The following is a 57,671-nucleotide window of genomic DNA, read 5'->3' as shown; positions in this document are numbered from 1 at the left end:
CATTTGAGTCACTGTGCTTACTCTTCAGTCGATAGAGTAAGCAAAAGATTTGTACGCACCCCCGGACCCTCCCCACATTCCATAACTTATCTGAAGATCTAGTCTTACGACTAGACTCTCATTGTTCTGGCAATGCCTTATAGGTTGCCTATCTTCAATTACTTCTTGAATCTAGCGTGATATGAAAGTCCTAACCTCAACAGTGACTTTAGCTTGGTAGTTTGTGGTAACAAATGGGCTCAGAGGTTGGACGCTACATGATCTCTCCAACAATGGAAGATATGGCTAGTAGTATATTTGCGGGACTCTAAAGTCTTCTTAAACATCCTATTTTTATCTCGCTTCACGGTAGTCAGAGTAGATGTTCGTATTGTGGAGACTCTCTCTAATCGTGCCTGAAGGGTTTATTTCTTAGTTTTATGTTCTTATTAGAATCGGCACTAAAGCTTCACTAAGCGCTATGTAGGACCTTATTTAAGTGCTATTTCTTAACGCTCTTTAATTTTGGTTAAGTGATTGGTCTAGATGACTTTGCTTTGTGGTGGGAGGTTAGGCGTGTTGAGAAGGGAGTTTATAGATACAAAAAAGCCGATGCTTGGCATCGGCTTCATGTTAAGTGTATTTGCTTAAGCTGGCTGAACTAGAGCGAGTGCTTTACGAGATACTTCGTGAGCCGCTTTGGTCAGGTTCTGCTTCTCTAGTGCATCAGATAGGTATCCGTAATCTGAAACATTAGAGCGCAGTGCTAGTGCTTTTTCGAAGTGGCTTTGCGCTTCTGCCCACTTTTGCTCTCTTAGGTAGAACTGAGCCAATGCACTGTGGGCTTCTGCATTGTTGCTATCTTTACTGATTGCGCGCTCTAGCATCACAACCACTGGGTGGTGATCGGCTAGATTAAGTTCAGGAAGCAACATGTAGAGCTCGTTTGAACCATTCTTCGCAATGTTTTCTTTAATAACTGTGAAGGCTTCTGAATCAGCTTTACGTGCGATCAGTTGTTTCACAAAGCACGATACAAGGTGTGAATTTTGCTTCTGTTTTCTTGGTAGCTTATTCCAGTGACTGATTAAACCTTCGCTGCCTTGTTGCTGTGCGACATCGTGAAGCAAACCACATTGTGCTTTCTGTTCTAGCTCACGCTGCTCATCTGCCGTTAGAAGCTTATTCTTAGCGAGTTTTGGTGTTAGTTCTAACAATGGCTGCCATAACTTAAGTTGCATGTAGGTTGCTTTTAGCAATCCAAGCACTGCAGTGTTGTTAGGGTGCGAACCTTTAAGATTTGAAAGCGTATCGAAAGCAGCTTCGTAGTTTGATTCGCTGATTTGTTGCTTCGCTTTAGTTAGCTCAACTGCCAATAGAGAATCGTCTTGTTGGCTAGCAAGCTCGATGTACTTATCACGCTCAGCAGTATTACCTTGCTCATGTGCAGCTTGTGACGCCACTAAGTAACAAAGCAGAGGCATGTCGTGGTGATTCGCCCAGCGAGTTACTTTCTTCTCTGCGCCTTTCCAATCACCCTCAAGAAGCTTGATGATGCCTTCATTGGTATAACGACGAGAGCGTTTTAGTTTACGAACGCTGAACCAGTTCCAAGTTGTTGAGCTCGCGTAAATAAGCTTCTTAAATAGGTACTCTAAGCCAAACAGTGCAGCCAAAAGGGCAATCACAAAGATAGCCATTGTTGTCACACTCATCTCAATCGTCTTATTGGCAATTGAGATCAGCACATAACCTTGTTGTCCCGAGAACTGAGTACCGACAAACAGACCCGCACCGAGAACAAGGAAAAGAAAAATCAAACGAATCATTATTTCTCCTCCGTGGTCATTACCGTTACCTCACGGCGTAGACGTTCGCGAATCACATCCGACAACTCATTTTGAGACTCAAGCTTTACAGGGTATTTCACAGAAATATTCTGCTCGCTTAACTGCTTAATCGCCTTTTCGAACTCGATTACTGAGTTGTTATCTTGGTTTAGGTACGACTTCGACCACTCGTTAGCTGTCTTAAGTGCTGCACTATAGACTTCACCTTGCTCTTTGTAGACCGCGCGAATAGCTGTCTCTAGCTTGCCTTTGATGTTTTCACGCAAGTAGAAGTGCTGCTCTGGTGACAGTAGTGGGATAACCTCACCATCACGACTACGGAAAGTAATGAAGTTTTCTGAGAAATCTTTCATCGACGTCATCAAGTTGTTCTGCCAATCATTGATGTCTTGCGATACCGCTTGTTTCTCAACGACCGCAGCTTCTGGAAGAATAGCGTTAGCTAGGGGCAGGTTATCGACTTGTTGTTGAAGGCTTGTGATACGCAGAACTAAACCATCGCGGTCAATCAGAGGGATAGTGCGAAGCTTAGTAATGTCATTGGTCATGGATTGACGTAGAGACACCAAGCTTGGGTCGTTCAGTGCTGCGATACGCTGATCGGCGCTTTCCATAAGTTTGGTCGCGCTAACGGCATCATGCTCGAGGAATAGTTTACGGCCAGCAAGTTTTACAAGGTAATCGGCTTCGGCAAGTAACCAGTCATTCGGGCGTCGGCCTTTAACGTCAGCAACGGCTAACTGCAGGCTTTGAATGCTTTTCTGTTGTTGGGATTGAACTACCTGAGTTTTTTCCACCGCATGCGATGCTTCTTGGATAGTCTCTTGCTTGATGGTTTGTAGGTCTTTATTTACTGCAGATTGGGTATTTTGTAGTTGCGCTTGAAGCGCTGCGATTTGAGCTGAGTAATCGGCGCTCTTTTGTTGCATTTGAAATGCGATGCCACCGCTGAAAATAATAGAAATAGCGATCGCAATTGCGCCTAGTTTGACACCGCGCTTACCTTGCTTTTCCGCTTTCTCTATTTGCTCTTTATGTTCAGCTTGAGACTGTTCATTTTGAGCGGTATTTGACGCAGAGGCATCAAGTTTTTGTTCAGGCTGTTTTGTCTCTGTAGATTCAGCCTTTTCGTTTTCAACAACTACTGGCTGAGTGTCTTGTTTCTTTTCAGGTTCAATATGCTCATTATTTTTTTTGCTTGTCATGCTTATTTCCTGTTTCTAGCTAAGGCCGGAGAGCAGCCAGTAATATTTGGTTCGTAGCACTTTGAGTATTAATTACATTGGAGAACCCGAGCTGTTGTGCTCGTTCTGCTATGCGCTGACTTGGGACAAATAGTTGTCTTGTTGAAAGCCAAGCCAAATACTCGTCAGGGGTTATTGAGCAGAGATACTCCAATTGTTCCTGACTAGTGATGACAACTTTTGATGTATTTTGGTTTACCCATGTTTGATAGGTATTGTGGTCGTTAATGGGAATATATTCTCTACGGTAGGTCTCACAATAAGAGACTTGTGCACCTCGATTGAGTAAAGAATCTCTAATGAGCTCACGCCCACCATTGCCACGTAGTATCAAAATGGATTTATTATCGACACCATTAAGTTCAGTAAGTTTAAGAAGATGTTCACTATCACTAACTTGAGGATAGTTTACTTTTTGTTTACAGACTTTGCTTAAAACGTGCGCAGTTTTTTGACCAACGCCAAGATAAAGCGGCGAAGTAGGCCAAATAGATGAGGTTTTGGAAAGGATGCTTTGGGCAGCTGTCACAGCATGGTGACTGACTGCAATAATGATATCGCTGTTATTGAGCTGACTTCTTAAATCCGTAGAGTCTGGGTTATCAACGATACGAATAAGCGGATGATGGATTGCTTGAATCCCTTCATCCGCTAGTTGTTGGCAAAGCGATTGTCCCTCTGAGCCAGGACGAGTTACCAACACTGTCATGATTATTCTTGGTCTGCGTAAAGCTTGGTTAAGATTTCTCTCGCACCGTCATCCAAGAGTTGATTAGCCAGAGTCACGCCAAGTGCTTCAGCATCTTTACGAGGGCCAGAGATCTCACCGCGAACCATCTTAGAACCGTCAGGCTCACCAACAAGTGCGCGCAGCCAGATGTTGTCGCCATCTAATAGTGAGTAGCTACCGATAGGCACCTGACAACCACCTTCCAGAGTTAGGTTCATTGCACGTTCGCAAAGTACGCGGTCGGCTGTGTCTTTGTGGTTCAGTGGTTCAAGAAGCTTAATCAGACGCTCATCATCAAGACGACATTCAATGCCCACAGCACCTTGGCCTACAGCTGGTAGAGACTGTTCTGGTTCGATAAAGCTACGGATACGCTCTTCAAGTTCTAGGCGCTTAAGGCCAGCTGCAGCCAGTACGATCGCATCGTATTGACCGTCATCGAGTTTACCTAGACGAGTCCCCACATTGCCACGCAGTTCCTTGATGATTAAATCAGGGCGGTATTCCAGTAACTGACACTGACGACGTAGGCTACATGTACCCACGACAGCACCTTGTGGTAGCTCATCGATGTTGTTGTAAGTGTTTGATACGAAAGCATCACGAGGATCTTCGCGTTCACAAATCGTCACCAGACCTAGGCCTTCAGGAAAGTCGACAGGTACATCTTTCATTGAGTGGACTGCAAGGTCAGCACGACCTTCTAGCATTGCCACTTCAAGTTCTTTTACGAACAGACCTTTACCACCCACTTTGGCAAGCGGAGTGTCTAGGATGATGTCACCTTTGGTCACCATAGTTACCAACTCAACCTCTAAACCAGGGTGAGCAGCTTGAAGAGCATCCCTTACAAAGTATGCCTGCCAAAGGGCAAGAGGGCTTTTTCTGGTTGCGATACGGATTGGTGCTGAATTTGTCATGGTGTTTCCGATATAGGTTCTGTAATAGCCTAATCCTACCATTGTGAGGCGAAAATTCTTACTGTTTGATCATTCCATGCTTTGATAGCTGAGAGATTTTCATGAGTTCACCAAAATAGTGTGATTGGTATCTCATTTGAAACATGGGCTATTATTAGAAATAGTCAATAAAGAGGACACTACGGCGCCGTGAGTTTAACTTTTTGTCAGTAAGGAATTGGCCAGTCTGGCAGCTTCCTTTGCTTTACCATTAGGGGTAAAAGTGTTAAATTGATCACGTTTTGTTGCCGCATTCGTTCAGTAACTAAACAGAAGTGCATTTAATCTCAAACCAAGGACTTACCTTGCAGGCTTACACTCAAACATTGATTCAACGATTAGACAATCTTAATCAACAGCGCATTGATCGTGCGTTGGCGTTGATGAATGTGCAAGGCCAACGAGTTTTTAACCTTATTCCTGCACTGCTTCATTTCAATCATCCAATGATGCCTGGTTATTACGACCAACAAGTTCCTTTTGGAATTCGTAGCTTCACGCCTAATGAATTCCAAAAGCAATTTGTTTCTGATACAGAACTTACCTTAGGTGGCAAGCTAACCGAGTCTGCGGAGCCCGCAATTCTTGGTCTGTATACCATGGGCAGTACCTCTTCTATTGGTCAAAGCACGTCAAGCGACCTCGATATCTGGGTGTGTGTATCTCCGGATATGGACGGCCCTGCCCGCGATAGCCTCACCAACAAATGTTTGTTGATTACCGACTGGGCTGAGACCTTAGGTGTTGAAGCTAACTTCTTCTTAATGGATGAAGAGCGCTTCCGTTCAAACCATTCTGAAGAGATGACCGGTGATAACTGTGGCTCTTCACAGCACTTACTGCTACTTGATGAATTCTACCGCTCTGCTGTTCGTTTGGCTGGCCAACGCCTGTTGTGGCAAATCATTCCGCCAGAAATGGAAGAGTGCTATGACGAATATGTTCAGGGCTTGTGCCAAGATGGCTACCTTGATTGTTCGCAGTGGATTGATTTCGGCAAGCTGAATCGTATCCCTGCTGAAGAGTACTTCGGTTCTAACCTGTGGCAGCTCTACAAGAGTATCGACTCACCGTATAAATCGGTGTTAAAGGCGATCTTGCTAGAAGCGTATTCATGGGAATACCCAAACACTCAGCTATTGAGTATTGATACCAAGCGCCGCTTCTTTGCGGATGAACCTGATCTGTATGGCATGGATAGCTACTATCTGATGCTAGAGAAGGTAACTCGCTACCTAGAGCGTATTAACGACCACACTCGTTTGGACTTGGTGAGACGCTGTTTCTACCTTAAGACCCACGAGAAGTTGTCGCGTGAAGCGGGCATTGGTTCTGTTGCGTGGCGTCGTGAAGCTCTAACCGAGATGACTAAGTCTTGGAATTGGGGACAGGAAACCATTGCTGAGCTCGATAACCGCCGTAACTGGAAGGTCGAGCAAGTTAAAGTGGTGCACCATGCGCTGCTTGATGCTTTGATGCTGAGCTATCGTAACCTGATTCAGTTTGCACGTCGTAACGACATCACGTCGGCAATCAGCCCACAAGATATTAGTATCTTAGCGCGTAAGCTGTATGCGGCGTTTGAGGTGTTGCCGGGTAAAGTGACGTTACTTAATCCGCAAATTTCTCCGGATCTTCACGAGCCAGATTTGAGCTTTATTGAGGTTCGCCAAGGGCAATCTAATAAAGCAGGTTGGTACTTGTACAAGCAGCCGCTGATCGCACATCGTATTCTTGGTCAACCGTCACTGGAGCACCATGAGTACTTAAGTAAGTTAGTGGCTTGGTCGTTCTTTAACGGCTTGATCACTGAGTCGACACGTCTTCACTCTGTGGTTCGTGATGCCCATATTGATATCGATAAGTTTTATCAAATGGTGAGTGACCTGCGTAATACCTTCTCGTTGCGTAAGCGCCGTCCGAGTATGCAGGCACTGGCGAGCCCATGTGAGATTAGCCAGCTGGCGATGTTCATCAACTTTGAAAATGACCCGACTTCTGAATTAAGTGGTCGAGAATTAAAAGTGGATCTCAAAAATGCGGATATCTTCAGTTTTGGCGAAGAAGGTAAGAGCTTAGTCGGCAGTGTCGATTTGGTTTACCGCAACTCTTGGCATGAAGTTCGTACGCTTCACTTCCAAGGTGATACGGCGATGCTTGATGCTCTGAAGACGGTGTTAGGCAAAATGCACCAAGATGCGTTGCCGCCAGAGTCGGTCGATGTGTTCTGTTACAGCAAAAACCTGCGTGGTGTAATGCGTAACATGGTGTATCAACTGCTTGCTGAGTGTATCGACTTACGCTTGAAACCGATTGAACCAGAGAAACGCCGTCGCTTTAAGGCTATTCGCTTAGCTAACAAGATGTTTGGTTTGTTCTTCGAGCGTCGTGGTGTGTCGGTACAGATGTTGGAAAACTCGGTCGACTTCTATCGTAGTATCTCAACCAACAAGCTGAAGGGTTCACCTTTGCTGATGCTCGACAAAGAGCAAGAGTATCAATTGCCAGAAGTGGTGGATGGTTTTGCGAGTGAGGGCTTAATTCAGTTCTTCTTTGAAGATACAGACAAAGGTTTCAATATTTATGTATTGGATGAGTCGAATCAGGTTGAGGTGTATCACCAGTACAGCGGCGAAAAAGATGAAATGATCGCGAGTGTGAACTCTTTCTACACGTCGGTAAAAGATGAGTCGAAGATGTCGTCTAAGTTGATTAACTTTAATCTGCCTCAGTACTATCAAATCGTTCATCCTGAAGAGGGTAACTCTTACGTTGTGCCTTATCGCAACGATGCGACGTTAGCTTCTCGGAGCTCAAAGATAGTGAACATCTAGTCTTATTAAGACTGATTGATATTAAAAAAGGAGTGATTGATTCACTCCTTTTTAGTTTTGCTTACAAATGATTAGACCCAATCGATCTCTTCACCTGCGTGCTTCACGCATTCTTCTTTCACCATCTCAAACAGCTCCATGCCCGTTTTAGAACATGTCCACTTGTCATCGATTAATTTAAAGTGGAAGCCACCAGATTTAGACGCCAACCAGATTTCTTTCATTGGTTCTTGGCGGTTAATGATGATTTGGCTGCGGTTCTCAAACTCCAGCGTCATCACGTTACCAGTCACTTCGTAATCAATATCTGCCTCTGATTCATCGATAGCTTCTTCGATGTTTTGCATCTGTATATCGACCAGCTGATGAAATTCAGTCTCGTTCATCCTTTCTATCCTATTGCTTTTCCTGAGTGTGGTGCGATTATAGGGGGCATTGAGTTAATAATCACGATATGCAAAATGAAAAAATTAATTACCGCTCTGTTTATGGTGTCCGTTATTGGACTTTCTGGTTGTGGTCAAACGGGTCCGTTATACGATCCTGACGAAGTTCAGCAGACTGAACAATCACAATAAGTGAAACACGCAGAAATCGTTATTTATAAGGGATAAAAACTTTGGATTACTTCAACTATCAGGAAGATGGCCAGCTTTGGGCTGAGGACGTCGCACTTTCACAACTCGCAGAGCAATATGGTACACCGCTGTATGTATATTCTCGTGCAACATTAGAACGCCACTGGAATGCGTTTGATTCATCTGTTGGTGAGCATCCACACTTGGTGTGTTATGCCGTTAAAGCTAACTCGAACCTTGGCGTATTGAACACTTTGGCTCGTTTGGGCTCAGGCTTTGACATCGTTTCTGGCGGTGAGCTAGAGCGTGTGGTTGCTGCAGGTGGCGATCCGGCGAAAGTTGTGTTCTCTGGTGTCGGCAAAACAGCCGCTGAAATGAAGCGTGCGCTCGAGTTGAACATTAAGTGTTTCAACGTAGAGTCTGAACCAGAACTAGAGCGACTGAATAAAGTAGCTGGTGAGCTTGGTGTTAAAGCACCGATTTCACTGCGTATCAACCCAGATGTTGATGCAAACACTCACCCTTACATTTCTACCGGTCTGCGTGATAACAAGTTTGGTATTGCTTTCGACCGTGCTCCAGCTGTTTATGCGTTTGCACAAACACTCGATAACCTGTCTATCCACGGTATTGATTGTCATATCGGTTCTCAGCTAACGGATATTGAACCTTTCATCGATGCAACCGATCGTCTGCTTGCGCTGATCGACCAGCTACGTGCTAACGGTATCAACATCAAACACCTTGATGTCGGTGGCGGCTTGGGTGTGGTTTATCGTGATGAATTACCACCACAGCCTTCTGACTACGCGAAAGCCTTATTGGCTCGCCTAGACAATCATTCTGATCTAGAGCTGATTTTCGAGCCTGGAAGAGCGATTGCTGCTAACGCTGGTGTATTATTAACGAAAGTCGAGTTCCTCAAGCCAACAGAGCACAAGAACTTTGCCATCATCGATGCAGCAATGAACGATCTAATGCGCCCAGCACTTTACCAAGCTTGGCAGGATATTGTTCCTGTGAGCCCTCGTCAGGGTGAAGCCGTGACTTACGATTTGGTTGGCCCAATCTGTGAGACAGGCGATTTCTTAGGTAAAGATCGTGACCTTGTGCTTGAAGAAGGTGATCTGCTAGCAGTTCGTTCAGCGGGTGCTTATGGCTTCGCGATGTCATCTAACTACAACACTCGTTCGCGTGCGGCTGAAGTGATGGTGGATGGCGATAAAACTCACTTGGTTCGTCAGCGTGAAGAGCTTACGAGTCTGTGGGAACTTGAAAACATTCTTCCGGAGTAATTTTAAGCGTTATGCACTTCCACTTTTCTAAAATGCATGGTTTGGGCAATGATTTCATGGTCGTGGACTGCATTACTCAAAATATTTTCTTTTCTCCAGATCTGATCCGTCGTTTGGCGGATCGTCACACTGGCGTGGGCTTTGATCAGCTACTTGTGGTTGAGGCTCCCTATGATCCAGAAACTGATTTCCATTACCGCATATTCAATGCGGATGGCAGTGAAGTGGAGCAGTGTGGTAATGGTGCACGTTGTTTTGCACGATTCGTTCGCATGAAAGGCTTAACGAATAAATACAGCATCAACGTGAGCACCAAGAAAGGCAAAATGGTTCTTAAGATTGAAGAGAATGACCTGATCACAGTCAACATGGGCATTCCTGAGTTCGAGCCAGGCAAGATTCCGTTCAAGGCTAAGCAGCCAGAGAAGACCTATATCCTGAGAACGGATGTACACACCTTGTTCTGTGGTGCGGTGAGCATGGGTAACCCGCATGTGGTGACTGTTGTTGACGACGTCGACACGGCGGATGTAGATACCTTAGGCCCGCTTCTTGAATCACATGAACGTTTCCCTGAGCGTGTTAATGCTGGCTTTATGCAGGTGGTTAACCGTGAAGAGGTTCGCTTACGTGTTTATGAGCGTGGTGCAGGCGAAACTCAAGCATGTGGCAGCGGTGCATGTGGTGCGGTTGCGGTAGGCATTACGCAAGGCTTATTGGCTGAGAATGTGAAAGTTCGTCTACCAGGTGGTGATTTACACATTAGCTGGCAAGGCCCGGGTAAACCTCTGTTTATGACCGGCCCCGCAACGCATGTGTTTGATGGTCAACTTTCTTGCTAATAACGATCTTATAACCAATAGATTCATAAACATAAAGGATAGGTTTTGTCTTACGTTGAAGCCGACGCACTCACCGCAGAAGTGGTCGCGGAATATTTACGTGATAACCCAGATTTTTTCCAAGACAGAAAAGATTTGGTTGATCGCCTTGCTATTAATAACGTTGAACAGGGCGCTGTTTCTCTGGTTGAGATTCAACTTAAACGCCAACGTCATCGAATCGAAGAGCTCGAAGAAGAGATCACTGGCTTGATGTCGCTGGCGGCGAATAACGATAAAACCTTTTATGAGTTTATGGATCTGCAAGCTCAAGTGCTCAAATGCAGTGACTTCATGCAGGTGATTAAAGCGGTTGAGCAGAAAGCGTTAGACCTTGGGCTTAAAGCGCATGTTCGAATTCTTTCGCAATCGGGCTTTTATCAACTGAGTGCTGAGGGTTACTCGAAGTTTTCGCTTAACCATTTTAATGGCAAAGATGCTTATCTAGGACGTCTGAGAAAAGCCGACAGACACGATTTGTTTGGTGATTTTCAGGTTCCAGAGCTAGGCTCTTATGTAGTACTTCCACTTGCTAAGCAGTCTCCATTGGGGTTGCTCGCTTTCTCTAGTGAAGATGGCGGACATTTCCAACCTCATATGGATACGCTCTTTTTACGTCATTTGGCGCTTGTTGTTGCTCACTTGGCGGACACCTTACCTTGGCAGATAAATAATGAGCCTAGAGCCCAAAATACCTCTTCCTAACAGCCTTCAAAAGCCACTTTCTCGCTTCTATGAATATCTCAGAAGCGAGAAGGGACTCAGCCTACACACTCAACGTAACTACCGACAACAACTTGAAACCATGGCCGCTCATTTAGTCACTCTTGGACTAAAAGACTGGGGCCAAGTTGATGCTGCGTGGGTAAGACAGCTTGCCAGTAAAGGCATGCGTGAGGGGATGAAGGCGAGCAGCATTGCAACGCGTTTGTCTTCACTCCGCAGTTTCTTTGATTTCCTTGTATTGCGTGGCGAAATGACCGCCAACCCTGCCAAAGGGGTCTCGGCACCTCGCAAACAACGCCCTTTGCCTAAAAACCTCGATGTCGATGAAGTCGGTCAACTGCTTGATGTGAATGAGGACGATCCACTGTCGATTCGTGACCGAGCGATGATGGAAGTGATGTACGGCGCTGGTTTGCGACTGGCAGAACTGGTGGGTATTAACCTTAAAGATGTGTTGGGTCGTCAGGGCGAGATCCGAGTGATTGGTAAGGGCGACAAAGAACGCAAAGCGCCGTTTTCTGGTTTAGCCAAAGAGTGGGTCGATAAATGGCTCAAGGTTCGCGGTGAATTGGCTTCGCCGGGCGAAACTGCACTGTTTGTTTCTAAACTAGGGACACGCATCTCTCATCGTAGCGTGCAAAAACGTATGGAAGAGTGGGGTAAGAAGCAGGCTGTGGCGAGTCACATCAGCCCGCACAAACTGCGTCACTCTTTTGCCACGCATGTACTTGAGTCGAGCCAAAACCTTCGTGCTGTTCAAGAGTTATTAGGGCATGAAAACATCTCGACTACGCAAGTGTATACCCACTTGGATTTCCAACACTTAGCGCAAGCTTATGATCAGGCTCATCCGAGAGCTCGTAAGAAGAACAAAGATTAGATTAAAGGTTTTACTATGCGAATTTATCGAGGTTTAAAGCCGATCAAAGCCATGACCTTTGACTTGGATGACACCCTGTACGACAACTGGCCTGTGATCATGAAAGTCGAGAAAGAGATGGCGCAGTGGCTTTATCAAAAGCATCCTGTGTCGGCTTCTTTATCACTCGAAGAGTGGCAGGGCATCAAGCAGCTGGTCGCATCTGATAATCCAATGCTAAAGCACGATGTCACCGTGTGGCGTGAGACTCAGATAAAGGTCGGTTTACTGCAGTTGGGTTATTCACAGCAGCAAGCTGAACAGGCGGCTCGTGAAGGTATCGAACATGCCTTATGGCTGCGCAATCAAGTCGATGTCCCTCAAGAAACACATCGAGTGATGGCAGAGCTTAGCCAACGCATTCCTTTGGTGGCGATTACCAATGGCAATGTAGACCCGCATAAAATTGGCTTAGGGCAGTACTTCCAATTAATCCTTAAAGCTGGCCCTAATGGTAAAGCCAAACCCTACCCAGATATGTTTGATAAAGCGCAGCAATACCTAGGTTTTGACGCGAATAACATTCTTCATGTTGGTGATCACCTGAGAACTGATGTCTACGGAGCCAAGAAAAATGGCTTCCAAGCATGCTGGTTTAATGACACTGGTTCCAATTTATACCTCTCTTCGAAGGCGAGTGTGCTTCCTGATGTTGAAATAGAGCAACTCAGCGATCTTATGCGACTAATTTAATGGCTACTGTAAGCTTATTGTGTCGCATTTATGATAGTGAATTGTTACATTAGTCGCCAATAAAAGCCTGTTTAGGCTAGGATAATTGGCGACTACTTTTTATCGATTCATTCAGTCATAGCAGTGGTTGCGGGTTCTCACTTCACTCGATTTTGAACAAGGGTTGGCATGCAAACATTTACATTTCTCGCAAATACTGAGGAGTTATTTAAATCTCAATTTGATCTGCGAGAGTGGTGTGACAGCAAACAGTACCTTATTCAAATTTTCTCCGCTCAATCCTCTGATATAGCTCGTCGAATTGCGAATGTTGCCCTTAATCGTTTAAAGAGTGCGACGTTAATTGGGCAGAGTGCTCGTCATGTTATCTGTGATAACTGTCTGGAGAGTGCATGCACCTTAGTCATCATCAGTGAGTTCAACGAAACTCATTTAACCTCAGCGGTTCAGCCTTTTACGGGCAACCCAAATCAAGACAGCCAAGCGCTTGCTTCTCAGCTAGGCCTCACCAAAGACACCAAAACGGTTATCAGTCTGTGTGATCAGGTAGAAGGTCGTGATTATCCTATCTATAGTGCCTTCGAAAACTTGCCTTATGCGTTACCGGTGGCTGGTGGACTGTGTCATGAGAACGAGTTTGGCCGTTGGGTTATGCATAGCGAGCAAACCTACCAACATGCTTGTGTTGCGGTGGCTTTGACTAACCCGAGGTTGAAGGTGTGGTCAGATGCGTACTCTGAGTGGAATCCAATCGGGATGAAGCTGCGAGTGACTCATGCGGTGGGGAATCGCCTGTATGCACTCAATGACAAGCCTGCGATTGAGGTGTTCAAACATTACCTTGCCGATGGCAAAGATCTCCCTTTCAGCCAACTGATGAGCTTCCCGCTGTATCGAGAACTTGGCCGAAAGAAGGGTATCTCGACACCTCTTCGTATCAACGATGACGGCAGTATTGAGTTTGATAGCCCTTGGCAAGTCGGAGAAGAGGCGCAGTTTTGCTATAACCATCCCTCTTTGACCGCTGAAAAAGTGCGCCATGGCGCTGAGATGCTTGCTATGCATCAGCCTGAATCTGTGATCATTTATAACTGTGTTTCTCGCCTTGAGTTCATAGATAGCAAGGTCGAGCTGAAGCCATTTGAAGGGGTTGTGAACACGTGCGGTGCTTACTGCATGGGTGAGCTATACCGCAATGAAGATCGCCAAGATATCTTGCACCACAGCCTCACCTACATTGCGATGAGAGAATCGGACGAGATTAATGAATTTCGTTGTGAAGATTTTAAATGTGACTCCACGGTATCACCGCTGCTTAACCTCGTAAGAAATGCAGTGGCCGATCTCGACAGTATGAATACTCAGATGGAAAAGAAACTCCATCAACAAGCTCGCCGTTTAACCGAGAGTTACCGTATTGACTCCCGAACTGGGCTACCGAATCGAATCGTATTGAAAGAGCGCCTCAATACGATTCTGTTCAGTGAACATCTGCTGACCTTAAAGCTAACTAACTTCCATCAGGTTAACGAGAAGTATGGTTATCAAGTGGGGGATCAACTGCTACTCGACCTGTCTAATCATTTTATCGAGCGATTACAGCTTCGTGTGGTTAAGGAGTCTAAGGTCAAGGTAGAGCTGTTCAGTATTGGGGTTGGTGAGTGGGCGATCATCTTTAACGCAAGTGTTGATAGCTCTAAGATAAAAGAGCGTTTCGTTGAGTTTTCGGATGACATCGAACACATTAACTTTGAGCCGTATTGCTTAACCGATATTGATTACCTGTCGGTTTCATTGTGTGGTGGTTTTGCCAGTCGTTGTGATTTCTTAACCGACAGCGGTGATGGGATCTTATTGAAAGCGATTGAAGCTCGACGCTATGGGGTGCGAAATAACACCCACATCACCAATGCCAAAGACATTCAGGTGAGTGAAGAAGATCGGAAAGAGCAACTCGGTTGGTTGAGCTGTGTAAGCCGCGCGATCTTAGATCAGAACATAATCACTTACTCACAACCTATCGTGGCATCGGGCACTCATGAAATGATTGGCCAAGAGTGCTTGGTCAGAATCATGGAATCAGACGGGACGATTGTGCCGCCAGGTAAGTTCTTACCTATGATTGCCGACACGCACCTCTACACTCGTCTTAGCCGACACATGATTAAGAACACCATAGGTTATATGGCGGATAAGCAGAGCTCGTTTTCCATCAACCTATCCCCACAAGATTTGCTGAGCGATAAGACGCTTGAGGTTCTTGAGACTGCGATTAGTGGGATGAACAATCCCACTCGACTGGGTTTAGAGGTACTCGAGTCCGAGCAGATTAAAGATTATGGCCGTATGATTGAGGTGTGTGATCACTTTCGAGCATTAGGTGCGAGAATCATTGTCGATGACTTCGGCTCTGGCTATTCCAATATCGACAAGATTATTAAGCTCGAACCGCAGATCATTAAGCTCGACGGTAGTTTGATTCGCAATATCGACAAAGACCAAAAGCAAAGAAATATCGCTTCTCAGTTGGTTCGCTTGTGCCAAGTGTTCAACGCCAAAACGGTTGCTGAATTTGTCCACAACCAACAGGTTTGTGAGATAGCAGAGCAGATGGGTGTCGATTACCTACAAGGTTATTACTTTGGTGAGCCTAAGCGACTGTTTTAGTTGTTAAAGCTTTCAGTATTCGAAAGCCCTTGGATACAAAAGCGCTCAGACGCCATTAATGACTGCTTTTTGGTGGAATGAATGATGTCTAACTAACCTCACATTATTCGTAAGACGATCGTAAATATTCCGTGCAAGCCTTATCTATAATAAGCACAATAATAAATCATTAACGCAACGATTAATGTGAATATGCAGTCGACCTCTCTCCTGATACAAGACATAGAACAAACCCGGCGTGAACTGGAAAAGATAGATTTTCATCAACATGAAAAGCTACTGATTCAAGTGTTTTCGTCTTTCGAGAAAGGTGCGGTTTTGGCTGCCTGCCAAGTGATTCAATCGACTTTCCCTAATGCCAAACTGATAGGTTGTAGTGCTAACCACTACATCAGCCAAGGTGTCATTCTCCATCAAGGTCTGTACCTCATTGTCACTCGCTTTGAGGCGACGTCTTACACTTGTGGCGTTGTGAAATACAGCGAACAACCACAAGCTGACAGCCAAGCGATGTGGCAGCAGCTTGAATGTCACGAGAGTACTCAAAGCATCATCTGTTTTGCTGATCGCTTGCAGATCAATGACCGAGCGCTGTTTGCCGCATTTGAGCAATCGAGATATTCATTGCCTATCTGTGGCGGCGCATCGACCATCACAGATAATGGGCGGTGGGTGATGCTTGATGGTATCTGCTATGAAAATGCTTATGTGATGGTGGCGCTACACAGTGTTGAACTGACCATTACCAAGGGTTATTACACTGAGTGGAATCCAATTGGACGAACCTTTCGAGTCACAGGGGCTCGAGGTAACCGATTAGCGGAATTGGATGGTATGCCGGTTCGCGATCTCTATAACCGTTACTTGGCCGATGGCCTCGAAGTGCCTTTTGAGCAATTGCATAACTTTCCCTTAATGGTGGGCGACCCCAAAGCGCAGAATATTCATTTACCACTTAAGGTACTGGAGTGTGGAGACATAGAATTCAGCGGTCAGTTCCAAGTAGGTGAAGAGGTTCGATTCTGTTATGACCATCCTTCGCTGACCTTGGAACAAATTCGACTTGGCGTTCAACAGATTGCTTCTCATAAGCCAGAGCAGTTCTTCATATATAACTGTACCTCTCGTATCGACTTTATTGATGGCAACCAAGAGGTGGAGGTTTTCCAGAAACTGGCCGACACCTATGGTGTGTACTGCATGGGAGAGCTCTTTCAAGAGACTGATCAACAACGAATTTTGCACCATAGCTTGACGTATATCGCGCTCAGAGAAGGTGAAGGCAGGGCTGTGCAACCATTAGAAACACAACCAGCGACCAACATCTCTCCTCTGTTTTCTCTGATTCGTAATGCCTTGCTGGATGTTGATGACATGAACAACAGCATGGCCAGCAAGATTCAGCAACAAGCCACCGCATTAACCGCAAGTTATCGAATTGACCACCGCACTGGTTTACCTAATCGAAGTGTATTGCGAGAGAAGTTATCGAGGATGAGTGCGGATAGTCACTTGTTGGCTTTAAAGGTAACGACGTTTGGTCAGATCAATGAGAAGTACGGTTATCGCGTCGGTGATAAGCTGCTGCATGATTTGAGCGAGTACTTTCAAAAAGCTTTGTGGCAGTTCTTTGAGAAAGGGTGTCAGCTTTATAGTATCGGTATTGGTGAGTGGGCGGTGGTGTTTGATAGCTGGGCAAGCCAAGAACATATTCACCAACGCTTCTCTGAATTTGCTGATCAAACCGAGCATGTGAATTTCGAACCTACCGGATTACCTGATATTGATTATCTCTCGGTGTCTATCTGTGCGGGTGTTGCGAGTCGTCGAGATTTCCCTGATACCTCGATAGATGACTTATTGCTAAAGGCGATTGAAGCGCGTCGCAGTGCGGTGAGTCAGAACAAACATTTGGTGAATGCCAAGACGCTCATCCAACTAGAAAAACATCGCCAAGAACAGTTGGGTTGGTTGTCGTGCGTCAGCCGTGCAGTGCTTAATCAAAACATTGTCGCGTGTTCTCAGCCAATAGTCTCGGCGCACAGTCATCAGATAGAGAGCTATGAATGCTTGGTTCGAATCGAAGAAGATGGTCAGTTGATTGCTCCGGGTAAGTTCTTACCCATCATTGAAGGCACTCACCTCTATACTCGCTTAAGCCGTCAGATGATTACGCGCACCTTTGATTTTATGAGTCAGCGGACCGATTCATTCTCAATCAACTTGGCACCCCAAGATTTCAACAATGAGAAAACCATTCTTCATCTTGAGCAAGCGATCAAGCAAATCAGCCACCCACAACGCATCGGTTTAGAGGTATTGGAAACGGAGCAAATTCAGGACTATGGTCGCTTGATTGAGGTGTGTAACCACTTCCGTGACCTTGGCGTGAATATTATTGTTGATGACTTTGGTTCAGGTTATTCGAACATTGATGAGATATTGAAGTTAGAGCCACAAGTGATCAAATTAGATGGAAGCCTGATTCGAAATATCGATCAAGATAAGAAGCAGCGAAAGATAGCCCAACAGTTGGTGAGTTTATGTCAGATTCTGAATGCTAAGACGGTGGCGGAGTTTGTTCATAACGAGCAAATATGCCGAATCGCAGAGGATATGGGTGTCGATTACCTGCAAGGCTATTATTTTGGAGAGCCCAAACGCCTATTTTGATGGGGTAGGTTATGTTGCAGATCGTTTCACGTGAAACACTAGCCTGTTCAATGGATTAAATTTAGATATAAAAGGGTGAGCTTATGGCTCACCCTTTTTGTTATCGCTATTTATCGCAAGTACATGTACTTCACTATTGGCACTTCGCTATTTTAGCGCGTGACCACTCTTGTCGGCTTGGAATACCTTGAGATAGTGCTGATAGTAATCGTTAATCAATCTCGCGGGTTCGTCTTCACCTAATGCTTTGAGTAGCTCGACACCCACCTCGCAGGTGCACAGATGACCACTATCTTGGTTACGGCGCAAGGTATACGAAGATTCGCTGGCAATATCGAGATGAACCTGTGGAATGGGTTGTAACCACGGGCTCTTGTTGAGCATCTTCTTCGCTTCTTGCCAGGTGCCATCCAAGATAATGAATAACGGTTCACGGCCATTAGCTCTATTCAATACCGCTTGCTGACATTCCACGCTTTCATCACTTGGGAATAATAGAAAAGGCTGTCGTGTCCCATCTTCAAGTAATGTTATTAACTCGGCTGGTGGCATTTTTCGTTGCCACACGAACGACTCGCATTGTTCAAGCGATTGTTGAAGCAGCTTTCCTGTATTGGTGTCGCGTGACAATTCATTCTCGTGAGTGAGCAACACAACATGGGTTTGGCTTTCGGTACTCGGTATTCGATGACAAATACACTGGTGAGTGAAGCCACAACCACTGCAAGTTTGTTGGTTACTCATCTTTATAGCTTAACCCCGCTTTGTACTGGTGAGATACCATCTGCAAATAGAACTACGTCGCTGATGTCAGCGTTATCTGCAACAGGAGCAACGCTTGGATTGAGTGGGTAGCTCACACCAGTGTAAGACAGTACATGTTTTGCAGCTGTTGCTCCGCCGCCACTGACATTGAAGATAAGATCCTGCCATCCATGATTTTGCGACTTACCTAAGCGTATATCGCCCTTAACCAATGTCACTCGACTATTGAAGCGCCAGTTGTCTTGATGGTTTTCAAAGATAAGCAGTGTACAGCCACCAGAACCACACCAGTCGAGTTGAGCAAACAGCTCTTCTTTGCCATCACCGTTGAGGTCGTAGGTTAACCAGCGGTACTTGGTATCGTCTGGTGAGCTGTTGTTGATCTTAAAATACTCGCGGATCGCTTGGTCGACTTTTGGATCAAGTTGATCGCTCGAGTTAACCTGCTTTGCAGTTAGATCCACGGCCGTGGTCATGTTCATTTTTGCTTGTTCACTCTTGGCCTCAAATAGCACCAGACCGCCATTGGCAATTGGATAGACAACGTTGCCGACCTTTTCTTTCTCAGCAACTAGCTTACCGTTATCGAGTGTGAAGATACGCTCGGAGATCAGGTATTGCTGCTGGTGGCGAGTCATTACAACCTGAACCTGATTTTGGTTGAGTTGTTGCCAGAAGCCTTGTTCAACAATCGAAGGGTCGCCATTGCTGTACGAGTAAGTCGTGATCGCACTGTGGTCATCGTTGAGCTCTAGGTTGATAGAGAACCCAGAGTTTTGTGTTGAGCTTGCGAAGTAGAGTCCGCTCCAGTCCAGTGTAGGATCTTGGTTAGATACTGTTGCACAGCCGCTGTACTTGCTGTCATTAAGGTTTAGTTTCGCTTCCCAGCCATAGATAGAGTCGCTCATGCCGTCGCTACAGCTTTCTTTGATCAGGTTGAGTTCGCCTTGCGTTGATTGACCTTCTAGTTGGTAATCACGAGTGCTTGGAGTGGTGCGGCTTGATTCGATATTGAGGCGCTGAGGCTCTTCGCCCATCTTGGTGTATTTGAGTTGGTCTTTATCAAAGGTCGCTGACCAGAAGGGTTCATAACCGAACACACGAGTAGAACGCAAGGGTTGGTCACAACGAGCAGGGTTCTCTGCAGTGAGGATATTGACTTGGTCAACCACGAAGCGCGCGGTGAAGTCGGCATTGTATCCAGTTTGGCTTGGTACCGTTAGGTGACCGATGAGCTCACCATACAAGGCTTGATAAGGTCTGGTTGCTAAGCCTTGAGCCTCGAGTGCTAGCTCAGGAGATAAGTCTAACCAGTATTGTTGCTGGCTACCACAAGGGGTGAAGGTTCTGCTCTCATGGCCAACCACAACTTGACCACGCATGATGAAGGTTTGCGGTTGAATGCTCAGTGGCTCATCCAAGGTTGCTGGTGGAACTTCAGGTTGTTGCGGCGTATCTGGCGTCGTTACACAACCTTGTAGCGCGAATGCGACTAGCCATGTCACTGGGTTTTTCATTACCTTCATGTTATATCTTCCTCGGAGCAACCGTTAATTGGATTTATTATGGCATATTGGTTATTTAAAACAGAACCCGACACCTTTTCTATTCAGACTCTTAGAGTACAAAAAACCTCTTGTTGGGAGGGTGTACGCAACTATCAGGCTCGAAACATGATGCGTGATGACGTCAAGCTTGGAGACTTGGTGATGATATACCATTCATCATGTAAAAAAGTTGGCGTAGCGGGGATCGCAAAAGTAACCAGAGAGGCCTACCCAGATCATTTTCAATTCGATCCCGAGAGTGATTACTACGATCCTAAATCTTCACCTGATAACCCTCGCTGGATTATGGTGGATGTCGAGTTTGTACGAGTGACTGAGCGTTTGATTCCTTTAGCAACATTGAAAGCCATGCCAGAGCTATCAGAAATGCCATTGGTGAAACGTGGTAATCGCTTGTCCATTATGCCTGTTACAGAGCAGGAGTGGCAGGCCATCTTAAGCAAAGAAGTACTCGGTTCTCGCTAACCTTAGAGAAAGCTTTTAGCGTAAGGTTCAAAAAAGGCAGCCATTGGCTGCCTTTATGTTTTATTGGGACTGCTTAGAGTAGGTGTTTTTCTAAGTAGTGTGCAACGGCGTCGTCTGCGTTGCTGCCAATCACTTCATTGTCTGGCAGAGCTTTCATCACTTTCTCGTGTGATGTGCCCATGATCAGGCCTTTCCCCGCCATAGCCAGCATCTCAGCATCGTTCATACCATCACCAAAGGCAATGCAGTTATCAAGAGTCAGATTCAGTGATTTCGCAACCGCGTCTAACGCGTGGCCTTTCGATACTTCTGCTGCCATCACTTCTAGACACCAAGGCGTAGAGAAAGCGATGTTCAGTTTGTCGCCAAACGTATCTCTTAGCTTTTGTTCAAACGTCACTAGGTATTCATGGTCTTGTTCTGGGTGTGTGAAGAAGACTTTCGCAATGCCATCACTCGGTGCGTTGTCAGCTTCAAAGCGCTTGTAGCTAAAGCCAGATTCACTGTGGAACTTAGCCAGCATTTCGTCTTCACGATCCAGTAACCAATCTTCATTTTGGTACATGTGAATGAAGATGTTTGGATCTTGGCGAACCACATCAATAACAGGCTGAACTAAATCCTGAGGCACGTTCTGGCTATACATTAGCTGATCATTTTGGTCGTGCACGCGCGCACCGTTTGAAGTGATCATGTAGGCCGGAATCCCAGCTATCTCACGAATACCCGCAACATCGACATGGTGGCGACCCGTCGCGAAGATAAAGGTGTAACCTTGGTCGTGTAACTTCTTGAGTGTTAGCTTGGTAAAATCGCTTAACTGATGGTTGGGAGCCAGAAGCGTACCATCTAAATCAGAGGCAACGATTTTCACGGAATCTTTAAGTGCAGGAATAGTCATTTAACCCTCATTGCAAAATGCTTAACCAATATCGACACCAGCTAATGCTAGCGCCCTTTGAAATACAATATCTCTATCTAGAAATTGTATGCCAAATTCACGCAAGAAAAGAGGGCAAAGCTCACTTACTTCTCTTCCTCTTTAGCGCCTCTCTCTTTTGTCCGTTACTTTTCTTGTTACCACGCTAACGCTAAGCAAAAAACTGAGTAATGGCATCCAAGGTTGGATTGCGATACTCATCCTTCTCAAACAACACCTCATGCCTAGAACCTTCGATGACCTTAAACTGGCAATCCGAGTTGGTTTTCTTCAGCTTGTTGATGAACTTCACTTGAGCATCGTTACTCACAATCTTCTCTTCCCCAGCTTGAATCAAAAGCAGTGGGATTTTGATCTGACGAGTTTGTTGGATGGCTTGCTTGGCTGCCACTAACCCTTGCCACACCCAGCGCGTGCTCGGTCCGCCTACCTGCAAAGAGGGTGACTCGTCATACAAACGGCGGAACCACTGATAGCGAACCTGGCTGTGGCTCAGTAAGTTGTTTTCGAAAGGCTTCGAGTAATACGCTTGTTGGCCTGGCGCATAAGTTGGTTTGGCGTGATACGCGGTAAGCACTTGTCCAACAACCATCGCGATAGGTTTTAGATACCATTCAGTGTTGATGCCAAACATAGGTGCACATAGGGTTACCTTATCAAACGGGTGATCCGGATGAGTCTGTAGGTAGCGAGTCGCGATGGTACTGCCCATTGAATGTGCAAGAAGATAACGCTCGGTATATTTACTTAAGTCAAAACTGGTAATTATGTCAGACATATCAGATGCATAATCATCAAACTCATGAATGTGACCAATGTCAGAGTCTGCTACCATACGTTCCGACTGGCCTTGACCTTGATGGTCAAATGAATAAACGTCATAGCCTTGTTGATAAAAATCATAAAAGAGTTCTTGGTATTTTTGGCAGCATTCAATACGGCCATTTGAAATCACAATGGCTTTGCTGTGCTTCTCTGAGGTGAGGCTGCACCAGTACAGTTTCTTTTTACCAGACGATGTTAAATACCCCTCTTTTCTTTGTTGCCAAAGAGTGGGGATCGGGTGTTTAATCGCTTGCTCGAACTGAGGTTCTTGCGTGTACGAAAACGGGGCGGCGCTGTGGTTTTCCATGGGAAACTACCTGAACTGGTGCATGTGAGAGCTTTATCGCTACTAATGTTGTTAGATTAAAGAACTAGTAAGGAAATGCAAATGGATACTCATGTTTGGCTTGCTTATGTCGTCACGGCGATTTTGTTTAGTTTGGCTCCGGGCTCAGGTACCGTTAACTCAATCAGTAATGGCCTAAGCTATGGCACTAAGAAGTCACTCGCATCGATCGCAGGCTTACAACTAGGCCTTGCATTTCACATTATGCTGGTGGGAGCGGGCATTGGTGCATTAGTGGCTCAATCTGCATTGGCGTTCACGATTATCAAATGGGTGGGCGTGGTGTATCTACTTTGGTTGGGCATCCAAAAGTGGCGCGACAACTCTAGCTTAGTGGCTTCTGAAGAGAGCTCAACGCTATCGAGTGGCAAACTGCTGAGAAATGCTGTGCTTATCAACCTGACCAACCCAAAATCTATCGTGTTTTTGGTGGCTCTGTTTCCTCAGTTTATCGACCCGACACAGCCGCAAGCACCGCAACTGTTAGTGCTAGGCGTGACAACTGTATTCATTGATAGCGTTGTTATGTTGGGTTACACCTCATTAGCTTCGCAAATGGGACGCTTTATCCGCTCAGATCGTATAATGGGTAAGATAAATAAGATATTTGGTGGTATGTTCATGGGCTGCGGCGCGTTGCTGGCTGCCGCCAAAGCTTAGTGAAAGCAATAGAGTTATAGTTAAACCAATTAGAGTTATCAATAAATGACCGCTACGTACGTTGCTCGACAACCTATCTTAAATCGTAACAAGAACACGCTTGGTTATGAGCTGTTGTTTCGCGACGGAGAAAGGAATGCTTATCCAGCGCATATTGAGTCTAACAGAGCAACGTATCGCCTGATTGTTGAGAACTTCTTGTCGGTCGGGCTTAACCCTTCGATCCCATCTTCACGCTGCTTTATTAACTTCCCTTATCAAAGCCTGATTCGTCGGCTGCCTTTGAGCTTGCCGAAAGACAAGGTGGTCGTTGAGATCCTTGAAACCTGCCAACCGACCGATGAGTTATTAGAAGCCGTTAAAGACCTTTACCAAGCGGGTTATATGATCGCCTTAGATGATTTTACTTCGACCCCAGAATGGGAACGTTTCCTTAAATACACGCATATCGTAAAGCTCGATATCATGCAGATGGGTTTGGATGAAGCGTGTGATTTAGTTAGGGCGCATCAAGGGAAGAAGTTTAGCTTTTTGGCGGAGCGTGTTGAGACCGAGCAAGAATTCCAGCAAGCCAAAGAGGCTGGCTTTAAGTTTTTCCAAGGTTACTTCTTCAATAAGCCGGAGATCATCAAGAGTAAGTACATTAGCCCTGAGCAAGTGATTGCTATGGAGCTGTTCCAAGAGGTGTGTAAGCCCGATGTGGACTTTCAGCGGGTGGAAAGCATTGTTGCGAAAGATGTGGCGCTCTCATATAAGCTGTTGCGGTTTGTGAATACTATGTCGCCGCGCCTTGAAGTGACCATCTCTTCTTTTCGTCAGGCTTTGGTATATCTAGGGCAAGAGAAACTGAAAATGTTTGTCTCGTTAGCCGTCGCCTCTTATGTGTCCGATAAAAAGCCGAAAGAGCTGTATGGATTGTCTCTACAGCGTGCGCAATTTTGTCAGCGTATGTCTCGCTATCAAGTGTTTGAAGGGCACACTGAGCAAGCCTTTATGATCGGTTTGTTCTCGCTACTTGATGCACTGCTCGACCTGTCGTTAGAGAACTTAGTCGAGCAGTTGCCGCTATGTAAAAGTATCAAGGTTGCTCTATTACGCAGGGAAGGCCCTTACGGTACCTTGCTTGCCCTTGAAGAGAGTTTTGAGCATGCGGATTGGCAGCAGATTGATGAGCACTGCGCTGACTTAGGGCTTAGTGTGGAACAGGTGAAAACTGAACTCACAGAAGCGCGTCGCTGGAGTCACACCGTGACCAACAAGCTGTAGTGTTGCTTTATTAAACTTTTATGATATTTAAAACGCACGCCTTGACGTGCGTTTTTTTATAACTAATATATACGCATATCCATATATGAGTATGTAGTTATGCTTCCTCACCAATTTTTTAAATTACTGTCTGACGAAACGCGAGTGCGTTGCTTAATGTTGATTGTGCGCCAAGAGTGCCTTTCAGTTGGTGAGTTGACTCAGGCATTACAAGAAAGTCAGCCAAAGGTATCGCGCCACCTTGCGCAGCTGCGTTCAAACGGCATTTTGACTGACGTTCGCCAAGGGCAATGGGTGTTCTATCGCCTTGCTAATGATTTACCGGGTTGGATGCTAAAGTTAATTGATGACCTTATCGCATCGAACTGTTTGAAAACTGAATACCAACAAGACATTGAGCGCCTAGAAGCGATGACTTCACGCCCTCAATGTTGCGTTTGATCGAATATTTTTAGATTCACCACTGACTGAGAGAACACATAATGACAGTTAAAGTAGGTATTAATGGTTTTGGCCGTATCGGCCGTCTAGCACTTCGCGCAGCTTTCGATTGGGAAGAGCTAGAGTTTGTACAGATTAACGATGTAGCTGGCGATACAGCAACGCTTGCACACCTTCTAGAGTTCGATTCAGTTCAAGGTCGCTGGAACCATGAAGTAACAACTGAAGGCGATGAGATGATCATCAACGGTCAACGCATCAAAACCACCAAAGAGCGCGACATCGATGCGATCGATTGGTCTGGCTGTGATGTGGTTGTCGAAGCGACAGGCGTTCACCGTAAGACTTCTTTCCTAAACAAATACCTAGAGCAAGGCGTGAAGCGCGTTGTGGTTTCTGCACCTGTTAAAGAAGAAGGCATCGCAAACATCGTTGTTGGTGTTAACGACAACATCTTCGACCCAGCAGTACATAAGATTGTGACTGCAGCGTCTTGTACAACTAACTGTATCGCTCCTGTGGTTAAGGTAATCAACGATAAGCTAGGTATCGAGAACGCGTCATTTACGACGATTCACGATCTAACTAACACTCAGACTATCCTAGATGCGCCACACAAAGACTTACGTCGTGCACGTGCATGTGGCATGAGCTTAATCCCTACCACGACAGGTTCTGCTAAGGCGATTGTTGAGATCTTCCCTGAGCTAGAAAACCGCATCAACGGCCACGCGGTTCGTGTACCACTAGCGAACGCTTCTCTGACTGACATCATCTTCGAAGTGAAGCAAGATACAACAGCAGAAGAAGTTAACGCGATGCTGAAAGAGGCGTCTGAGAACGAACTGAAAGGTATTCTTGGCTTTGAAGAGCGTCCACTGGTTTCTATCGATTACAAAGGCGACCAACGCTCTACAATCGTAGATGCACTGTCTACCATGTTGGTTGGTAAGCGCATGGTTAAGATCTACGCTTGGTACGACAACGAGATGGGCTACGCGACACGTACAGCAGAGCTTGTTCGTACAGTTGGCCTTGCATAATACTCTTCATACTTGAAGCTGCAGCGTTGTTAACTGCGTAAGTTCACCCTAATCACATAGAGCCTCTATGCTCATAGGGCTGAACTTACTTGTTGCCTAGCTGCAACTCCAATTATTTTGAGTATTGGTTCTATAAGAATTTAAGAGAATACATAATGACACATCCAACATGGCAACTAGATTTAGAAACTGGTGCGTTAGTGCTTACTCCGTGCCCAGGCACCAAAGAAGCTGACCTAGATGCATCTCTAGCCCAACTTAAAGAGCAAGGCGTAGAAGCGATTGTGACGGCTTTAGACAGTGAAGAACTGGCGAGCAAGAATGTTTCTGAGCTAGGTGAGAAAGCGCAAGCACTAGGCATGCAGTGGTTCCAAATCGAAATCGAAGACGATTGTGCACCAGGTGCTGATTTTGCTGCTAAATGGCAAGCAGCGAGCCCTGCGCTACACAAAATCGTTGATAGTGGCGCTAAGGTAGCAATGCACTGCATGGGCGGCTCGGGTCGTACCGGTTTATTTGCGGCTCATCTGCTGTTAGAAAAAGGCTGGGACCTCGACAAGATCGTTCAAGAAGTTCAGGCGCTTCGTCCAGGTGCTTTTACTAAACCTATTCAGGTTGAGTATATTAATGGCGTAGCGAACAGCTAATAAGCTATCGTTGTTATACAAGGAGCTTTTGGTATCTGGAGTGTTGAACTTATCATGATCCAAAAGCTCTTTTTGTTTAGATTGCAGAGATAGCGTTATGTTTTCAAATCTAAGTAAGAGCGTTCGCCAATACATGTTGGTGACTTTCAACTACTGGAATTTCACCATTACTGATGGTGCACTTCGTATGCTGGTGGTCCTGTATTTTTACGACCTTGGCTACAGTTCGTTAGAGATCGCCTCACTGTTCCTTTTTTATGAATTCTTTGGTGTGGTGACTAACCTAATCGGTGGTTGGTTGGGCGCGCGTCTTGGTCTCAATAAGACCATGAACATCGGCTTAGGGATGCAAGTCTTTGCCTTGGGCATGCTCGCATTGCCATCGGCCATGTTGACTATTCCTTGGGTGATGGCGGCGCAGGCACTGTCTGGTATCGCCAAAGACCTCAATAAGATGAGTGCCAAGAGCTCTATCAAAACCTTGGTACCGGATGAACAGCAAGGTGCGTTGTATAAGTGGATTGCGATTCTGACAGGCTCGAAGAATGCCCTGAAAGGTGCAGGCTTCTTTATTGGCGGCTTGTTGCTTTCGACGATTGGCTTCCAATATGCAGTGCTTGCGATGGCTTCTGTGTTGACTTTGGTCTTCATTGGCAGTGTGCTGAGCTTAGAAGCGGACATGGGTAAGGCGAAGACCAAGCCTAAGTTCAAACAGATCTTCTCTAAATCTGAATCCATCAACATCCTGTCTGCGGCGCGTATGTTCCTGTTTGGTGCTCGTGACGTGTGGTTTGTGATTGCTCTGCCAATCTATCTGGGCAGCGTATTTGGTTGGGACCATTCATGGGTTGGTGGCTTCCTAGCGGCTTGGACCATCGCTTACGGCTTCGTACAGGGCATTGCACCTAAGATTACGGGTAAGGCACAAGGCAAGGTTCCAGACGGTCATGCAGCGTTATTATGGGCGGGTGCTCTGGCTATCGTTACAGGTGCTATCGCTTATGCGGTGCAAATAGGTTGGCAACCAGAGTTAGTGATCATTGGTGGTTTGATGGTGTTTGGTGCCATCTTCGCGGTGAACTCATCACTTCACTCATACCTGATTGTGAGTTACGCGAAAGGCGATGGGGTATCGCTTGATGTTGGCTTCTACTATATGGCGAATGCAATGGGCCGCTTGATTGGCACAATCTTGTCAGGCTTAGTATTCCAAATGGGCGGCTTGTCTGCGTGTTTGTGGGTATCGTTCGCATTCTTAGCGATAACGACGGTGATCTCTCTGCGTTTACCTAAGGTGCCGCAAACATCTGCCGCATAGGCCTTATTCGTAAGAGCGAAAGTTGCAACTGCTCATTCGTTTAAGATTAATTCGCGATATGCTTCTCCTTTAACAATAAGCTGACTTGGTATTTATTCCGGTCAGCTTTTTTATTGCTATAGTAGAATGATTGAATATTAATCAGGCATTTACATGAAGCAGCGAATTCTCTTTTTTGATTTAGCACGATGTGTCGCGGCCGTAGCGGTTATCGCGATTCATGTTTTGGCGCCTTATCGCAACGAACTAGGAACGATTCCTTTCGGCGAATGGTTAACAGCAATCACCGTCAATGGCTTCAGCCGTTGGGCGGTGCCTGTCTTTATACTGATAACCGGCGCCTTGATGCTAAGCGATCAGCGCCCATTTGATGCTAAATACTACCTCAAGCGACGTCTGGGCAAGGTATTGATACCTTTCATCGTCTGGTCGCTTTTCTATACCTACCTATCGGGTTGGTCTGCGATGGGCTTTGATGCTGACGTCAGTTGGGATGTGTTGCTCAATAGCTATCATCACTACACCTACTACCACCTTGGTTTCTTCTATTACTTTATACCGCTCTACTTTGTGATTCCTTTCTTACAGATTATGGTCAGAAAGTATGGCAACAAAGCAGTCTATGGCTTCACAGCGGTGTGGCTGTTCACAACGTTGCTGTTCTTACTAAGAATCGATGGCCCATGGAGCCATGAGTTATGGCTTTACACTGGCTACTTGCCACTGGGTTACCTGTTGTACAAGAAGGTGCCGCTTAACAAGTTCACTGTTGGGGTGAGTGCGGGACTCGGTGCACTGGCGTTGTTAACTACAGTCTATATGGTGGTTGATGCGAGTCTAATCGCCGAGGAGTACACGGTTGGCCGTTGGTTATCATACAAGACGCTGAATACCGTATTAGCCGCTAGCATGGTGTTTATGCTGTGTCGTTACTACGGAGAAGGATTATCTGAGAAAGGTAACCAAGTGGTTGGCTTTATCAGTAAGCACAGCTTAGGTATCTACCTGCTGCATCCTATCTTCTTGTGGCCAATGAAAGAGTTCGGTTGGTACCAAGGGCACCCTGCGTGGGTTATCCCATTGTGGATTGTGATCAGTGGTGCTGGCGCGCTGTGGATGAGCTGGATGGTATCTAAGTCTGAGAAAACGCGCTGGTTATTGCCTTAGTCGTCAACACTAAGGCCATTAGTTATTATCGCTGATGGTCGCTTTTGATGAATCGTTGAAGCGGCTTACGATTAGCGCTTCAACGCAAAGTGTAAGAACTTGTCGCCTTGGTAGGTTAAGGTTCCTTTATCACCAGGATTAAGTGCGTGGAAATAGTGGATTCCGACTTGGAATTCTCGTTTCGGACCAACCATACCGCGTTGAACGTAAATCCAGTATTCTTGATCTTCTTGACCGGGTTCTGCGTCAGGAAGGTCGATGGACTGTTTATCTAATACCGTCACGTTCACTTTCTTTTCTGGTGCGTTCTCGCCTTGCATATGTTTTCGATAAAAAACAAGAAAACCCCAGGCCGCTAGACCTGCGAGTGCAAAGATGGCAAAAAAGAGTGAGTTAGGCATATAACCTCCATGTAGTCGTGATGGTTATTCTAGTCTTTCGGGCAATAGGGATATGTGTTTAAAGCCGCTATTCGTGAACTGCTGTAAGCAAAGCTGATTATTTTTCGGCTGATATCACATTTAATGGCCAGTTTGGGATAAAGCATTGTTATTTATTGTCTCTTTCTCACGTAAATAGCGATGATTTTGTATAAGAATAAGGAAATGCTCGACTAGAATTATAGTGTGGAGTGGGAGGCCAAGATGACCGACATTGAAAAAGTGGTGACAAGAACTCGCAATATAGAAAAATTATTGAGACTTCAATATCACGCTGAAGGCGAAGGATTGCACGAGCTTGTGACAAGCTGTGAAGAAAGGCTACCGCACGATATGGTAAGCAAGCTGCGTTATATCGCAACGTGTCGTAACAAGGTAGTGAATGAGCATGACGCTCAGTTGGAAGACCAGCATAAATTCATCATGATGTGTAACGATTGTGAGAAGGAGCTGACTCCACGAAGCGGTCGTTTTATCTGGCGTGTTGCGATCTTATTGATGATGGCAATGACTTTAGCCGCAGCGGGTTTCTACTATGCGAACTGGGATGTGTTAACACTGCATCTGTTTTCGAAGTGAAAAATTTGAACAAAAAAAGGGACGCTCATGGCGTCCCTTTTTTATTTGTAACTTGCTTAGTACATCATCGGTAGTGTCATTAGACCAACAACTACCGCGATCATTACAAGTCCTTGTCTTTGCGAAGATGAAATCATAACACTACTCCTAAATTTGGTTGTCTCTCGCTATGTTTTAAAGAATAGCACTACTTATAGCTTTAGATCAAGAATTACTTTCGAAAGCCTTAAAATAGGTAGAAAACTATTGGATATTGGCTTGTTTGGGGCTGTTTAACTGTGTTTTTTGGTGTGTTCTTATTTTGTTCGTTGTGATTCATGTTTGTTCTTATTTGATTTAAGTTTCTGTTTTATAATGGTTGTTATGTGTGATTTATATTGTTAAAGGTTGTTAAACTGTATTAATGGGGTCTGGTGGCTTCTAGGTCTGATTTGGTTTTGTTTGTGAGTTTTTTTCTTGGTTTTGGTGGCGGATTTGACAAGGGGCTAGGAAAATCCTGACAAACAGGAGCTGAATTAACGCAAGTTGCTTACTTTACAAAGCTAGGTATGTTTGAGGTTTTTAATTCCTTTTTAATTTTCATTTTTAATGTTTAAGTTTATGTATTTATTTACTTTTAATGTTGGTTTTTCTAATTTTAAAGTGTAATTTTTGGCTGTTTTTGATGGGTTCTTGCGGTTTAGATAGGTTAGAATTGACCAAAATGAAAAGCTGGGCGCTGTAAGGCGCTTTTCGATGGGTTTAACGAAGAATCGCTCTAGTTTTAAACGAATCATCGTTATCTCCGCGTAATTGTCATGGCTTCAACCGAAAGAGGCTCTTTTTAGTGGAAGCGTAATCAAGATCCAATTTTGAAAGGCTTAGGCTTTACATCAACACTTGTGTGCCTAGACTGGCGACGATTTAAAGCAATAGGGCAAGTGGTATGTGGAGTTGGTTAGCGGTTTCCTTATCTGGTATCGGAGCAATAGCAGGAACGAAACATGGACATATCGGTCAGGCTTTATCGTATAAGGTATTTACCTTTGTATTATTAGCGACTATTGCTTTAACTCAGTCGGTTGTGGCTGACTTTACCTATTGGATAGTCACGGGGTTGGCTATCTCTGCGATCGCAGATGTGCTTCATACACTCACTCAAAAACGTCCTCTGCATTTTGTCTGCTTCTTATTGGCTCAACTCTGTTACAGCAAAGCTTTTTGGTTACAACTATCAGGTGAAATGGTTTGGTGGTTGTTCGCGTTGTTATTAGCAGCTTGCGTTGTTGCTTTCTTTTTACTGTTGCCACGCTTAGACAAACTCGTCTTTCCTGTGGTCATCATGGGCATTGTGCTTATTCAGCTAGCATGGGCTTCTGGTGAGGTTTGGCTGCTGGATCCTCAGCTATCACACGCGGTCGGTTTTGCTGGCTGTAGCGTGTTGCTCCTTTCGGCCTTGGCCTATGCACTAAACAGTTACCGTAGCCCAATCAAGGGCGCTTACTTTTGGGTAACGGGCAGTTACTTTCTGGCACACGCACTTATTGTCGCCTCTATTACTATTTAAGGTCGAGCTCTCTCAAGCCTGAGCTACATCAAAACGGCGTTGCTAAAACTCGGTACTCTACGAGTAATTCATTAAACATGAGATTGACTTATGACGACTGAAATTCACGCACACAACGTTTTAAACCTGCTTAGTGAAAAGCCACTGACTCGCGAAGAGCTAACATTAGCGCTTGCTCAAGCCTATGGCGAAGAAGCTCGCTTCCATACTTGTAAGCTCAATGGTCTGGATTTAGATAGCCTGTTGAAGTTTTTCTTGAAAATGGAAAAGGTTGTCGTTGTCGATGACAAGCTCTGCACTAACCGCGAACGTGTGTGTAATCACTAATTCTTAGTGGCTTGTTTTATTCGTGAATAGAGAGTGGGTGCGATGTTTCGGCTCCACTCTTTTCATTACCTTTTCAATCTGCTTTTGCTAATTTCCCTTCTAATAACATTCCACTCTCGAAGCATAAGTTAACCCGTTTACCACTGCGTTCGAAAATCAATGTTGAGGCTGCTATACTCCGCGCACTTACGCTTTTCGAGACAAACTTATGGAAATCTTATCTGCAGCAACCATGCTGTTTCTTATTATGGACCCGCTTGGCAACTTGCCAATCGTGCTCTCTATCCTTAAGCATATTGACCCGAAGCGTCGCCGTATTGTTCTGATTCGTGAGCTGATGTTCGCATTGGTTATCTTGCTGTTGTTCCTGTTTGCGGGCCAAAGCATCATGAACTTCCTGCACGTGCAGCCTGAAACTTTGAGTATCTCTGGCGGTATCATTCTATTTATTATCGCGATTAAGATGATTTTCCCAAGCGCAGGCAGCATTACTGGCCTTGCGGCTGGTGAAGAGCCGTTTATTGTACCGATGGCGATCCCTATGATTGCAGGTCCGTCAGTGATTGCTGCACTGATTCTGCTGTCGACACAGTATCCAGACAACATGTTAGAGCTTTCAGCCGCTGTGATGCTGGCATGGGGCGCCACCTTCTTCATTCTGATGTTTAATGGCTTCTTCCTACGAGTATTGGGTGAGAGAGGGCTTAAAGCCATCGAGCGCTTGATGGGATTGTTACTTGTTATGCTATCGACTCAAATGTTCTTGGATGGTGTGAAGGGCTACATGGGCTAGTTTTGCTATCATTACTCAATAAAAAACGCCGCTCTACTGAGCGGCGTTTTTGTATCTGTTACTTGGTTTTTATTTCGATTACATCATGTGCTTACGACGGATATCGAGTAGGGCAAAGACTCCGAAAATCAATATTGACCATTTCTCCCAACGTGACATCTCGATCTTATCGCCGAAAGCACCGATAAAAATCAGCATCTGCAGGCCGTGCATGAAGAACAAGAATGCGGTCATGATATAAAGCGCAATCGCCGCATTACCCGGGAACGGGTAGAAAATATTGGCGATTAAGATAAACCAAACAAAGGCGATGGCTGCTTTTGCTAGTGGAAGCAAGAACTTCATTCAATAACTCCTATTCTTCAGTGATTCGATTAAACAGTCGGTAGCTTGACTGGCCGGTGGTCTTATCGCGATGTAATTCCCAGTTTTCTGGCATCGCTTCGAGTTTCAGCTCTTTCTCTGTCTCAACGTAAATGATGGCATCATCTGAAAGCCAACCATTGCTCTCAAGCAGTTCTACTGTCTCTGCTAATAAGCCTTTACGAAATGGAGGATCAAGGAAAACCATATCGTAAGGGGTGCCTGGCTTTTTAAGGAAAGAGATAGCATCAGTATTTACCACATTGATGTTGTCTGCTTTGAGCTCTTTAGCATTATCAGAAAGCTGCTTGGCGGCCTTTTGATTCATTTCGAGCAGCGTCACCATTTTTGCTTGGCGAGAAGCTGCTTCAAAACCTAAACCACCAGAACCTGCAAATACGTCTAAGCAGGTCGAATTTGGGATATCTTGTGCGACCCAGTTAAAGAGTGTCTCTTTTACTCGGTCAATGGTTGGGCGTAAGCCTTCTAAATCATGAACAGGCAGCTTTCTACCTCTCCATGAACCACTAATAATTCGAACAAAGCCACCGGAAGGCTTTTTTTGTGATGTGTTTTGCTGGCGACGTCTTACCATAGATTTTTTGACCGCTAATAAAGTGATACTATACCGAGCCCAATTTAAGTGGGTTCGTGTATTAAATAAATTTGCAATGACAAAGTGTATCAAGCTAAAAGCAAACTTATCACTGCTTTGTCATTTTTCTTTACTATTCGTTTGTACAAGCTTGTATTGTATAACAATAGCAAAGAGTCGACGTGTATTAAGTCAATACAGCTAATTAGTAGATCTAGGAAACTCCTCTGATGACGGAAAAAAAGAAGCGCGGATTATTATCGTGGCTTGGTTTTGGTGAAGAAGAACAAAGCCCAAAAACTCAGAATGAAGCGAACGTAGAAAGCGTTGAAGATCAAACTGAAGTTGAATCACAAGTCGAGGCTGAACAGGCCGCGTCTGAAGATGAAGTAATTAAATCAACTGAAGCTAAGCCAGTTGAATCTGAGCTTGCTGAATCAGAGCAAGCGCTTGAAGAGGCTCAACAAGAACAGCAACCTGTCCCAGCAGAAGCAGAAGCAGAAGCAGAAGCAGAAGCAGAAGCAGAACAGGAAGAAGTCGTTGCCCCTCAAGCTCAAGTTGAAGAAGTACAAGAGAAGCCAACAGAAAGCTTCTTTGCTCGTCTTAAGCGCAGCCTAAGCCGCACTAAAGCAAACATTGGTGCGGGCTTCTTTGGCTTGTTCAAAGGTAAGCAAATCGATGAAGACCTGTTTGAAGAGCTGGAAGAGCAGCTTCTGATCGCTGATGTGGGTATGAATACCACCGTTAAGATCATTGAAAACCTGACAGAAAAAGCATCTCGCAATGACCTAAAAGACGGTGAAGTGCTTTATGGTCTGCTCAAAGATGAGATGGCGGATATCCTAAGCCAAGTGGAACAGCCATTAGTGGTTGATACGACTAAAACACCTTACGTTATCTTAATGGTTGGCGTGAACGGTGTAGGTAAGACAACCACTATCGGTAAGCTAGCGAAGCAATTCCAAAACGAAGGCAAGAAAGTGATGCTAGCGGCGGGTGATACCTTCCGTGCAGCAGCCGTTGAACAACTTCAGGTTTGGGGTCAGCGTAACGATGTACCTGTTATCGCTCAGCACACAGGTGCGGACAGTGCGTCAGTTATCTATGATGCAATTGAAGCGGCGAAAGCACGTGGTGTTGACGTAGTGATTGCCGATACAGCCGGTCGTTTGCAGAACAAGAGCAACCTAATGGAAGAGTTACGCAAGATTGTTCGCGTAATGAAGAAGATTGATGACTCTGCACCGCACGAAATCATGCTAACGCTTGATGCAGGTACAGGTCAGAACGCTATCAGCCAAGCAAAACTATTCAGTGAAGTTGCACCGGTAACGGGTATTACGCTAACCAAACTTGATGGTACGGCGAAAGGTGGTGTGATTTTCTCAATTGCAGACCAGTTCCAGATTCCAATTCGTTACATTGGTGTTGGTGAAGGCATTGACGACTTACGTCCATTCGAGTCAAAAGACTTTATTGAAGCGCTATTTAGCCGCGAAGAGTAACGCGAGTAGCAAGTGGTTTATCCTTAACCTGCTACCGTTTTAAATTTGATATTAGTGATCGTAAGAGGAATTTTCGGTGATCAAATTTCAGCAAGTGAGTAAAGCCTACCGAGGCGGACGCCAAGCGCTCCAAAAAGTGGACTTTCACCTCAAACGTGGAGAGATGGCATTTTTAGGCGGGCACTCCGGTGCTGGTAAAAGTACCTTGCTGAAGTTGATCTGCGCGATAGAGCGTCCAACCGATGGACGCGTCTGGTTCAACGATCACGATATCACACGTATCCCAGCCAAAGACATCCCGTTTTTACGCCGTAATATCGGGATTGTTTTTCAAGACCATCGCCTGCTAATGGATCGCTCGATCTTCGATAACGTTGCTCTGCCTATGCGCATTGAATCTATTTCTGAAAATGAAATAAAGCGCCGAGTGAGTGCTGCGTTGGATAAAACTGGCTTACTCGACAAAGCTCGTTGTTTACCAAGCCAACTTTCTGGTGGTGAACAGCAACGCGTGGGTATTGCTCGCGCCGTGGTGAACCGTCCAACTCTACTTTTAGCGGATGAGCCAACGGGTAACCTAGACCCTGAATTATCTAACCGTGTGTTGCGACTGTTTGAAGAGTTTAACCGTGCCGGTGTGACGATCATCCTAGCGACGCACGATATCGGGTTAGTGAACACTCGCCCTCAATATCGTCATCTTGAATTAAACCAAGGCTTTTTGAGTGAGGTTGAAGACTATGGCCGCTAATAAGCGCATCAAAAAACCTCAATCTAATCGAGCAGCAAGCCGCGCTTCAAGTGACGGCTTCTTTGTTGTGCATTGGAAACAAGCCAAGTCATCGTTCTCGCAGATGTGGCAGCGCCCGCTGGGTAATTTGCTGACCCTTGCTGTGATCTCAATGGCTTTGGCGATGCCTGCGTGTTTGTACCTATTGGGCAAAAACGTGGGTGAAGTGGCGCAAGATGTCACAAGCCCGTCACAAATTAGTGCTTATGTAGAGGATGGTATCCCAGAGCCCAGAGTAATGGTGCTTAAGGATGAAATAGAAAGTTGGGAACAAGTTGAGCTAGTGGAATACATTTCACCGCAACAAGGACTTGCCGATCTCAGCCAGTATTCTGGTTTCGAAGATGCCTTAACTATCCTAGACGACTATTCACTACCTGGTGTATTGGTGATTACGCCAAGCGTACACAGCGATACTCAAATTAAAGAACTCGCTGGCACTGTTAAAAAGCAAGAGCTCGTCACCGATGTTCGCCTAGACGAAGATTGGTTGGCTAGATTAGATGCTATCAAAGCGCTAGCAGCCGTCATCGTGATTACCTTAACGGTATTAATGCTAGGCGCAGTATTTTTGATTATCGGCAATACATTACGATTTAATGTATTGGCGCATAAAGAAGAGATTCAAACCATGAAGCTGATTGGTGCGACCGACAGCTACATTCTTCGCCCATACCTCTATGCTGGGATGTGGTTTGGTGTTCTAGGTTCGATTAGCGCTTGGGTAATGACGGCATTGATTACCGTATTACTGAACAGCGCAGTGGATGACTTGGCTCAGCTGTATGACAGCCACTTCCGCTTAATTGGCCTGAGCTGGGATGAATCTTTACTGCTTTTGATCGTCGGAACTCTGCTTGGTAGTGTGGCTGCGAAGCTTTCTGCACAGCGTCACCTAAAAGAAATTGAACCAGTTTAGGTGAATAGAGTCATATTTAGACGAAAAATAGGCACTTCTTAACCAGTTTTTGCCTTGTATAGACGAATTGATTATGCATAATTACTCTCCCTCCTTGAAACCTGTTCATTTTAGGTTCAAGATTATTGGGTTTTAATAGATATATTACTCCAGATCAGAGATTGATGAGGAACCGAATGGCAAACCAAGCGTATCAAATGGCTTTAGTCACACAAGATAGTTTAGATAGCTATATCCGCTCAGCGAACAGCTACCCAATGCTGACGCCTGAAGAGGAACGTGAACTTGCAGAGCGATTACATTACAAAGGTGAGATCGACGCTGCGAAAGGCTTGATCCTTTCTCACTTACGATTCGTGGTGCACGTTGCAAGAGGCTACTCTGGCTACGGGCTGCCAATGGCCGATCTCGTCCAAGAAGGTAACATCGGCTTGATGAAGGCTGTTAAGCGCTTCAATCCAGAAGTTGGTGTTCGTCTCGTTTCTTTTGCTGTTCACTGGATCAAAGCTGAAATCCATGAATACGTTCTGCGTAACTGGCGTATCGTTAAAATTGCGACCACTAAGGCGCAGCGCAAACTGTTCTTTAACCTTCGTAAGTCTAAAAAGCGTTTAGGTTGGTTTAATAACGGTGAAGTTGAGACGGTTGCTCGTGAACTGGGTGTTGAACCTTCAGAAGTTCGTGAGATGGAATCTCGCTTAGCGGCACAAGATGCGACGTTTGAAGCGCCTATGGACGATGACGATGGCGGGTCTGCTTATACTGCTCCAGTTTACTACCTAGAAGACAAAGCATCAGACGTTGCTGAGACGGTTGAAGCGGCTAACTGGGAGTCACACACCAACAATCGCCTAGGGCTAGCACTAGCAAGCTTAGACGAGCGTAGCCAACACATTGTTCGCTCACGTTGGTTAGACGACAACAAGGCAACACTGCAAGACTTAGCGGATACCTACAGCATTTCTGCAGAGCGTGTTCGCCAGTTAGAAAAGAATGCGATGAAGAAACTGAAACAAGCCGTTGGCGATTTCTGATAGCATTTAGTTTCTAATAACATTTGGTATCTAAATAGTAGCTAGCAAATAACTGAACTTTGAAAAGGCCGAGATCGAGAGATCTCGGCCTTTTTGTTTTGGATCGATTTCTCAAGTTTTGCGATCGAAATTTGCAAAATGATTTTGTGGATAACTCTGTGAGAAGTTTATTTGTCAGCTGTCTAAAAGCAGGGTGTAGTAAGGCTTTGAACGGGTTTTTCGAGTGGGGATATGTTTTAGTTAACCCACAGCTAGATCAGGATCATTACTACATGTTGTGGATCTATTTTTGAAAAGGCACTTTATTCACGCAATTCACAGACTTATCCACAAATGGTGTAAAAGTGATCGATGGTGGATAATCTTATTAAGTGGATGTGATTGTTAGCCTTGGGATAGGTTATAATGGCAGCAAAGTAAATCAGTATAAAAAGAGAAAGTCATGGACCAGTTTAAACATATCGACGTTAAAGGTGCTCAAGCCCTCATTGAACAAGGCGACGCTCGACTTGTCGATATACGCGACCCTCAGTCTTTTGCGGTTGCGCACTCAAAAACAGCCTACCACCTTACCAACGATACAATGGTGTCGTTCATGGATGAGGTTGAGTTCGAACAACCTATCTTGGTGATGTGCTACCACGGTATTAGTAGCCAAGGTGCAGCACAATATTTAGTGAACCAAGGCTTTGAAGAGGTATATAGCGTAGATGGCGGTTTTGAAGCTTGGCACCGTGCTGAACTTCCTGTGATTGCTGGTTAATCACCTTTATCGCTTCAAGCATCTCTCATAGCATGAATAGGAAGTAACAATGATTAGATTGATGGTGTTAGACAACCCACGTCTTGCTCAAGCATTTATTGATTATATGGCGTCTCGTCAGATCCCTATTCAGATGTCTCCTGAGGGGGAAGGGCGTTTTGCGCTTTGGCTTATTGATGGTCAATTTCAGGTTGAAACCGAAGCTGAGCTCAATCGCTTCTTGTCGGAACCCAATCATAAGCGCTATCAAGCGGCGTCTTGGGACATGGCAGAGACCAGAAAGAGCAACTTTCATTATCACACACCAAGCTTCATGGGCATGATAAAGGCCAAAGCTGGCCCTGTGACACTCAGTATCATGTTGGTGTGTGTAGTGATTTTTGCTCTGCAGCAGATAGGTTTCGGGCAGGCGATTTTTAATGCCTTACATTTCCCAGCGGTTGATGGACAGCAATGGCAATTGTGGCGCTGGCTCAGTCACGCTGTTTTGCATTTCTCGGTTATGCACATTGCATTCAACATCTTGTGGTGGTGGCAACTGGGCGGAGATATTGAGAAAAAGTTAGGTGGCCTTAAGTTACTTCAGATCTTTGCTGTCTCTTCTGCGCTTTCTGGCGCGGGTCAGTATTGGGTTGAAGGTGCGAACTTCGGTGGCTTATCTGGGGTTGTGTATGCCTTAGTTGGTTACTTATGGGTAGTTGGCACCAAAGCACCGCAACTTGGTTTAGGCATTCCAAGACAGATTGTCGGCTTTATGTTGGTGTGGTTAGTACTTGGGTATATGCAGCCGTTCATGGCTATCGCCAATACCGCTCACTTAGCAGGCTTGGTCGCAGGTGTGATTATCGGTTTCGTGGATTCAATGAAAGCGCCGAAATCGACAACAAGCTAGCGCGTTAGTTACCGAGAATCGATCGATACAAAAAAGCGGCCAGATGAGCCGCTTTTTTATTGGGATTCGTTTTTACATCATTACTGATAAAGGTACTTGGTAAACAGTAAGTCAGCGATTAGGGTTTTGCCCGTTTCAGGCAGCAGAATCTTGTTGAGGTGTTCAACCAAAGTCTTTCTCAAGTCTTCACGACCAGACAGAGATTTAATCGTTTCTTCGTTTTGTTTACCAAGCAATTCAATCACGGCATCGCGAATTAATGGTTGGTGATGCTCAATAGCAGCTAGATCATTGCTGTTCGCAACCATGATATCGAGGCGAACCTGAATGTAGCCCAGTTTTTTACCTTTAGTGTAAAAATTGGTGGTCAGGTCTGGTTCTAGCGTGAAGTAGGCTAGTTTGGGTGCCGATTCCTCTTCAGCGAAACTTGATGCTGAAAAGAGTAGGGTAATCGCAAGAATTATTTGGGCTACATAACGTTTGTGCATATTTGTGACTTTTCTTTAGTTTATTCGCGATATTCGAAACGCATTAGTCTTGTTACAATGAGCGGTCTAAATCTAAATACGTTTACAATTCGAAGAACGCTTTAATTTTGTTCGAAAGTTGAAGCTTTATTGTACGTGTAAAGTCACCTATTGAATACTAGTATGAATCAGCCAATATCGCTGTATCTTAATTCGTTAATGAATGTAGATTGGCAAAGTACAGAAACATTTGATTTTCCTAATGAAACCACCAAAGAGTGGCTTATGGAGCAAGGTTCTCTTTCCCGCAAGTTGGGTAAGAGCTGTCAGCACCTGTCTGTTGAGTTGCTTCATAATCAAGTTGTAGAACGCTCAAGGCTACAACAAGACGAGGAACATCTTTTATCATCGTTTGATTGCTTACTGCGTAAAGTGATTTTAAAGGGTGATGGCGAACCGTGGGTGTTAGGTCGAACCTTGATTCCCCGAGTTACGCTAGAAGATCAGCATTCCGACCTTTCTCAACAAGGTAATGTCCCGCTTGGATTAACCGTTTTCAGTGCTGAGAACGTGGAGCGAGATGCGCTGCAAGTCGGTTGGGTTATCGCTGGCGATGAGCGATTGCTCGCACGTCGTTCTCGATTATGGATGAACCATAAACCGATGCTTGTGGCAGAACTGTTTTTACCAACATCACCCATTTACTCTAAGGAGAGTGTGTAAATGCTTGCCACCAAAGCGAAGGCGTATTGGCAATTAACGCGAATGAATCGCCCGATTGGTACCCTATTACTTCTTTGGCCTACGTTATGGTCGCTGATTATAGCTGCACAAGGCATGCCGGACTTGGATGTCTTGGTTGTTTTCGTACTCGGTGTGGTGCTGATGCGTTCAGCTGGCTGTGTGATCAATGATTTTGCCGATCGCAAAGTGGATGGACACGTTAAACGTACCAAGCAGCGTCCATTGCCTTCAGGTTTGGTCTCCAGTAAAGAAGCGATAATCCTCTTTTTAGTGCTCGCTGTGGTTTCATTCTTGCTGGTACTCACCATGAACCCGTTAACCATCAAGCTCTCTTTTATCGGAGTTGGCTTGGCGTTCATTTACCCTTTCATGAAGCGTTTTACGCACCTTCCACAGTTGTTCCTTGGGCTGGCGTTTAGCTGGGCAATTCCAATGGCATGGGCAGCACAAACTAATGAGCTACCAAGTATCGTTTGGTTTATTTTCGTGATTAATGCGCTGTGGACAATCGCTTATGACACCCAATACGCGATGGTTGACCGAGACGATGATCTTAAGATCGGTATCAAGTCGACAGCGATTTTGTTTGGCCGTTTCGACAAGCTAATTGCTGGCTCACTGCAGTTAGTGACTCTTGCGATGTTGATCGCTCTTGGTATGCACTACCACTTGGGTGATACCTTCTACTGGTCACTGTTGGTAGCAGGTAGCTTGTTTGTGTATCAACAACACCTGATGCGTCATCGTGACCGTGACTTATGTTTCCAGGCTTTCCTGAACAACAACTACGTTGGAATGGCAGTCACCGTTGGCTTGTTCATTACCTTCTGGTAAGTAGCAGTTAAAGCTAAAGAGAACAAAATAAGAAGGCACCCATTGGGTGCCTTCTTTGATCGTTTCAGTCTAGCGAATAAAGCGAGCTAGCCAAGCGGTTACTCTACTTGGTGGATGCTCTCTTGAATCGTCAAGCGTACTTCTGGGTAAAGCATTGAGTAAAGAAGCTTAGCGAATTGCTGAGTCTTTTCTAAATCGCAGTTACCGTCGTTATCTAAGTACTGTTGCTGCTTAAGCGTTGCAAACATCGATGCGAACACACCTTTGTCGAAGAACTCCGGTGCATTGATACCTTGTAGCCGACCCAGACGCTGTGCGATGTCCTGGCTCTTCTGCTCAAGGTCAGACTTACCCAGTTCAGGATTTTCTGCCAATAGGTTGAGAGCAATAGAATAGCGCTGCAGTGTTTCTGAGATCGTACGTCCTAGTAGCATCAGTGCTTGGCTGTTCGATTGGTTGATGGTGACTTCGTTGTCCGACACCATCAGCATACCTTGGTTAACAAGCTCATCAATGATGTTCTCAACCACAGTCTCAAGCTGATCTTCGTCGTAACTTAAGAACAACTCTTTCTTCAAGAACGGGTAGATAGCTGCAACGTTCTCTTGAATTGCGTCAATTGATAAACCGCGCTGACGAATGGTCATTTGTGCAATTAACGACGGCAGAGCAAACAAGTGAATGATGTTGTTACGGTAGTAAGTCATCAGAATCGATTGGTGACGATCAAGTGAAATGATGTCGCCCATTGAATCTGATTCAATCAAGAACTTGTTCAGTGATTCCGCATGTTTTACCAACTCTTCTGCACTGTCTTTTGGTACCGTGAATGTGTCTGAGTAAGGCACATTCTTAAGCAGAGACAGGTAGCAGTTGATCTGAGAAACCAAGGAGTCACGAGACAATGCACGCTGGCGTGATGCAAGCAGAGCCGTTGCACACAGTGTCAGTGCGTTGGTCGCGGCCGCATCATTAATGTGCGTCATCATCTTGGTGGCTAGATCATTCACCACTGGAGCCATCCATTGTGGTTTGCTGGTACCCATTGGGTCGATGTCTTTCGTCCACTCTGGCGAATGCTCATTCAGGTATTGGTTTAGCTGAATTGGCTCACCGAAGTTCACGTAACCTTTACCAAAATTACGCAGTTTACGGATAGTACGAATCACTAGGCTCGCATTTTCTTTCTCTTTACGCTTGCCACGCAACTCTTTCGCGTAAGTCGCTACTTCCATTACGTGCTCGTACCCGATGTACACAGGAACAAGTGTGACTGGACGGTTCATACCACGCAGCATTGCTTGGATTGTCATCGCTAGCATGCCTGTTTTAGCTTGTAGCAAACGACCTGTACGAGAACGGCCACCTTCGCTGAAGTACTCCACTGAGTAACCTTTAGCGAACAGCTCAGCTAGGTATTCGCGGAAAATCGTCGAGTACAGTTTGTTGCCTTTGAAGCTACGACGAATAAAGAACGCGCCACCGTGACGGAAAATAGGACCGGCAGGGAAGAAGTTCAGGTTGATACCCGCGGCGATGTGCGGAGGCACCATGCCTTCGTGGTAAAGCACGTAAGACAGCAGCAAGTAGTCCATGTGGCTACGGTGACAAGGGACATAAACGATCTCGTGACCATCTTGCGCCAGTTTACGAACCGTTGAAGCGTTACTGATGTGCAGGCCTTGGTACAGTTTGTTCCATAGCCAGCCAAGAATCTTCTCACCACGCTTGATCAGCGAGTAAGAGAAGTTCGCAGCGATCTCGTCCATGATGTCTTGAGCTTCTTTGCTCGCTTTTTCGATCGAGATGTTCTTTGATTTCGCTTCGTCTTCAATCGCCTTTTTGATCGCTTCTGATTTTAGTAGGCGATCGAACAGTGCTTGGCGGCTTGGCAGGTTAGGGCCAGAAGCAGCAAGTTTTTGACGAGAGAAGTGAATTCGAGCTACACGCGCCAGTTTGTGTGCGATGGTGCTGTCAGTACCGTGTGAGTTTGCCATGTAACGTAGAGAAACCACAGGGCTGAAGCGCACTAGGCAGTCGCGACCTGCGAGTAATACCGCTTTAGACTTCTCCAAGCCGTTCATTGCTTGTAGGTAAGGTTTCTGGTTATTCTCTTTACCAGGCTTACGCCCCCACAACACAGTGGCTGGTATAACTTGAACATCGAGCTCTGAATCTTCGGCATGTAGTGAAAGCAGCTCAGAGAAAACTTCAATAGAAGAGCTTGGTACATAATCATCGTCTTGCAGCAGTGTTTTGCGAGAAGAGATAAAAACGTAGCGTTGCAGTGATTTGCCACTTATCTCAAGCTTGCTTAATGGATCAGGTAAGCCTAATTCCAGCGCATGCTTTTGTAGTGTCAGCAGATCAACACTTGAGCGAAACGGTAAGGCGTATACAATCGGTTTGCCTAAATCAATGTTCAAATCCTCAACTGGGTTTGAAGGGATTGATGTGCCTTTTACCAAAACGGATAAAGGTAGCTTCATTAATGAACGTGAAAAAGATTGTCCAGAAGACATATAGGTTCACTGCCTCAATAGTTATTTCAATGTGCTTAAGCGTATCTCTATTTCTATGATGAAAAGGATAAAACCTATGAGTGAAATAGGGATAGGCCTAGGCGTAAATTTAATCGATGCAAGAATACCAGAAACTGGTCTAACCTTTTAATGGAAATAGTCATATTGCCGTTAAGTTTGTGGAAAATCATTCATCGATTGATTGAGTATAGGGTTAAAAATGGCGAAAAAATCAAACACCGGATTCAAACGTATTGTGAAAGCGGCAGGCTTTTCATGGCAAGGCATCACGAGTTCGTTTAAAAACGAAGCCGCATTTCGACAAGAAGTGTTTATGGCAGCGGTGCTTATTCCGTTGGCGTTTTACCTAGACGTGAGCCAAGTAGAGCGAATCTTGATGATCTCGTCGGTTGTGTTGGTGATGGTTGTTGAATTGATTAATACCGCGATAGAGGCGGTCGTCGATCGAATCGGCAGCGAGCACCATGAGTTATCTGGGATGGCGAAAGATGTCGGTTCCGCGGCCGTTTTCATCTGTTTGGCGCTCGCAGGTTATGTGTGGTTAGAGATCTTGTTTTTGTAATTCGTTAAAAATGAACTAAAAACAACCAATTGCTTTGCTTTTGTTCAGTTACTGGATATACTCACAGTCAACTGTATAAAAAGACAGGTGAATCATGAAGCCGTTAACGCCCCGCCAGCAACAAGTCTTTGACCTTATCAAAGGTAAGATTGAAGATTCCGGTATGCCACCGACACGTGCAGAAATCGCGCGTGAACTAGGCTTCCGTTCTGCTAATGCTGCAGAAGAACATTTGAAAGCTCTTGCTCGTAAAGAAGCGATTGAGATTATCCCGGGTGCGTCTCGCGGTATTCGTATTTTGCTTGAAGATGCAGCAAACGAAGAGCAAGGTTTACCATTAATCGGTCAGGTTGCCGCTGGTGAGCCTATTTTGGCTCAGGAGCATGTAGAAATGCATTACCAAGTTGACCCTGGCATGTTTAAACCACAGGCTGACTTCCTACTTCGCGTAAATGGCGAAAGTATGAAAGACATCGGTATTATGGATGGTGATTTACTGGCTGTTCATAAAACTCAAGATGTTCGCGATGGTCAGGTTGTCGTGGCGCGTGTCGACGATGATGTAACGGTAAAACGCCTAGAACGTAAAGGTTCAACGGTGCTGTTACATGCTGAAAATGAAGATTTTTCTCCAATCCATGTCGATCTTGAATCTCAACATTTGTCTATTGAAGGCCTTGCTGTTGGTATCATTCGTAACACCGACTGGATGTAGTCATTACAAACAGCTTATTGATATTTATTCTCAATAACTTGTCATTGTAATTGATATTCATTATCATCTTCTTTGTCGAGATACAAGGAAGATGATGATGCCAAACCCAACCAAACCTCAAATAAAGCCGCTTACTCGTAAGCCGCGCGCCTCTGATCAAAGGGCCTCTTCTGATCAAGGGTCTGCTCATCAAGAATTTCAAGTTCCGACGAATCTCGTTCAACACCTTTGGTTTCGCAGCCGCGAAAGCCTTGCCGACGATGGCTTAGTTTATGACCCTATTGCAGCACAAGCCTGCAAGCGTTGCCAACTCGCACCGGAATGCCTTACCGGTGAACTCGACCAACAACAACTTCTTTACGCGACACTGACTCAACTTTGTGATTCTCAAGTTCAACAGTTTTTATCTCATAACCCAGATGCTTGGATTATTAACGTGGGAGCAGGGCTCGATACCCGTTTCTACCGTTTAGATAACGGCCGTTGTCATTGGGTTGAGCTCGATGTAACCGAGAATCTGCTTTGGCGCCAACGCTTGTTCCACAAAAATGAGCGCTATCGTTTAGAGTGTGGCTCTGTTGATGACCTAACTTGGTTAGATGAACTTAACATCCCAGAGCAAGCTTCGGTGATGGTGGTGTGTGAACATGCTCTGCTTGATTGTAATGAGCAGCAGACCGCGCACTTTATTCAGTCTTTGAGCCGTTACTTTACTCATGCGCATGCGTGTTTAGTATTAGCGGGAGACAAAAGCTCAAGTACACTAGGCAAAAAGCTGGGTTCTGGTGACTATGCACATGGCTTATCTTCCCCAGTTGATAGCATTTTAAATTGGTTACCATGGACGCAATGGGTAAAAGCCTTTTCTCCACTAGACCAGCAATGCAATCGCTGGAAATTGTGGCAGCGATTATTGTGCAAGATCTCTCAGGTCAAAAAGCGTTTAACGCCACAATTGGTGTTGGTTAAATGGTAGTGCCAGCGATTTAGCTTGCACATCACCAAAGCCCACCTTGCCATAAGCAAAAATCTCACAACATAGTGAAAGCATACTCACTAGGTTAAACTATCGCCTCTAATCGAAGAGGTGATCGTGAAGCTATTTAATCCCCAAACTATTTTTCAAACGCTATCTAATCAAGCAATGCACAAGCAAGTGCTGCTGCTCGCGATCCCGATGGTTCTTTCCAATATTACCGTTCCACTTCTCGGCTTAGTCGATGCCGCGGTTATCGGTCACTTAGAGCATTCTTGGTATCTCGGTGGTGTGGCATTAGGTGGCACTATGATCAGCGTGACCTTCTGGCTGCTCGGTTTCTTACGCATGTCGACAACGGGGCTTGCAGCACAATCTTATGGTGCAGACGATGGCAAGCAGCTTGGTTTGGTGTTCGTGCAAGGCGTGACCATGGCTTTAGGGTTTGCAGGTGTCTTCTTACTTTTACATAGCTTGATAGCGGATCTGGTTTTCTCTCTGAGTAGTGCCAGTGATCAAGTGAAACACTATAGTCAGCAGTATTTCTCAATCCGAGCATGGAGTGCACCGGCTGCGCTCACTAACTTTGTGATTTTGGGGTGGCTACTTGGAACTCAGAATGCCAAAGCGCCAATGTGGATGGTGATTATCACCAATATCACCAACATCGTTTTGGATATCGTATTTGTTATTGGTCTTGGGTGGCAGGTTGAAGGTGCCGCGTTGGCATCAGTAATGGCTGACTATGCAGGCTTAACGTTTGGCTTAATCTGCGTTTATCGAATCTGGATTAAGAAGCAACTGCCTTCACCGTGGGATTTGCTTAAGAAAACCAGTCAAGGCTTGAGTCGTTTCGTAAAGCTGAATCGCGATATCTTCCTGCGTTCATTGTGTCTACAAGCTACTTTTACTTTTATGACTTTCCAAGGTGCAAGCTTTGGTGATGATGTCGTGGCCGCAAATGCGGTGTTGATGAGCTTCTTGATGATTATCTCTTATGGGATGGATGGCTTCGCCTACGCGATGGAAGCCATGGTAGGTAAAGCGATAGGCGCGAAAGATAAAGATGAGTTAAACCAATCATTGATTGGCACCTTTTTCTGGAGCTTCAATATTTGCTTGGTGCTCACTATCGTGTTCGCGATTGCAGGGTCTAGTTTGATTAATATGATTACCACAATCCCTGACGTTAAGAGCCAAGCTGAAGTTTATCTGCCGTGGTTAATCGCAATGCCGCTGGTTTCTATGTGGTGCTTCCTACTCGACGGCATTTTTGTTGGGGCCACTAAAGGCAAGGATATGCGCAATAGTATGTTTGTTGCGACCTGCAGTTTCTTCGCGATTTTCTACTTGGCTTCAGGTTTAGAAAACCATGCGTTGTGGTTAGCGATGCTGAGCTTTATGGCAATGCGCGGAATTGGTCTTGGTGTGTTGTTTGTTTCTCAGTGGAAGAAGGGTGAGTTTCTCGCTTAGCTTACTTAGATAGCTTAGATAGTTCAGTTCAGGGAGCAACAAATAGAGGCTGTACAGGAAAAGAGGCATTTAGAACATCATGATCTAATTACTATCATTGTCATATTATTCAGTGTCTTAAATAAAAACAGCAAGCTCATGGCTTGCTGTTTATGTATTTGGTCTATGGGTGGTCAAATACTCCTGTTGGTTCTTTATTTAGAACAAACGGTTAAGTCCGTTAAGTGCTGCAACACGATAAGCTTCTGCCATCGTTGGGTAGTTAAAGGTGGTATTCACAAAGTACTCGATGGTATTTGCTTCACCTTTCTGTTCCATAATCGCTTGGCCGATATGGATGATTTCAGCCGCACGCTCACCAAACACGTGGATACCCAAAATCTCTTTGGTTTCACGGTGGAACAGAATCTTCAAGCTACCAATATCTTTACCTGCGATTTGAGCGCGAGCTAAGTGTTTGAATGAAGAACGTCCCACTTCGTACGGCACTTTCGCAGCCGTTAGTTCTTGCTCGGTTTTACCAACAGAACTGATCTCAGGGATGGTGTAAATACCTGTAGGGATGTCTTCAATAAGGTGGCGTTCAGCTTCACCTTTGACAATCGCTTGTGCAACGAATCGACCTTGGTCATAAGCCGCACTCGCTAGGCTTGGGTAGCCAATCACATCGCCTACCGCGTAAACATGGTCTACATTGGTTTGGTAATTGGTGTTTACTGATACTTGTCCACGAGAGTCTGCCTCTAAGCCAACCGCACCAAGGTTCAACTTATCGGTATTACCGGTTCGGCCATTGGCATACAGTAGGCAATCCGCACGCATTTTCTTGCCAGATTCTAAGTGAATGATCACGCCATCGTCCGTGCCTTCGATTTTCTCAAAGGTTTCATCGTTACGAATCACCACGCCGCTGTTCCAGAAGTGGTAAGAAAGCGCATCAGAGGTTTCATTGTCTAAGAATGACAGTAGGCGGTCTCGAGTATTGATGAGATCGGTTTTGACACCTAAACCGCGGAAGATAGACGCGTACTCACAACCGATAACACCAGCACCATAAATGATGATGTGTTGCGGGTCGTGTTTAAGAGAAAGAATTGAGTCACTGTCGTAAACACGCTCATGCAGGAAGTCCACGTTGTCTGGTTGATATGGGCGAGAGCCTGTCGCGATAACAAATTTGTCTGCACTGTAATGTTCTTCAGTGCCATCGCTTTGCATTACCGAGATAGTGTTGGTATCGATAAAACGTGCTGTACCAAACACCAGCGTGCACTGGTTGCGGTCGTAGAAGCCTTGGCGTAGTCGTGTTTGTTTATCGATAACCGATTTAGCATGCCCCAGAATATTGGAAAATGTTGAGTGGATACTTTTATTGTTCTGACAAAATAGAGGGTTACTGTTGAATTCAATAATACGACTTACGGCATGACGCAGTGCTTTGGAAGGAATGGTCCCCCAGTGGGTACAACCACCACCAACGCTGCTTTCTTTCTCAATGATTGCAACGTTCAACCCGGCTTTGGTTAATCCCATTGCTGCCCCTTCTCCTCCGGGGCCACTACCAATTACGATTACATCAAAGTGGTTGGAGTGCGGCATAGATATCTTCCTTGTTATATTTGATTAACATTGCTTTAGCGAGATTTTAACTGATTCTGTTCTTGGGTACATGAAAAGGGCATCAGAGAGTCGGTGGGATCACGCAGTGTTATCGAAAAAATAATATTTGGTATGTCGTATGTCTCCAAATGACAGTGTGGATATTGAAATTTTTTCTTTGAACGTATTTACTTCGGTACGTGAACAAAGAGGTATGTTTAGTGTCTTATATAACCAGAGTGCCTTATATAAATAAGTGATTCGCGTTATATTGAACAGAGTATTAAACATGCCTGTTTAGGCTGTAAAAGAAGAAATTGATAAAGTATGAAACCAATGGGCATTCGCGCACAGCAAAAAGAAAAAACTCGTCGCAGCTTAATCGATGCTGCATTTAGCCAACTCAGCGCTGATCGTAGTTTTTCCAATCTAAGCTTGAGAGAAGTCGCTCGTGAGGCTGGAATAGCACCGACTTCCTTTTATCGTCACTTCAAAGACATGGATGAGCTTGGCTTAACCATGGTTGATGAAGGTGGCTTACTGTTGCGCCAGTTAATGCGTCAAGCTAGGCAGCGCATAGTAAAAGAAGGCAGTGTGATTCGTACATCGGTTGAAACCTTTATGGAATTCATTGAAAGCAGCCCTAACGTATTCAGACTGTTATTGCGAGAGCGCTCAGGAACTTCATTTGAGTTTCGTGCAGCGGTAGCTCGTGAGATACAGCACTTCTCTGCTGAGTTAACCGAATATTTGATAACGACTGGAATGACAAGGGACGAAGCTTTTACTCAAGCTGAAGCCTCGGTCATCTTAGTTTTCAACTCAGGGGCAGAAGCATTAGATTTAGATCGACGTCAGCGAGATGAATTGGCTGAACGCTTGATCATGCAATTGCGAATGATGGCCAAAGGAGCTTTTTGGTATCGTAAAGAACGTGAACGTAACCGATTAAAAGGCGGGATTGAATAATGTCGAATGAAAATAATACTGTAAACCGTGGTTCTGAAAGAAAGACACTCGTACTTGCTGTTGTAGCCGGTGTGTGTGGTGATGCATTGTTATCTTGGGTAACAATGAGCGAAGTGGGCTTCTCTATTTTTCCGCTTATCGCTTTAGTTTTAGCTGTACAAGCGCTTTACCAAGAGTACCTAACTAACCCAGTATCTGAAGATATCCCACTAGTAGGTTTAGCTTGTTTCTTCGTGGGTGCATTTGGCCACTCGGCTTTCGTGAAGGCACAACACCCTGATGCTGGCTCAAACTTCTTTGCGATTATTGTCGCGATGCTGCTTTTAGCTTGGGTAGGTAAGAAGTTAGGCTTTATCGGCAAGACAGCTTAAGCTGATTTATAAATACAAAAAACGAGCCAATGGGCTCGTTTTTTTGTATCTGTTGTTTGGCTTAGGCCTAGAAAGCGAGACTTACGCTTTACGCTCTAGGAATACGCCAGCTTCCATGTGGTGAGTGTAAGGGAACTGGTCAAATAGAGCAAAACGAGTGATATCGTGCGTTTCGCTGAGGATCTCTAGGTTCTCTTTCAACGTTTCAGGGTTACAAGAGATGTACATGATGCGCTCGTAGCCTTGAACCATCTTACAAGTATCAACATCCATGCCTGAGCGTGGTGGATCAACAAAAATAGTGTTGCAGTTGTAGCTCTTAAGATCGATGTTCGCTTGCTGTAGGCGGCGGAATTCACGCTTGCCTTCCATCGCTACCGTAAAATCTTCCGCAGACATACGAATAATCTGAACATTATCAATCTTGTTCGCTGCAATGTTGTATTGTGCTGACTCTACTGATGGCTTCGCTAGTTCTGTTGCCAGTACACGCTCGAAGTTCTGTGCCAATGCTAATGAGAAGTTACCGTTACCACAGTAAAGCTCTAACAAGTCGCCTTTGCTGTCTTGAGTACAGTCGACAGCCCATTCCAACATTTTCTCTGCTACTTTGCCGTTTGGTTGAGTAAAGCTGTTCTCTACTTGTTGGTAGATGTAGCTGTCACCATTCACGTCTAGCTTTTCAATGACGTAGTCGCGGTCCAGTACGATTTTCATCTTACGCGCACGGCCAATCAGGTTTAGATTGAAACCTTCATCGTTTAATTGCTGTTTTAGTGCTTTAGCATCTTGAATCCATTGCTCACCCAACTGACGGTGGTAAAGCAGTGACACTAAAATCTCACCGCTTAGCGTAGAAAGGAAATCTACTTGGAATAGCTTGTGGCGTAGAGAGTGGTTGTCCTTCATTGCATCGACTAACAAAGGCATTAAGTCATTGATAAGACGACTAGCAGCAGGGAACTGGTCTACACGGTATTTTTCTTTGGTCTCTTGATTGAACATGACGTAATACATATCGTCACCTTCATGCCACACGCGGAACTCAGCACGCATGCGGTAGTGTTGTTCTGGAGATTCATACACTTCCAGCTCAGGCACATTATATTCTGAGAACATTTCAGTAAGACGCTCAGTCTTTTCTGCCAGTTGTTCTTGGTAGCGTTGCGGGTTTACATCTAAATTCGCCATTGTTATGCCTTTTGCTGTCGTGCTTTTAAATCAAGAGCGCAGATTTTATTCAATCACAGGCGCTTGTCCAGTGTTGAGAGCCAATCAGTGTAAATAGGCCATGAAAACTATAGCTTATAACTATCTTAGACTAGACAAATGATTCAGAGGTCAATACTATCTTCGGCAAGCTGGTGCCATTTAGATGTATAGATGGCTGAAGAGGGAATCTGGTGCGAATCCAGAACTGACGCGCAGCGGTAAAAGAGAACGAGTATTCATAAGACACTGCAAATAGCTTTTTGTGGGAAGTCGAATACAAGGTAACCATAAGGTTGTGCTCTTGAGTCCGAATACCTGCCAGCGGCTAAACCATAAGATGTGGTTTGGTAGGAATTTACGCGATTTAGGATAACAACATGAACAAATCCCTTTTAGCGGTTGCTGTAGCATCGCTGCTTTCACCTATCTCCAATTTACACGCCCAACAAGCCTCTGCCGACGAAACCATGGTGGTTACGGCTAACCGTTTTGAGCAAAGTACGGAAAGTGTTGTCGCTCAAGTTGAAGTAGTAACACGTCAAGATATCGATCGAATTCAAGCTAAGTCTCTAACAGATGTGTTTAGACGCTTGACGGGTATCCAGGTTTCACAAAATGGAGGCCGAGGACAGCAAGCTTCGATCTTTGTTCGTGGTGCTAACTCTGATCAAGTACTTGTTCTAATTGATGGTATTCGTTTTGCGCGTGCTGCAAAAGGTGGTGTCGATTTTAGCCAGTTACCTATTACATTCGTTGATCGAGTGGAATACGTTCGAGGTGCCCGTGCTGCTATGTATGGCTCTGAAGCGATCGGCGGTGTTATCAACATTATTACCGTTGCAAATTCCGACAATGAAAAAATGGCGGTAAGTGCTGGTCTCGGAAGCTTAGATTACGAAGAGCTGAGTTTTGTTAGTGGTACTAAGGTCGGTGAAAATGGTCACTTAAACGTATCTGTTGGTTACGATTCCGATGAGGGTTACAACGTTCACCCAGTGCCAGGAATAAATGATGGTGACCGCCATGGTTTTGAATCGCGCAACGCACTAATTGGTTATGTTCATAATTTTGATCAGCAATGGAGTGGTTTTGCTAACTTCCGTATGTTCGAAACTATCTCTCAATATGATGGTTCGTATGTTGATTATGTAACGGGAGCACCTGTCCACTCTTACAAAGAGGCAGAAGTTCAGAACTCTACCTTTGCTGCTGGTGTTAAATATAGTGGTAGTGAACTTAAGTCTGATTTCTTAGTTAACTATCAGAATCAAGATAACTGGAACTACGAACAGTCTTTAGGCAAGAACTCTGCGTCAGCAACATCTGATGAGCTTGAACAGCTAAATGTCCAATGGGTGAATTCATACAAACTGACGTCGGCACTGACTCTTAGTGGCGGTGTAGATTGGCGTGATGAGGCTTATATTGTTAAGCCTTCGAATACTGAATACGACAGAACGAATGTTGCGTACTTCGCTGCATTAAACGCTGATGCGGATAAAGTGTTTGGCGAGCTGAGCCTTCGTGTGGATGACAATGAACAGTTTGGTACCGAAACCACTTACAACACCGGGTTAGGTTATCGTTATGCTGAATGGCTTGTCGTGAAAGCAGCTTATGGCACATCCTTCAAGGCACCTAACTTATATCAACTATACAGCTACTACGGTAATGCACAGTTAGAAGCTGAAAAGGCAGATTCATTCGAGCTGACTTTTGGTGGCTTAATCAAGGATGTTGATTGGTCGATTACAGGCTATGACACAAACGTCGAAGACTTAATTGATTACAACTACGCGACAAATAAGTACTACAATACCGATGGCGAAAGCCAACTACGTGGTGTGGAAATGGTCGTTGGATTTGATACTAGCTTTATTAATCACCAAGTGAGCGTTAACTTCCAAGACCCAGAAGATCAATCTGGTGAGCAACTGATACGCCGAGCTAAGAAGATTTACAAGTATAATGCAGTGGCTAGTTTCGATGAGGTTGATGTTTCACTAGGTTACCAATATGTAGGTGAGAGACCGGACTTCTCTGAAGATCTCGCAGCGTATAGCTTGTTTGATGTTTCAGTGAACTACTATGCGAATGAAAATCTTACTTTAAATGGTCGAGTGGATAACTTAACTGACGAAGAATACGAGACTGCTGGTGGATACCCATCACCAGAGCGTACATATTACGTGAATGCTACTTACCAATTCTAATTAACACCTAAACCGCCTTCGGGCGGTTTTTTCTTATTGGGTATATCAATGAAAAAGAAAGTCATCATAAGTTGGTCATCAGGTAAAGACTCCACCTTAACCCTAGAGCGTTTGCTTGCAAGCAGCGAGTATGAAGTTGTTGCTCTCTATACCACGTATGTTGGAGATGAAGTCCCTTTCCAAGTGACTCCGATTGATGTAGTTGCTATGCAGGCACAATTAATCGGTTTGCCACTCATCACCATAGAGCTTCCCGAAGTGTTCCCAAGTAATGAGATTTACCAAAGTACGATTATCTCAGCATTGAAAGGGTCTGGCTTATCCATTGATGCGGTCGCATTTGGCGATATGTTTTGTAACGGCATAGCCGACTACCGCAAAAGCTATATAGAGCCTGCGGGTTGGGAGTGTGTATTTCCTCTTATGGGAGAGAGCAGTCAGGTTCTCGCGAGTGAGATAATAAGCAGAGAAATCGAAACCTTTCTCGTTACGGTTGATAGCAACGCATTGGATAAGAGCTACTGTGGGCAGAAATACACGTCAGAACTAATAGACAGTTTACCGAGTCATGTCGATCCATGTGGTGAAGACGGTGAGTTCCATACCCTAGTGACGTCAGCACCGTGCTTTAAAGGAAAGCTTAATATAGAGCTGCAAAATGTAGAGCAAGGTGAGCGTTTTGTTCATCAACGCTATCAAGCTTGCATTATATAGAGTGAGGATTGGCGAAAACTAAGCGAAGGAGTATCATTGCAGCGAAACTTACTATAGGTAATCGCTGTGTCGGATAGTCTACAAAAAAACATATTGGTCTTTGATTCTGGGGTAGGCGGCCTATCTGTATATAAAGAGATAAGTCAGTTACTACCGAATCATAACTATATCTATGTATTCGACAACGAGGCTTACCCTTATGGTGAACTCGACCAGCAAGTGCTCATTCGCAGAGTTCAAAGCATCGTGGCCAGTTTTGTGACTAGTCACGAGATCGATATCGTAGTGATAGCTTGTAATACCGCGAGCACGATTGTATTACCGACGCTCAGAGCTAATAACCTTATCCCTATAGTTGGTGTTGTACCGGCTATTAAGCCGGCATCCTTGCTTGCTAATAAAGCGGTCGGCCTTATTGCTACTCCCGCAACGATTACTCGTCAATACACACACGACTTAATCAAAAACTTCTCGAGTAATAAAAGAGTCGAGCTTCTAGGATCTACTCGGTTGGTGGATATGGCTGAAGAGAAGCTCAGAGGTGAGGTGATTAATCTTCAAGAGTTGCAGCAAATCCTTCAACCGATGCTCAATGCTATTGATGTGGCCGTTTTAGGGTGCACACATTTCCCATTGATAAAGTCTGAGATTCAACAGGTCCTAGGTAGCAATGTTTTATTGGTTGATTCTGGTAAAGCGATCGCTAAGCGAGTCCAAGATTTATTGGATTTGGAAAGTGGTAATAAAGAGGGGGGAGTGCGTGAGGTTTTTTGTAGTGCACTTCCTAAAAAAGAAAGTGCACTAAATAGCATGTTAAAGCAGTTAGGGTTTAGCTCAGTTCAGATTCGTCCGCTTCAGGATGTTTAGGATCATTTGCAACACGTACTTTTAAAGTTCGTTGCATGTAATCTTTATCATTAAGTGCAGAGATAGCATGATTCACATCATTACTTGCCATAACAACAAATCCAAAGCCTCTTCTTTTACCAGTGCGTTTGTCTTTCATTAAACGTACTGCAAAGACTTCACCATGCTCTGAGAATAATTCACGCACATGTGATTCATTTGCTTTGTATGGAAGGTTACCCACATAAAGTGTTTTTGTTGAAGCCTTAGGTTCTGAATCTGATTTTGAGTCGGTGCTTGAAAAGTTAACAACAAAAGCGGAAGCCAAGACACCAAGGATAAAGGTAATTGCAGGCGATATATCTACCTGAGAGAAAACAATGCCGCCTAATACAGCCAGTGCGACAATTAACAACATCGATTTTTTTGAGTTCATATCGGAATACTACATATTAATAAACGAAATAGACGCATCTACCATTAACAAAATAGACACATGAATCTTACGTTCATGGCTTCCATTTTTCCAATGTATTGCTGTGATACGTCTCAAATGTTTAGTTTTTATTCGAAAAATGCGGATCTGGTGGCTTTTTAGGCGAACAAAACTTTTATTTCAAAAAGCCCTTGTGCTCCCCTTCAATCTCTCTATAATGCCGCCTCACCGACACGGAGTGAGACGAAAGTCACACAGCGAAATCGGTAGAGAAAAAGAGTTTGAAAATAACCCTTGACTCTCAAAGTGGTGCGGGTATAGTACGCACCCCTAGCGACTGAGATGTGAATCACAAAACGCTAGAGCTCTTTAACAATTTAAACCTATCAATCTGTGTGGGCACTCGTTGATGAATATCAAAACGTTTTATTTTCCTTTTTATTAAGAGAAGTAAAACAGATTCCTCGGAATCAATTTTGGTTTCAATGAACTGAGTGACCAATACGAATAGCTACTTTCTCTTGTAGAAAGAAGGTATTTGGCACAGTCAATTCATTATCTTTCTGTTGGAAAGATAATAGCTTTAGAATTACTTTTTGTAGTTTTGAAGTCAGTATTCATTGAGCCGACAAAATCTTAAATTGAAGAGTTTGATCATGGCTCAGATTGAACGCTGGCGGCAGGCCTAACACATGCAAGTCGAGCGGAAACGACACTAACAATCCTTCGGGTGCGTTAATGGGCGTCGAGCGGCGGACGGGTGAGTAATGCCTAGGAAATTGCCTTGATGTGGGGGATAACCATTGGAAACGATGGCTAATACCGCATAATGCCTACGGGCCAAAGAGGGGGATCTTCGGACCTCTCGCGTCAAGATATGCCTAGGTGGGATTAGCTAGTTGGTGAGGTAATGGCTCACCAAGGCGACGATCCCTAGCTGGTCTGAGAGGATGATCAGCCACACAGCCACAC

The 57,671-nt window shown here is 45.0% G+C and carries 55 protein-coding genes, 1 rRNA gene and 1 riboswitch; of the genes, 39 read left to right on the top strand and 17 right to left on the bottom strand.

Going from position 1 to position 57,671, the window contains the following annotated elements; translation table 11 throughout:
* Window positions 1-626: 626 nt before the first annotated feature.
* The 4 genes from L1D22_RS20705 to hemC are packed head-to-tail and all read right to left on the bottom strand — an operon-like array spanning window position 627 to window position 4,723.
* Entirely contained in the window at window positions 627-1,808 is a 1,182-nt protein-coding gene (locus tag L1D22_RS20705) for a heme biosynthesis HemY N-terminal domain-containing protein (protein ID WP_239831074.1), read from the bottom strand.
* Window positions 1,808-3,034 carry a uroporphyrinogen-III C-methyltransferase gene (locus L1D22_RS20700; protein ID WP_239831073.1) on the bottom strand — a complete coding sequence of 409 codons (1,227 nt, stop codon included), beginning with the start codon at window positions 3,032-3,034 and terminating at the stop codon, window positions 1,808-1,810. The genes L1D22_RS20705 and L1D22_RS20700 overlap by 1 nt, the downstream gene beginning before the upstream one ends.
* A gap of 19 nt (window positions 3,035-3,053) precedes the next feature.
* The gene (locus L1D22_RS20695; protein WP_239831072.1) at window positions 3,054-3,782 is read right to left on the bottom strand and encodes a uroporphyrinogen-III synthase; all 729 of its coding nucleotides are present in this window, start codon (window positions 3,780-3,782) and stop codon (window positions 3,054-3,056) included.
* 2 nt (window positions 3,783-3,784) lie between these two features.
* Window positions 3,785-4,723, bottom strand: coding sequence for a hydroxymethylbilane synthase (hemC, locus tag L1D22_RS20690; protein WP_048610790.1), 939 nt, complete (start codon window positions 4,721-4,723; stop codon window positions 3,785-3,787).
* Window positions 4,724-5,067: 344 nt separating this feature from the next.
* Between hemC and L1D22_RS20685 the strand changes: the two genes are divergently transcribed.
* The gene (locus tag L1D22_RS20685; protein ID WP_239831070.1) at window positions 5,068-7,596 is read left to right on the top strand and encodes a class I adenylate cyclase; all 2,529 of its coding nucleotides are present in this window, start codon (window positions 5,068-5,070) and stop codon (window positions 7,594-7,596) included.
* 71 nt (window positions 7,597-7,667) lie between these two features.
* On the opposite strand, the gene cyaY is transcribed toward L1D22_RS20685, so the two are convergent.
* Entirely contained in the window at window positions 7,668-7,982 is a 315-nt protein-coding gene (cyaY, locus tag L1D22_RS20680; protein WP_017633314.1) for an iron donor protein CyaY, read from the bottom strand.
* On the opposite strand from cyaY, the gene L1D22_RS20675 reads away from it, so the two are divergent.
* The 8 genes from L1D22_RS20675 to L1D22_RS20640 all read left to right on the top strand — a co-directional run bounded on the left by L1D22_RS20675 (window position 7,962) and on the right by L1D22_RS20640 (window position 18,028).
* A complete protein-coding gene (locus tag L1D22_RS20675) occupies window positions 7,962-8,174 on the top strand; it encodes a lipoprotein (RefSeq protein ID WP_017104751.1) in 213 nt (70 codons plus the stop codon). The two genes, cyaY and L1D22_RS20675, sit on opposite strands and share 21 nt — an antisense overlap.
* A gap of 41 nt (window positions 8,175-8,215) precedes the next feature.
* A complete protein-coding gene (gene lysA, locus L1D22_RS20670; protein ID WP_017633315.1) occupies window positions 8,216-9,469 on the top strand; it encodes a diaminopimelate decarboxylase in 1,254 nt (417 codons plus the stop codon).
* An 11-nt stretch (window positions 9,470-9,480) separates the two neighbouring features.
* Window positions 9,481-10,311 carry a diaminopimelate epimerase gene (gene dapF / locus L1D22_RS20665; RefSeq protein WP_017061013.1) on the top strand — a complete coding sequence of 277 codons (831 nt, stop codon included), beginning with the start codon at window positions 9,481-9,483 and terminating at the stop codon, window positions 10,309-10,311.
* 45 nt (window positions 10,312-10,356) lie between these two features.
* Window positions 10,357-11,055: a DUF484 family protein gene (locus L1D22_RS20660; RefSeq protein WP_048658896.1), complete on the top strand. Its 699-nt coding sequence runs from the start codon at window positions 10,357-10,359 to the stop codon at window positions 11,053-11,055.
* Window positions 11,024-11,956, top strand: coding sequence for a tyrosine recombinase XerC (xerC, locus tag L1D22_RS20655; protein WP_048658895.1), 933 nt, complete (start codon window positions 11,024-11,026; stop codon window positions 11,954-11,956). The genes L1D22_RS20660 and xerC overlap by 32 nt, the downstream gene beginning before the upstream one ends.
* A 15-nt stretch (window positions 11,957-11,971) precedes the next feature.
* Window positions 11,972-12,688 (top strand): 5-amino-6-(5-phospho-D-ribitylamino)uracil phosphatase YigB, encoded by a 717-nt coding sequence (gene yigB / locus L1D22_RS20650; protein WP_239831069.1) that lies wholly within the window; start codon window positions 11,972-11,974, stop codon window positions 12,686-12,688.
* 168 nt (window positions 12,689-12,856) lie between these two features.
* Window positions 12,857-15,355, top strand: coding sequence for an EAL domain-containing protein (locus tag L1D22_RS20645; RefSeq protein ID WP_239831068.1), 2,499 nt, complete (start codon window positions 12,857-12,859; stop codon window positions 15,353-15,355).
* A gap of 192 nt (window positions 15,356-15,547) precedes the next feature.
* On the top strand, window positions 15,548-18,028 hold the full coding sequence (locus L1D22_RS20640) for an EAL domain-containing protein (RefSeq protein WP_239831067.1): 2,481 nt from the start codon (window positions 15,548-15,550) through the stop codon (window positions 18,026-18,028).
* Between the two features lie 147 nt (window positions 18,029-18,175).
* On the opposite strand, the gene L1D22_RS20635 is transcribed toward L1D22_RS20640, so the two are convergent.
* Window positions 18,176-18,772 carry a DTW domain-containing protein gene (locus L1D22_RS20635; RefSeq protein ID WP_239831066.1) on the bottom strand — a complete coding sequence of 199 codons (597 nt, stop codon included), beginning with the start codon at window positions 18,770-18,772 and terminating at the stop codon, window positions 18,176-18,178.
* Window positions 18,773-18,774: 2 nt separating this feature from the next.
* The gene (locus tag L1D22_RS20630) at window positions 18,775-20,319 is read right to left on the bottom strand and encodes a hypothetical protein (protein WP_239831065.1); all 1,545 of its coding nucleotides are present in this window, start codon (window positions 20,317-20,319) and stop codon (window positions 18,775-18,777) included.
* A gap of 39 nt (window positions 20,320-20,358) precedes the next feature.
* Here L1D22_RS20630 and L1D22_RS20625 point away from each other — a divergent pair, with 39 nt between their 5' ends.
* Window positions 20,359-20,826 carry an EVE domain-containing protein gene (locus L1D22_RS20625; protein ID WP_017633148.1) on the top strand — a complete coding sequence of 156 codons (468 nt, stop codon included), beginning with the start codon at window positions 20,359-20,361 and terminating at the stop codon, window positions 20,824-20,826.
* Window positions 20,827-20,899: 73 nt separating this feature from the next.
* Here L1D22_RS20625 and L1D22_RS20620 read toward each other — a convergent pair whose 3' ends face one another.
* Both L1D22_RS20620 and L1D22_RS20615 read right to left on the bottom strand, forming a co-directional pair.
* On the bottom strand, window positions 20,900-21,727 hold the full coding sequence (locus tag L1D22_RS20620; protein WP_017633149.1) for a Cof-type HAD-IIB family hydrolase: 828 nt from the start codon (window positions 21,725-21,727) through the stop codon (window positions 20,900-20,902).
* Between the two features lie 190 nt (window positions 21,728-21,917).
* Complete coding sequence (locus L1D22_RS20615) at window positions 21,918-22,898, bottom strand: alpha/beta fold hydrolase (RefSeq protein WP_239831064.1); 981 nt, start codon at window positions 22,896-22,898, stop codon at window positions 21,918-21,920.
* A gap of 81 nt (window positions 22,899-22,979) precedes the next feature.
* Here L1D22_RS20615 and rhtB point away from each other — a divergent pair, with 81 nt between their 5' ends.
* The 7 genes from rhtB (at window position 22,980) to L1D22_RS20580 (ending at window position 29,479) form a co-directional block, all read left to right on the top strand.
* On the top strand, window positions 22,980-23,597 hold the full coding sequence (gene rhtB, locus L1D22_RS20610; protein WP_123312060.1) for a homoserine/homoserine lactone efflux protein: 618 nt from the start codon (window positions 22,980-22,982) through the stop codon (window positions 23,595-23,597).
* A gap of 45 nt (window positions 23,598-23,642) precedes the next feature.
* Window positions 23,643-24,863, top strand: a complete 1,221-nt coding sequence (locus L1D22_RS20605) for an EAL and HDOD domain-containing protein (protein WP_239831063.1) — start codon at window positions 23,643-23,645, stop codon at window positions 24,861-24,863.
* Between the two features lie 99 nt (window positions 24,864-24,962).
* Window positions 24,963-25,304, top strand: coding sequence for a metalloregulator ArsR/SmtB family transcription factor (locus L1D22_RS20600; protein WP_004740493.1), 342 nt, complete (start codon window positions 24,963-24,965; stop codon window positions 25,302-25,304).
* A 41-nt stretch (window positions 25,305-25,345) separates the two neighbouring features.
* Window positions 25,346-26,347 carry an ArsJ-associated glyceraldehyde-3-phosphate dehydrogenase gene (locus L1D22_RS20595; protein WP_239831062.1) on the top strand — a complete coding sequence of 334 codons (1,002 nt, stop codon included), beginning with the start codon at window positions 25,346-25,348 and terminating at the stop codon, window positions 26,345-26,347.
* Between the two features lie 155 nt (window positions 26,348-26,502).
* Window positions 26,503-26,994, top strand: a complete 492-nt coding sequence (locus L1D22_RS20590; protein WP_239831061.1) for a cyclin-dependent kinase inhibitor 3 family protein — start codon at window positions 26,503-26,505, stop codon at window positions 26,992-26,994.
* Between the two features lie 97 nt (window positions 26,995-27,091).
* Window positions 27,092-28,312: an organoarsenical effux MFS transporter ArsJ gene (gene arsJ, locus L1D22_RS20585; RefSeq protein ID WP_239831060.1), complete on the top strand. Its 1,221-nt coding sequence runs from the start codon at window positions 27,092-27,094 to the stop codon at window positions 28,310-28,312.
* 153 nt (window positions 28,313-28,465) lie between these two features.
* A complete protein-coding gene (locus L1D22_RS20580) occupies window positions 28,466-29,479 on the top strand; it encodes an acyltransferase (protein ID WP_239831059.1) in 1,014 nt (337 codons plus the stop codon).
* A 71-nt stretch (window positions 29,480-29,550) separates the two neighbouring features.
* Here the strand turns inward: L1D22_RS20580 and L1D22_RS20575 are convergent, their stop codons facing one another.
* Complete coding sequence (locus L1D22_RS20575; protein WP_132764908.1) at window positions 29,551-29,880, bottom strand: DUF2500 domain-containing protein; 330 nt, start codon at window positions 29,878-29,880, stop codon at window positions 29,551-29,553.
* A gap of 243 nt (window positions 29,881-30,123) precedes the next feature.
* On the opposite strand from L1D22_RS20575, the gene L1D22_RS20570 reads away from it, so the two are divergent.
* The 4 genes from L1D22_RS20570 (at window position 30,124) to L1D22_RS20555 (ending at window position 33,164) form a co-directional block, all read left to right on the top strand.
* The gene (locus tag L1D22_RS20570; protein WP_017633159.1) at window positions 30,124-30,498 is read left to right on the top strand and encodes a hypothetical protein; all 375 of its coding nucleotides are present in this window, start codon (window positions 30,124-30,126) and stop codon (window positions 30,496-30,498) included.
* Window positions 30,499-31,423: 925 nt separating this feature from the next.
* Window positions 31,424-32,044 (top strand): lysoplasmalogenase, encoded by a 621-nt coding sequence (locus L1D22_RS20565; RefSeq protein WP_239831057.1) that lies wholly within the window; start codon window positions 31,424-31,426, stop codon window positions 32,042-32,044.
* Window positions 32,045-32,134: 90 nt separating this feature from the next.
* On the top strand, window positions 32,135-32,371 hold the full coding sequence (locus L1D22_RS20560) for a YecH family metal-binding protein (RefSeq protein WP_239831056.1): 237 nt from the start codon (window positions 32,135-32,137) through the stop codon (window positions 32,369-32,371).
* A gap of 208 nt (window positions 32,372-32,579) precedes the next feature.
* Window positions 32,580-33,164 carry a YhgN family NAAT transporter gene (locus tag L1D22_RS20555; RefSeq protein ID WP_239831055.1) on the top strand — a complete coding sequence of 195 codons (585 nt, stop codon included), beginning with the start codon at window positions 32,580-32,582 and terminating at the stop codon, window positions 33,162-33,164.
* 78 nt (window positions 33,165-33,242) lie between these two features.
* Here L1D22_RS20555 and L1D22_RS20550 read toward each other — a convergent pair whose 3' ends face one another.
* Together L1D22_RS20550 and rsmD are read right to left on the bottom strand one after the other, a co-directional pair.
* The gene (locus L1D22_RS20550) at window positions 33,243-33,509 is read right to left on the bottom strand and encodes a DUF1145 domain-containing protein (RefSeq protein WP_009848233.1); all 267 of its coding nucleotides are present in this window, start codon (window positions 33,507-33,509) and stop codon (window positions 33,243-33,245) included.
* Between the two features lie 10 nt (window positions 33,510-33,519).
* Window positions 33,520-34,122 carry a 16S rRNA (guanine(966)-N(2))-methyltransferase RsmD gene (rsmD, locus tag L1D22_RS20545; RefSeq protein WP_239831054.1) on the bottom strand — a complete coding sequence of 201 codons (603 nt, stop codon included), beginning with the start codon at window positions 34,120-34,122 and terminating at the stop codon, window positions 33,520-33,522.
* Between the two features lie 230 nt (window positions 34,123-34,352).
* Here rsmD and ftsY point away from each other — a divergent pair, with 230 nt between their 5' ends.
* The 6 genes from ftsY (at window position 34,353) to glpG (ending at window position 40,025) form a co-directional block, all read left to right on the top strand.
* The gene (gene ftsY / locus L1D22_RS20540) at window positions 34,353-35,627 is read left to right on the top strand and encodes a signal recognition particle-docking protein FtsY (RefSeq protein ID WP_239831053.1); all 1,275 of its coding nucleotides are present in this window, start codon (window positions 34,353-34,355) and stop codon (window positions 35,625-35,627) included.
* A 76-nt stretch (window positions 35,628-35,703) separates the two neighbouring features.
* On the top strand, window positions 35,704-36,378 hold the full coding sequence (gene ftsE, locus L1D22_RS20535) for a cell division ATP-binding protein FtsE (protein WP_004740528.1): 675 nt from the start codon (window positions 35,704-35,706) through the stop codon (window positions 36,376-36,378).
* On the top strand, window positions 36,368-37,336 hold the full coding sequence (gene ftsX / locus L1D22_RS20530; protein ID WP_137002207.1) for a permease-like cell division protein FtsX: 969 nt from the start codon (window positions 36,368-36,370) through the stop codon (window positions 37,334-37,336). The genes ftsE and ftsX overlap by 11 nt, the downstream gene beginning before the upstream one ends.
* 176 nt (window positions 37,337-37,512) lie before the next feature.
* The gene (rpoH, locus tag L1D22_RS20525; protein ID WP_123302226.1) at window positions 37,513-38,370 is read left to right on the top strand and encodes an RNA polymerase sigma factor RpoH; all 858 of its coding nucleotides are present in this window, start codon (window positions 37,513-37,515) and stop codon (window positions 38,368-38,370) included.
* Window positions 38,371-38,812: 442 nt separating this feature from the next.
* Window positions 38,813-39,133 (top strand): thiosulfate sulfurtransferase GlpE, encoded by a 321-nt coding sequence (gene glpE, locus L1D22_RS20520; protein WP_076651411.1) that lies wholly within the window; start codon window positions 38,813-38,815, stop codon window positions 39,131-39,133.
* A gap of 49 nt (window positions 39,134-39,182) precedes the next feature.
* Complete coding sequence (glpG, locus tag L1D22_RS20515; protein WP_239831052.1) at window positions 39,183-40,025, top strand: rhomboid family intramembrane serine protease GlpG; 843 nt, start codon at window positions 39,183-39,185, stop codon at window positions 40,023-40,025.
* Between the two features lie 80 nt (window positions 40,026-40,105).
* On the opposite strand, the gene L1D22_RS20510 is transcribed toward glpG, so the two are convergent.
* On the bottom strand, window positions 40,106-40,513 hold the full coding sequence (locus L1D22_RS20510) for a flagellar basal body-associated protein FliL (RefSeq protein ID WP_017061041.1): 408 nt from the start codon (window positions 40,511-40,513) through the stop codon (window positions 40,106-40,108).
* Between the two features lie 162 nt (window positions 40,514-40,675).
* Between L1D22_RS20510 and L1D22_RS20505 the strand changes: the two genes are divergently transcribed.
* Window positions 40,676-41,215 carry a chorismate lyase gene (locus tag L1D22_RS20505; RefSeq protein WP_164913326.1) on the top strand — a complete coding sequence of 180 codons (540 nt, stop codon included), beginning with the start codon at window positions 40,676-40,678 and terminating at the stop codon, window positions 41,213-41,215.
* A complete protein-coding gene (gene ubiA / locus L1D22_RS20500) occupies window positions 41,216-42,070 on the top strand; it encodes a 4-hydroxybenzoate octaprenyltransferase (protein WP_239831051.1) in 855 nt (284 codons plus the stop codon).
* 98 nt (window positions 42,071-42,168) lie between these two features.
* Here ubiA and plsB read toward each other — a convergent pair whose 3' ends face one another.
* Window positions 42,169-44,592 carry a glycerol-3-phosphate 1-O-acyltransferase PlsB gene (plsB, locus tag L1D22_RS20495; RefSeq protein WP_239831050.1) on the bottom strand — a complete coding sequence of 808 codons (2,424 nt, stop codon included), beginning with the start codon at window positions 44,590-44,592 and terminating at the stop codon, window positions 42,169-42,171.
* Between the two features lie 220 nt (window positions 44,593-44,812).
* On the opposite strand from plsB, the gene L1D22_RS20490 reads away from it, so the two are divergent.
* From L1D22_RS20490 to dinF, 4 genes are all read left to right on the top strand, one after another.
* Window positions 44,813-45,175: a diacylglycerol kinase gene (locus tag L1D22_RS20490; RefSeq protein ID WP_132788353.1), complete on the top strand. Its 363-nt coding sequence runs from the start codon at window positions 44,813-44,815 to the stop codon at window positions 45,173-45,175.
* Between the two features lie 94 nt (window positions 45,176-45,269).
* Window positions 45,270-45,890 (top strand): transcriptional repressor LexA, encoded by a 621-nt coding sequence (gene lexA / locus L1D22_RS20485; protein WP_239831049.1) that lies wholly within the window; start codon window positions 45,270-45,272, stop codon window positions 45,888-45,890.
* A 97-nt stretch (window positions 45,891-45,987) separates the two neighbouring features.
* Window positions 45,988-46,866, top strand: a complete 879-nt coding sequence (locus tag L1D22_RS20480; protein ID WP_017633171.1) for a class I SAM-dependent methyltransferase — start codon at window positions 45,988-45,990, stop codon at window positions 46,864-46,866.
* Between the two features lie 117 nt (window positions 46,867-46,983).
* A complete protein-coding gene (dinF, locus tag L1D22_RS20475) occupies window positions 46,984-48,339 on the top strand; it encodes an MATE family efflux transporter DinF (protein WP_239831048.1) in 1,356 nt (451 codons plus the stop codon).
* Window positions 48,340-48,537: 198 nt separating this feature from the next.
* On the opposite strand, the gene sthA is transcribed toward dinF, so the two are convergent.
* Window positions 48,538-49,938 (bottom strand): Si-specific NAD(P)(+) transhydrogenase, encoded by a 1,401-nt coding sequence (sthA, locus tag L1D22_RS20470; protein ID WP_239831047.1) that lies wholly within the window; start codon window positions 49,936-49,938, stop codon window positions 48,538-48,540.
* Window positions 49,939-50,265: 327 nt separating this feature from the next.
* Here sthA and fabR point away from each other — a divergent pair, with 327 nt between their 5' ends.
* Window positions 50,266-50,907, top strand: coding sequence for an HTH-type transcriptional repressor FabR (gene fabR, locus L1D22_RS20465; protein ID WP_010438693.1), 642 nt, complete (start codon window positions 50,266-50,268; stop codon window positions 50,905-50,907).
* On the top strand, window positions 50,907-51,278 hold the full coding sequence (locus L1D22_RS20460; RefSeq protein ID WP_004736696.1) for a YijD family membrane protein: 372 nt from the start codon (window positions 50,907-50,909) through the stop codon (window positions 51,276-51,278). Before fabR ends, L1D22_RS20460 begins: the two co-directional genes overlap by 1 nt.
* Window positions 51,279-51,359: 81 nt before the next feature.
* On the opposite strand, the gene trmA is transcribed toward L1D22_RS20460, so the two are convergent.
* Entirely contained in the window at window positions 51,360-52,469 is a 1,110-nt protein-coding gene (trmA, locus tag L1D22_RS20455; RefSeq protein ID WP_055318286.1) for a tRNA (uridine(54)-C5)-methyltransferase TrmA, read from the bottom strand.
* 154 nt (window positions 52,470-52,623) lie between these two features.
* A riboswitch (cobalamin riboswitch) is annotated at window positions 52,624-52,828 on the top strand.
* A gap of 39 nt (window positions 52,829-52,867) precedes the next feature.
* On the opposite strand from trmA, the gene btuB reads away from it, so the two are divergent.
* The 3 genes from btuB to murI are packed head-to-tail and all read left to right on the top strand — an operon-like array spanning window position 52,868 to window position 56,284.
* Entirely contained in the window at window positions 52,868-54,703 is a 1,836-nt protein-coding gene (btuB, locus tag L1D22_RS20450; RefSeq protein WP_239831046.1) for a TonB-dependent vitamin B12 receptor, read from the top strand.
* 48 nt (window positions 54,704-54,751) lie between these two features.
* Complete coding sequence (locus L1D22_RS20445) at window positions 54,752-55,417, top strand: adenine nucleotide alpha hydrolase (protein WP_239831045.1); 666 nt, start codon at window positions 54,752-54,754, stop codon at window positions 55,415-55,417.
* Window positions 55,418-55,477: 60 nt separating this feature from the next.
* A complete protein-coding gene (gene murI / locus L1D22_RS20440; protein WP_239831075.1) occupies window positions 55,478-56,284 on the top strand; it encodes a glutamate racemase in 807 nt (268 codons plus the stop codon).
* On the opposite strand, the gene L1D22_RS20435 is transcribed toward murI, so the two are convergent.
* Complete coding sequence (locus tag L1D22_RS20435) at window positions 56,247-56,699, bottom strand: RNA-binding protein (RefSeq protein WP_017061054.1); 453 nt, start codon at window positions 56,697-56,699, stop codon at window positions 56,247-56,249. The genes murI and L1D22_RS20435 overlap by 38 nt on opposite strands.
* A gap of 638 nt (window positions 56,700-57,337) precedes the next feature.
* Here L1D22_RS20435 and L1D22_RS20430 point away from each other — a divergent pair.
* A 16S ribosomal RNA gene (locus tag L1D22_RS20430) occupies window positions 57,338-57,671 on the top strand; the annotation flags it as partial.

The organism is Vibrio sp. Isolate34 (genome assembly GCF_022397915.1).
Taxonomy (GTDB): domain Bacteria; phylum Pseudomonadota; class Gammaproteobacteria; order Enterobacterales; family Vibrionaceae; genus Vibrio.
The sequence above is the reverse complement of the archived record's forward strand: the minus strand, read 5'-3'. Positions and strand labels throughout refer to the sequence as shown.

Coding starts and splice junctions, on each gene's coding strand:
- yigB (WP_239831069.1), top strand. CDS start 11,972: ATGCGAATTTATCGAGGTTTAAAGCCGATCAAAGCCATGACCTTTGAC.
- L1D22_RS20435 (WP_017061054.1), bottom strand. CDS start 56,699: ATGAACTCAAAAAAATCGATGTTGTTAATTGTCGCACTGGCTGTATTA.
- L1D22_RS20550 (WP_009848233.1), bottom strand. CDS start 33,509: ATGAAGTTCTTGCTTCCACTAGCAAAAGCAGCCATCGCCTTTGTTTGG.
- L1D22_RS20620 (WP_017633149.1), bottom strand. CDS start 21,727: ATGACTATTCCTGCACTTAAAGATTCCGTGAAAATCGTTGCCTCTGAT.
- L1D22_RS20640 (WP_239831067.1), top strand. CDS start 15,548: ATGCAGTCGACCTCTCTCCTGATACAAGACATAGAACAAACCCGGCGT.
- L1D22_RS20580 (WP_239831059.1), top strand. CDS start 28,466: ATGAAGCAGCGAATTCTCTTTTTTGATTTAGCACGATGTGTCGCGGCC.
- L1D22_RS20560 (WP_239831056.1), top strand. CDS start 32,135: ATGACGACTGAAATTCACGCACACAACGTTTTAAACCTGCTTAGTGAA.
- L1D22_RS20705 (WP_239831074.1), bottom strand. CDS start 1,808: ATGATTCGTTTGATTTTTCTTTTCCTTGTTCTCGGTGCGGGTCTGTTT.
- L1D22_RS20480 (WP_017633171.1), top strand. CDS start 45,988: ATGCCAAACCCAACCAAACCTCAAATAAAGCCGCTTACTCGTAAGCCG.
- ftsX (WP_137002207.1), top strand. CDS start 36,368: ATGGCCGCTAATAAGCGCATCAAAAAACCTCAATCTAATCGAGCAGCA.
- cyaY (WP_017633314.1), bottom strand. CDS start 7,982: ATGAACGAGACTGAATTTCATCAGCTGGTCGATATACAGATGCAAAAC.
- glpG (WP_239831052.1), top strand. CDS start 39,183: ATGATTAGATTGATGGTGTTAGACAACCCACGTCTTGCTCAAGCATTT.
- rhtB (WP_123312060.1), top strand. CDS start 22,980: ATGGATACTCATGTTTGGCTTGCTTATGTCGTCACGGCGATTTTGTTT.
- ubiA (WP_239831051.1), top strand. CDS start 41,216: ATGCTTGCCACCAAAGCGAAGGCGTATTGGCAATTAACGCGAATGAAT.
- L1D22_RS20635 (WP_239831066.1), bottom strand. CDS start 18,772: ATGAGTAACCAACAAACTTGCAGTGGTTGTGGCTTCACTCACCAGTGT.
- lexA (WP_239831049.1), top strand. CDS start 45,270: ATGAAGCCGTTAACGCCCCGCCAGCAACAAGTCTTTGACCTTATCAAA.
- plsB (WP_239831050.1), bottom strand. CDS start 44,592: ATGTCTTCTGGACAATCTTTTTCACGTTCATTAATGAAGCTACCTTTA.
- hemC (WP_048610790.1), bottom strand. CDS start 4,723: ATGACAAATTCAGCACCAATCCGTATCGCAACCAGAAAAAGCCCTCTT.
- xerC (WP_048658895.1), top strand. CDS start 11,024: ATGAGCCTAGAGCCCAAAATACCTCTTCCTAACAGCCTTCAAAAGCCA.
- L1D22_RS20590 (WP_239831061.1), top strand. CDS start 26,503: ATGACACATCCAACATGGCAACTAGATTTAGAAACTGGTGCGTTAGTG.
- arsJ (WP_239831060.1), top strand. CDS start 27,092: ATGTTTTCAAATCTAAGTAAGAGCGTTCGCCAATACATGTTGGTGACT.
- L1D22_RS20695 (WP_239831072.1), bottom strand. CDS start 3,782: ATGACAGTGTTGGTAACTCGTCCTGGCTCAGAGGGACAATCGCTTTGC.
- L1D22_RS20595 (WP_239831062.1), top strand. CDS start 25,346: ATGACAGTTAAAGTAGGTATTAATGGTTTTGGCCGTATCGGCCGTCTA.
- L1D22_RS20630 (WP_239831065.1), bottom strand. CDS start 20,319: ATGAAGGTAATGAAAAACCCAGTGACATGGCTAGTCGCATTCGCGCTA.
- L1D22_RS20565 (WP_239831057.1), top strand. CDS start 31,424: ATGTGGAGTTGGTTAGCGGTTTCCTTATCTGGTATCGGAGCAATAGCA.
- L1D22_RS20615 (WP_239831064.1), bottom strand. CDS start 22,898: ATGGAAAACCACAGCGCCGCCCCGTTTTCGTACACGCAAGAACCTCAG.
- fabR (WP_010438693.1), top strand. CDS start 50,266: ATGAAACCAATGGGCATTCGCGCACAGCAAAAAGAAAAAACTCGTCGC.
- L1D22_RS20700 (WP_239831073.1), bottom strand. CDS start 3,034: ATGACAAGCAAAAAAAATAATGAGCATATTGAACCTGAAAAGAAACAA.
- trmA (WP_055318286.1), bottom strand. CDS start 52,469: ATGGCGAATTTAGATGTAAACCCGCAACGCTACCAAGAACAACTGGCA.
- L1D22_RS20490 (WP_132788353.1), top strand. CDS start 44,813: ATGGCGAAAAAATCAAACACCGGATTCAAACGTATTGTGAAAGCGGCA.
- rsmD (WP_239831054.1), bottom strand. CDS start 34,122: ATGGTAAGACGTCGCCAGCAAAACACATCACAAAAAAAGCCTTCCGGT.
- glpE (WP_076651411.1), top strand. CDS start 38,813: ATGGACCAGTTTAAACATATCGACGTTAAAGGTGCTCAAGCCCTCATT.
- btuB (WP_239831046.1), top strand. CDS start 52,868: ATGAACAAATCCCTTTTAGCGGTTGCTGTAGCATCGCTGCTTTCACCT.
- L1D22_RS20600 (WP_004740493.1), top strand. CDS start 24,963: ATGCTTCCTCACCAATTTTTTAAATTACTGTCTGACGAAACGCGAGTG.
- rpoH (WP_123302226.1), top strand. CDS start 37,513: ATGGCAAACCAAGCGTATCAAATGGCTTTAGTCACACAAGATAGTTTA.
- L1D22_RS20605 (WP_239831063.1), top strand. CDS start 23,643: ATGACCGCTACGTACGTTGCTCGACAACCTATCTTAAATCGTAACAAG.
- sthA (WP_239831047.1), bottom strand. CDS start 49,938: ATGCCGCACTCCAACCACTTTGATGTAATCGTAATTGGTAGTGGCCCC.
- dapF (WP_017061013.1), top strand. CDS start 9,481: ATGCACTTCCACTTTTCTAAAATGCATGGTTTGGGCAATGATTTCATG.
- L1D22_RS20460 (WP_004736696.1), top strand. CDS start 50,907: ATGTCGAATGAAAATAATACTGTAAACCGTGGTTCTGAAAGAAAGACA.
- L1D22_RS20505 (WP_164913326.1), top strand. CDS start 40,676: ATGAATCAGCCAATATCGCTGTATCTTAATTCGTTAATGAATGTAGAT.
- L1D22_RS20625 (WP_017633148.1), top strand. CDS start 20,359: ATGGCATATTGGTTATTTAAAACAGAACCCGACACCTTTTCTATTCAG.
- L1D22_RS20445 (WP_239831045.1), top strand. CDS start 54,752: ATGAAAAAGAAAGTCATCATAAGTTGGTCATCAGGTAAAGACTCCACC.
- L1D22_RS20575 (WP_132764908.1), bottom strand. CDS start 29,880: ATGCCTAACTCACTCTTTTTTGCCATCTTTGCACTCGCAGGTCTAGCG.
- L1D22_RS20510 (WP_017061041.1), bottom strand. CDS start 40,513: ATGCACAAACGTTATGTAGCCCAAATAATTCTTGCGATTACCCTACTC.
- L1D22_RS20555 (WP_239831055.1), top strand. CDS start 32,580: ATGGAAATCTTATCTGCAGCAACCATGCTGTTTCTTATTATGGACCCG.
- L1D22_RS20675 (WP_017104751.1), top strand. CDS start 7,962: ATGAAATTCAGTCTCGTTCATCCTTTCTATCCTATTGCTTTTCCTGAG.
- L1D22_RS20570 (WP_017633159.1), top strand. CDS start 30,124: ATGACCGACATTGAAAAAGTGGTGACAAGAACTCGCAATATAGAAAAA.
- ftsY (WP_239831053.1), top strand. CDS start 34,353: ATGACGGAAAAAAAGAAGCGCGGATTATTATCGTGGCTTGGTTTTGGT.
- L1D22_RS20645 (WP_239831068.1), top strand. CDS start 12,857: ATGCAAACATTTACATTTCTCGCAAATACTGAGGAGTTATTTAAATCT.